Source organism: Nocardioides sp. Z24_21, assembly GCF_058134345.1.
Map to the genome: position 1 here is coordinate 225807 of NZ_JBYTTH010000003.1, position 57671 is coordinate 283477.

45 protein-coding genes (2 of these 45 cut by a window edge) are annotated in these 57671 nt (G+C 72.8%); 19 read left to right on the forward strand and 26 right to left on the reverse strand.

Annotated elements, in window-relative coordinates:
- Together AC3X7Z_RS12675 and AC3X7Z_RS12680 are read left to right on the forward strand one after the other, a co-directional pair.
- Window positions 1-1064: the 3' portion of an ATP-dependent helicase gene (locus AC3X7Z_RS12675; RefSeq protein WP_489976138.1), read on the forward strand. Its footprint begins 3481 nt before the window's first position; 1064 of the gene's 4545 nt are visible here — the last part of the coding sequence; its start codon lies beyond the left edge, outside the window; it ends in the stop codon at window positions 1062-1064.
- Window positions 1057-1848, forward strand: a complete 792-nt coding sequence (locus AC3X7Z_RS12680) for a DNA-formamidopyrimidine glycosylase family protein (RefSeq protein WP_489976139.1) — start codon at window positions 1057-1059, stop codon at window positions 1846-1848. Before AC3X7Z_RS12675 ends, AC3X7Z_RS12680 begins: the two co-directional genes overlap by 8 nt.
- Window positions 1849-1854: 6 nt before the next feature.
- Here the strand turns inward: AC3X7Z_RS12680 and AC3X7Z_RS12685 are convergent, their stop codons facing one another.
- Entirely contained in the window at window positions 1855-2151 is a 297-nt protein-coding gene (locus AC3X7Z_RS12685) for a helix-turn-helix domain-containing protein (protein ID WP_186341943.1), read from the reverse strand.
- A gap of 103 nt (window positions 2152-2254) precedes the next feature.
- A complete protein-coding gene (locus AC3X7Z_RS12690) occupies window positions 2255-2743 on the reverse strand; it encodes a CinA family protein (RefSeq protein WP_186341942.1) in 489 nt (162 codons plus the stop codon).
- A gap of 18 nt (window positions 2744-2761) precedes the next feature.
- Between AC3X7Z_RS12690 and AC3X7Z_RS12695 the strand changes: the two genes are divergently transcribed.
- Complete coding sequence (locus AC3X7Z_RS12695; protein WP_489976140.1) at window positions 2762-4528, forward strand: glycoside hydrolase family 15 protein; 1767 nt, start codon at window positions 2762-2764, stop codon at window positions 4526-4528.
- Window positions 4529-4564: 36 nt separating this feature from the next.
- Here AC3X7Z_RS12695 and AC3X7Z_RS12700 read toward each other — a convergent pair whose 3' ends face one another.
- From AC3X7Z_RS12700 to rimO, 4 genes are all read right to left on the reverse strand, one after another.
- Complete coding sequence (locus AC3X7Z_RS12700; protein ID WP_489976141.1) at window positions 4565-6895, reverse strand: bifunctional metallophosphatase/5'-nucleotidase; 2331 nt, start codon at window positions 6893-6895, stop codon at window positions 4565-4567.
- A gap of 137 nt (window positions 6896-7032) precedes the next feature.
- Window positions 7033-10500 (reverse strand): ExeM/NucH family extracellular endonuclease, encoded by a 3468-nt coding sequence (locus AC3X7Z_RS12705; RefSeq protein WP_489976142.1) that lies wholly within the window; start codon window positions 10498-10500, stop codon window positions 7033-7035.
- Between the two features lie 141 nt (window positions 10501-10641).
- Complete coding sequence (gene pgsA, locus AC3X7Z_RS12710) at window positions 10642-11265, reverse strand: CDP-diacylglycerol--glycerol-3-phosphate 3-phosphatidyltransferase (protein WP_186341938.1); 624 nt, start codon at window positions 11263-11265, stop codon at window positions 10642-10644.
- Entirely contained in the window at window positions 11262-12713 is a 1452-nt protein-coding gene (gene rimO, locus AC3X7Z_RS12715; RefSeq protein ID WP_489976246.1) for a 30S ribosomal protein S12 methylthiotransferase RimO, read from the reverse strand. Before rimO ends, pgsA begins: the two co-directional genes overlap by 4 nt.
- Window positions 12714-12918: 205 nt before the next feature.
- Between rimO and AC3X7Z_RS12720 the strand changes: the two genes are divergently transcribed.
- Window positions 12919-13170: a hypothetical protein gene (locus AC3X7Z_RS12720; RefSeq protein WP_186341936.1), complete on the forward strand. Its 252-nt coding sequence runs from the start codon at window positions 12919-12921 to the stop codon at window positions 13168-13170.
- A 5-nt stretch (window positions 13171-13175) separates the two neighbouring features.
- On the opposite strand, the gene AC3X7Z_RS12725 is transcribed toward AC3X7Z_RS12720, so the two are convergent.
- Both AC3X7Z_RS12725 and AC3X7Z_RS12730 read right to left on the reverse strand, forming a co-directional pair.
- Window positions 13176-14894: a helix-turn-helix domain-containing protein gene (locus AC3X7Z_RS12725; RefSeq protein ID WP_489976143.1), complete on the reverse strand. Its 1719-nt coding sequence runs from the start codon at window positions 14892-14894 to the stop codon at window positions 13176-13178.
- The gene (locus AC3X7Z_RS12730) at window positions 14894-17533 is read right to left on the reverse strand and encodes an FtsK/SpoIIIE family DNA translocase (RefSeq protein WP_186341935.1); all 2640 of its coding nucleotides are present in this window, start codon (window positions 17531-17533) and stop codon (window positions 14894-14896) included. Before AC3X7Z_RS12730 ends, AC3X7Z_RS12725 begins: the two co-directional genes overlap by 1 nt.
- 220 nt (window positions 17534-17753) lie before the next feature.
- Between AC3X7Z_RS12730 and AC3X7Z_RS12735 the strand changes: the two genes are divergently transcribed.
- Window positions 17754-21176 (forward strand): M4 family metallopeptidase, encoded by a 3423-nt coding sequence (locus AC3X7Z_RS12735; protein ID WP_489976144.1) that lies wholly within the window; start codon window positions 17754-17756, stop codon window positions 21174-21176.
- An 83-nt stretch (window positions 21177-21259) separates the two neighbouring features.
- On the opposite strand, the gene AC3X7Z_RS12740 is transcribed toward AC3X7Z_RS12735, so the two are convergent.
- Entirely contained in the window at window positions 21260-22129 is an 870-nt protein-coding gene (locus AC3X7Z_RS12740) for a M56 family metallopeptidase (protein ID WP_186341933.1), read from the reverse strand.
- Between the two features lie 12 nt (window positions 22130-22141).
- On the reverse strand, window positions 22142-22537 hold the full coding sequence (locus AC3X7Z_RS12745; RefSeq protein WP_186341932.1) for a BlaI/MecI/CopY family transcriptional regulator: 396 nt from the start codon (window positions 22535-22537) through the stop codon (window positions 22142-22144).
- A 90-nt stretch (window positions 22538-22627) separates the two neighbouring features.
- On the opposite strand from AC3X7Z_RS12745, the gene AC3X7Z_RS12750 reads away from it, so the two are divergent.
- From AC3X7Z_RS12750 to cydD, 3 genes are read left to right on the forward strand one after another with little or no spacing between them, the layout of a single operon-like run.
- Window positions 22628-24076, forward strand: a complete 1449-nt coding sequence (locus AC3X7Z_RS12750) for a cytochrome ubiquinol oxidase subunit I (protein ID WP_186341931.1) — start codon at window positions 22628-22630, stop codon at window positions 24074-24076.
- Between the two features lie 33 nt (window positions 24077-24109).
- Complete coding sequence (gene cydB, locus AC3X7Z_RS12755) at window positions 24110-25129, forward strand: cytochrome d ubiquinol oxidase subunit II (protein ID WP_186341930.1); 1020 nt, start codon at window positions 24110-24112, stop codon at window positions 25127-25129.
- A complete protein-coding gene (gene cydD / locus AC3X7Z_RS12760; RefSeq protein WP_489976145.1) occupies window positions 25126-28509 on the forward strand; it encodes a thiol reductant ABC exporter subunit CydD in 3384 nt (1127 codons plus the stop codon). Before cydB ends, cydD begins: the two co-directional genes overlap by 4 nt.
- Here the strand turns inward: cydD and AC3X7Z_RS12765 are convergent.
- The 3 genes from AC3X7Z_RS12765 to dapA all read right to left on the reverse strand — a co-directional run bounded on the left by AC3X7Z_RS12765 (window position 28469) and on the right by dapA (window position 32937).
- Window positions 28469-30250 (reverse strand): ATP-binding protein, encoded by a 1782-nt coding sequence (locus AC3X7Z_RS12765; RefSeq protein WP_186341928.1) that lies wholly within the window; start codon window positions 30248-30250, stop codon window positions 28469-28471. The genes cydD and AC3X7Z_RS12765 overlap by 41 nt on opposite strands.
- Before the next feature lie 84 nt (window positions 30251-30334).
- Window positions 30335-32020, reverse strand: a complete 1686-nt coding sequence (locus tag AC3X7Z_RS12770; RefSeq protein WP_186341927.1) for a ribonuclease J — start codon at window positions 32018-32020, stop codon at window positions 30335-30337.
- 26 nt (window positions 32021-32046) lie between these two features.
- Complete coding sequence (gene dapA / locus AC3X7Z_RS12775; protein ID WP_186341926.1) at window positions 32047-32937, reverse strand: 4-hydroxy-tetrahydrodipicolinate synthase; 891 nt, start codon at window positions 32935-32937, stop codon at window positions 32047-32049.
- Between the two features lie 84 nt (window positions 32938-33021).
- On the opposite strand from dapA, the gene AC3X7Z_RS12780 reads away from it, so the two are divergent.
- Window positions 33022-33354, forward strand: a complete 333-nt coding sequence (locus AC3X7Z_RS12780; RefSeq protein WP_186341925.1) for a TfoX/Sxy family protein — start codon at window positions 33022-33024, stop codon at window positions 33352-33354.
- A 13-nt stretch (window positions 33355-33367) separates the two neighbouring features.
- Here AC3X7Z_RS12780 and AC3X7Z_RS12785 read toward each other — a convergent pair whose 3' ends face one another.
- From AC3X7Z_RS12785 to gcvT, 9 genes are all read right to left on the reverse strand, one after another.
- Window positions 33368-33778, reverse strand: a complete 411-nt coding sequence (locus tag AC3X7Z_RS12785) for an NUDIX hydrolase (protein WP_186341924.1) — start codon at window positions 33776-33778, stop codon at window positions 33368-33370.
- Window positions 33779-34038: 260 nt separating this feature from the next.
- Window positions 34039-34401, reverse strand: coding sequence for a GntR family transcriptional regulator (locus AC3X7Z_RS12790; RefSeq protein ID WP_241005386.1), 363 nt, complete (start codon window positions 34399-34401; stop codon window positions 34039-34041).
- Window positions 34398-34913: a dihydrofolate reductase gene (locus AC3X7Z_RS12795; protein ID WP_489976146.1), complete on the reverse strand. Its 516-nt coding sequence runs from the start codon at window positions 34911-34913 to the stop codon at window positions 34398-34400. The genes AC3X7Z_RS12790 and AC3X7Z_RS12795 overlap by 4 nt, the downstream gene beginning before the upstream one ends.
- Complete coding sequence (locus tag AC3X7Z_RS12800; RefSeq protein ID WP_489976147.1) at window positions 34910-35719, reverse strand: thymidylate synthase; 810 nt, start codon at window positions 35717-35719, stop codon at window positions 34910-34912. The genes AC3X7Z_RS12795 and AC3X7Z_RS12800 overlap by 4 nt, the downstream gene beginning before the upstream one ends.
- A gap of 22 nt (window positions 35720-35741) precedes the next feature.
- On the reverse strand, window positions 35742-36719 hold the full coding sequence (locus AC3X7Z_RS12805; RefSeq protein ID WP_489976148.1) for a zinc-binding dehydrogenase: 978 nt from the start codon (window positions 36717-36719) through the stop codon (window positions 35742-35744).
- Window positions 36720-36835: 116 nt separating this feature from the next.
- Entirely contained in the window at window positions 36836-37600 is a 765-nt protein-coding gene (locus tag AC3X7Z_RS12810; protein WP_489976149.1) for a class I SAM-dependent methyltransferase, read from the reverse strand.
- A 24-nt stretch (window positions 37601-37624) separates the two neighbouring features.
- A complete protein-coding gene (locus AC3X7Z_RS12815) occupies window positions 37625-38488 on the reverse strand; it encodes a hypothetical protein (protein ID WP_489976150.1) in 864 nt (287 codons plus the stop codon).
- A 91-nt stretch (window positions 38489-38579) separates the two neighbouring features.
- Complete coding sequence (locus AC3X7Z_RS12820) at window positions 38580-38831, reverse strand: hypothetical protein (protein WP_186341918.1); 252 nt, start codon at window positions 38829-38831, stop codon at window positions 38580-38582.
- A gap of 1 nt (window position 38832) precedes the next feature.
- On the reverse strand, window positions 38833-39942 hold the full coding sequence (gene gcvT / locus AC3X7Z_RS12825) for a glycine cleavage system aminomethyltransferase GcvT (RefSeq protein ID WP_489976151.1): 1110 nt from the start codon (window positions 39940-39942) through the stop codon (window positions 38833-38835).
- A gap of 54 nt (window positions 39943-39996) precedes the next feature.
- Here gcvT and AC3X7Z_RS12830 point away from each other — a divergent pair, with 54 nt between their 5' ends.
- Window positions 39997-41514, forward strand: coding sequence for a leucyl aminopeptidase (locus AC3X7Z_RS12830; RefSeq protein WP_186341916.1), 1518 nt, complete (start codon window positions 39997-39999; stop codon window positions 41512-41514).
- Here the strand turns inward: AC3X7Z_RS12830 and AC3X7Z_RS12835 are convergent.
- Window positions 41511-41870: a hypothetical protein gene (locus AC3X7Z_RS12835; RefSeq protein WP_241005385.1), complete on the reverse strand. Its 360-nt coding sequence runs from the start codon at window positions 41868-41870 to the stop codon at window positions 41511-41513. The genes AC3X7Z_RS12830 and AC3X7Z_RS12835 overlap by 4 nt on opposite strands.
- Before the next feature lie 148 nt (window positions 41871-42018).
- Here AC3X7Z_RS12835 and lpdA point away from each other — a divergent pair, with 148 nt between their 5' ends.
- The 4 genes from lpdA to AC3X7Z_RS12855 all read left to right on the forward strand — a co-directional run bounded on the left by lpdA (window position 42019) and on the right by AC3X7Z_RS12855 (window position 50113).
- On the forward strand, window positions 42019-43407 hold the full coding sequence (gene lpdA, locus AC3X7Z_RS12840) for a dihydrolipoyl dehydrogenase (protein WP_489976152.1): 1389 nt from the start codon (window positions 42019-42021) through the stop codon (window positions 43405-43407).
- Window positions 43408-43454: 47 nt separating this feature from the next.
- Window positions 43455-45419: a 2-oxoglutarate dehydrogenase, E2 component, dihydrolipoamide succinyltransferase gene (gene sucB / locus AC3X7Z_RS12845; protein WP_489976153.1), complete on the forward strand. Its 1965-nt coding sequence runs from the start codon at window positions 43455-43457 to the stop codon at window positions 45417-45419.
- Between the two features lie 156 nt (window positions 45420-45575).
- Window positions 45576-49085, forward strand: a complete 3510-nt coding sequence (locus AC3X7Z_RS12850; protein WP_489976154.1) for an ATP-binding cassette domain-containing protein — start codon at window positions 45576-45578, stop codon at window positions 49083-49085.
- Window positions 49086-49222: 137 nt separating this feature from the next.
- Window positions 49223-50113, forward strand: a complete 891-nt coding sequence (locus tag AC3X7Z_RS12855) for a TIGR01777 family oxidoreductase (RefSeq protein WP_489976155.1) — start codon at window positions 49223-49225, stop codon at window positions 50111-50113.
- Here the strand turns inward: AC3X7Z_RS12855 and AC3X7Z_RS12860 are convergent.
- Complete coding sequence (locus tag AC3X7Z_RS12860; protein ID WP_489976156.1) at window positions 50059-50658, reverse strand: hypothetical protein; 600 nt, start codon at window positions 50656-50658, stop codon at window positions 50059-50061. The two genes, AC3X7Z_RS12855 and AC3X7Z_RS12860, sit on opposite strands and share 55 nt — an antisense overlap.
- A 94-nt stretch (window positions 50659-50752) precedes the next feature.
- Here AC3X7Z_RS12860 and lipB point away from each other — a divergent pair, with 94 nt between their 5' ends.
- The 4 genes from lipB (at window position 50753) to AC3X7Z_RS12880 (ending at window position 54145) form a co-directional block, all read left to right on the forward strand.
- Window positions 50753-51502: a lipoyl(octanoyl) transferase LipB gene (gene lipB, locus AC3X7Z_RS12865; RefSeq protein WP_186341911.1), complete on the forward strand. Its 750-nt coding sequence runs from the start codon at window positions 50753-50755 to the stop codon at window positions 51500-51502.
- A gap of 90 nt (window positions 51503-51592) precedes the next feature.
- Complete coding sequence (gene lipA / locus AC3X7Z_RS12870; RefSeq protein WP_186341910.1) at window positions 51593-52534, forward strand: lipoyl synthase; 942 nt, start codon at window positions 51593-51595, stop codon at window positions 52532-52534.
- 73 nt (window positions 52535-52607) lie between these two features.
- A complete protein-coding gene (locus AC3X7Z_RS12875) occupies window positions 52608-53315 on the forward strand; it encodes a DUF4191 domain-containing protein (RefSeq protein WP_489976157.1) in 708 nt (235 codons plus the stop codon).
- A gap of 11 nt (window positions 53316-53326) precedes the next feature.
- Complete coding sequence (locus AC3X7Z_RS12880; RefSeq protein ID WP_489976158.1) at window positions 53327-54145, forward strand: inositol monophosphatase family protein; 819 nt, start codon at window positions 53327-53329, stop codon at window positions 54143-54145.
- A gap of 31 nt (window positions 54146-54176) precedes the next feature.
- Here AC3X7Z_RS12880 and AC3X7Z_RS12885 read toward each other — a convergent pair whose 3' ends face one another.
- Entirely contained in the window at window positions 54177-54560 is a 384-nt protein-coding gene (locus AC3X7Z_RS12885; RefSeq protein ID WP_186341907.1) for an RDD family protein, read from the reverse strand.
- 177 nt (window positions 54561-54737) lie between these two features.
- On the opposite strand from AC3X7Z_RS12885, the gene glnA reads away from it, so the two are divergent.
- Complete coding sequence (gene glnA, locus AC3X7Z_RS12890; RefSeq protein WP_186341906.1) at window positions 54738-56168, forward strand: type I glutamate--ammonia ligase; 1431 nt, start codon at window positions 54738-54740, stop codon at window positions 56166-56168.
- A 241-nt stretch (window positions 56169-56409) separates the two neighbouring features.
- Here glnA and AC3X7Z_RS12895 read toward each other — a convergent pair whose 3' ends face one another.
- A protein-coding gene (locus tag AC3X7Z_RS12895; protein ID WP_489976159.1) for an RNA-directed DNA polymerase crosses the window boundary here: on the reverse strand, window positions 56410-57671 show its 3' portion. It continues 391 nt past the right edge of the window; the window shows 1262 of its 1653 coding nt (coding positions 392-1653); its start codon lies off the right edge, out of view; it ends in the stop codon at window positions 56410-56412.

Below are 57671 nucleotides of genomic sequence, written 5' to 3' on the forward strand. Positions count from 1 at the left end.
TCTGGACCGGCCACGCGCCACTGCCGGGCAGCGACGGCTGGGTCAGCCTCCACCTCGCCGACCAGGCGCACCTGACCCTGCCCGAGGTCGAGGGCGACGAGCCCGACGGCCTCCAGCGGGCCGTCCTCGACGCGCTCGACCCGGGAGGGGCCTGGTTCTTCCGCCAGCTCGCCGACCGGGTCGGCTCCACCACCGACGCCGAGCTCAGCACCGCCCTGTGGGAGCTGGTGTGGAAGGGCCTGGTCACCAACGACACGCTCGCCCCGCTGCGTGCGCTCGTCCGCAGCGGCACGCCCTCCCACCGCACCCGGCGTACGCCACCGCGGATGGGGCGCACGACCCGGGGCCGGATGCCGGTGCGCACCGGCCCGCCCGAGACCGCCGGCCGCTGGGCGCTGCTTCCCGAGCGCGACGGCGACCCGACCCGACGCGCGCACGCCCGCGCCGAGCACCTCCTCGAGCGGCACGGCGTCGTCACCCGCGGCGCCGTCGTCAGCGAGCGCGTGGCGGGCGGCTTCGCGGGTGTCTACAAGGTGCTCAGCGCCTTCGAGGACACCGGCCGCTGCCGCCGCGGCTACTTCGTCGAGGGCCTGGGGGCCGCGCAGTTCGGCACCGCCGGCGCGATCGACCGGCTGCGCACCTTCGCCGAGCCCGACAGCGCCAGGGCCGGCACCAAGCCGACCGTCGTCGCCCTCGCGGCCACCGATCCGGCCAACGTCTACGGCGCCGCCCTGCCGTGGCCCGACGCCGGCGACCCCCAGCGCGCCGGGCACCGGCCCGGCCGCAAGGCCGGCGCCCTGGTCGTGCTCGTCGACGGCGCGCTGACCGTCTACGTGGAGCGTGGCGGCCGCACGTTGCTCACCTGGAGCGACGACCTCGACGTGCTCGGTCCCGCGATGGCCGCTCTGGCCGAGGCCGCCCGCCGTGGCGCGCTCGGCCGGCTCACCGTGGAGAAGGCCGACGGGCAGGCGCTCATCGGCAGCGGCGGAGAGACCCCGATCCGGCTGGCGCTGACGGCGGCGGGGTTCGTGGCGACGCCGAAGGGGTTGAGGCTGCGTGCCTGAGGGCGACACCGTCTACCGGGCCGCGGCCAGGCTCGACCGCGCGCTCACGGGCCACCGGCTCACGCTCACCGACTTCCGCGTGCCGGCCTTCGCCACCGTCGACCTCCGCGAGGGCACCGTCATCCGCACCCTGTCGCGCGGCAAGCACCTGCTCACCCGCGTCGACCACGAGCGCGCCTGGACGATCCACACGCACCTCAAGATGGAGGGCTCGTGGCACGTCTACCCCACCGGTGAGCGGTGGCGACGTCCCGACGCCCAGGTCCGCCTGGTGCTGGGCATCGCGGGCCGCACGGCCGTCGGCTTCCAGCTCGGCGTCGTCGAGCTGGTGCCGCGCGAGCAGGAGGCCGGGCTCGTGGCGCACCTCGGCCCCGACCTGCTCGGGCCCGACTGGGACGTCGACCGTGCCCTGGCCAACCTGCGCTCCCAGCCGGCTCGCGCGATCGGCGAGGCGCTGCTCGACCAGCGCAACCTGGCGGGCATCGGCAACATGTACATGGCCGAGCTGTGCTTCACGATGGGTGTCAACCCCGCCGACGCCGTGGCGACGGTCGACCAGCTCCCCCGGCTCGTGCGCCGCGGCCAGCAGATGCTCCAGGCCAACAAGGAGCGGGCGATCCAGACCACGACCGGCGACCTCCGTCCCCGGGAGCGGATGTGGGTCTACCGGCGCGACCGCTCGCCGTGTCGGCGCTGCGGCGCGCCGATCGCGGTCGCGATGCTCGGCGACCCGGGGCGTGAGCGGGCCGCCTACTGGTGCCCGAGCTGCCAGCCCGCGCGATGAGCCGGGTCAGGCGGCGGAGGCCACCACGTCGCGGGCCGGGCGGGCGCTGACGACCATGCCGAGGGCCGCCTCCTCGATCGAGACCGCGTCGGCGACCTCGCGCAGCACGTCCGACAGCGGCAGGTCCATCGCCTGGCACAGCGACGCCAGGAGCTCGGACGACGCCTCCTTCTGGCCCCGCTCGATCTCGGAGATGTAGCCCAGGCTGACGCGAGCCTCGGCCGACAGCTCCCGCAGGGTCATCCCGCGCTGCATCCGCGCACGCCGGAGCACGTCGCCGAGCAGTCGTCGGAAGAGCACCATGCGTGAGTCCTTGCTCTCGGAGTTGCGTGGGTGAGGAAGTCTCTGCCCCAACGCTACCCGAGGGCCCCTTCTTCCCGACCGGTTACCCGCACTTCGACGCCGATCAGGACCTCAGCTGGTCCGCCAGGAGCGCCAGGACCGCGTCGCACGTGGCCTCGCGGATCGCCGCCCGGTCGCCGTCGAGGCCCAGCAGGCGCGCCGTCGACCCGTCCGGACCGGCCACCGCCACCCAGACCGTCCCGACCGGCCGGCCCTCCTGCTCGTCGGGCCCGGCGACCCCGGTGGTGGCCAGGCCCCACGTGGTCGCGAGGCGGTCGCGCACGCCGCTCGCCATCGCGAGCGCGCACTCCTGGGACACCACGCCGTGCTCCTCGACCACCGCGGCGGGGATGCCGAGCGTCGCGACCTTGACCCTCGTGGCGTATGACACCACTCCCCCGACGAAGCCGCGTGACGCGCCCGGCACGTCCGTCAGCCGCGCCGCCAGCAGCCCGCCGGTCAGCGACTCGGCCGTCGCGAGGGTCTCGTCGCGCCGCGCCAGGGACGCCAGGACGCGCGCGGCGGTGTCGCCTGCCCGATCCCCTGACCACATGTCGGCGAGACTAGCCGCATGGCACTTCCCATCGAGGACTACGCACTCATCGGCGACCGCGGCACGGCCGCTCTGGTGGGCAAGGACGGCTCGATCGACTGGCTCTGCCTGCCGCGCTTCGACTCCCCCGCGTGCTTCGCGGCGCTGCTGGGCACCGAGGACAACGGCCGGTGGCTGCTGGCTCCGGCCGACGAGGTCGTCGCCACCAGCAGGCGCTACGTCGACGGCACCGCGGTGCTCGAGACGACGTTCACCACCGCGGACGGCGAGGTGGTGCTGCTCGACGCGATGCCGGCCCGCGACGGCCGCGCGGACGTCGTACGCCGCCTGACGTGCACCCGCGGCACGGTGCGGATCCGCCACGACTGGGTGGTGCGCACCGACTACGGCCAGGTGCGGCCGTGGGTGAGCCGCGAGAGCGCGCACGGCAGTGAGCTGGTGGTGGCGGTCGCGGGTCCCGACAAGCTCGTCCTCCGGGGGCCCCACCTGCCCCGGGGCCACGACGGCCGCCACAGCGACGAGTTCGACCTCTCGGCCGGCGACGAGGTGACGTTCTCCACCACCTGGGTGCACTCGTGGAACGACGTGCCCGAGCCCCTGGACTTCGATCGGCGCATCGCCGCCACGATCGCCGACCAGCGTGCCTGGTCCGACCACGCGCCCGGCGACGTCGCGCACGCCGACCTGGTGCAGCGCAGCCTGCTCACGCTGCTGCTCATGACGCACGACGAGACGGGCGGGATCGTCGCCGCCCCGACCACCTCGCTCCCCGAGCACTTCGGCGGCGAGCGCAACTGGGACTACCGCTTCTGCTGGTTGCGCGACGCGGCCCTCACCCTGGAGTCGCTGCTCGGGGCCGGATACCCCGACGAGGCGCTCCAGTGGCGTGACTGGCTGCTGCGGGCAGTGGCCGGCGACCCGGCCGACCTGCAGATCATGTATGCCGTCGACGGCGGCCGCCAGCTGCCCGAGCGCGAGGTGCCGCACCTGCCGGGGTATGCCGACAGCAGGCCCGTGCGCATCGGCAACGGCGCCGTGTCGCAGCGCCAGAACGACGTGCTGGGCGAGGTGATGATCGCGCTCGAGCTGGCCCGCGAGGCGGGCCTGCCCGAGACGCCCAACTCGTGGGCGCTCCAGCGCGCCCTCGTCGACGAGCTCGCCGAGCACTGGGACGAGCCCGACAACGGCCTGTGGGAGATCCGCGGTCCCCAGCGGCACTTCACGCACTCGCGCGTCATGGTGTGGGTCGCCTTCGACCGCGGCGTGCGGGCGATCGAGCGGCACGGCCTCGACGGCCCGCTGGAGCGGTGGCGCGAGCTGCGCGACCGGGTGCGCGAGGAGGTGCTCGACAAGGGCTTCGACCACCAGCGCGGCACCTTCACCCAGCACTACGACACCACCGAGGTGGACGCGTCGCTGCTCACGATCCCGCTGGTCGGCTTCCTGCCCGGTGACGACCCCCGCGTACTGGGCACGATCGGCGCGGTGCGCGCCGACCTGTCGGTCGACGGCCTCCTCCTGCGCTACCGCACCGAGACGGGGGTCGACGGGATCCCCGGCGACGAGAACCCGTTCCTGGCCTGCTCGTTCTGGCTGGTCTCCGCGCTTGCGGCCGCCGGGCGCCGCGACGAGGCGCACGCGCTGATGGATCGCCTCTGCGCACTGGCCAACGACGTGGGCCTGCTCTCGGAGGAGTACGACGTCGGTCACCGCCGGATGGCGGGCAACTTCCCGCAGGCCTTCAGCCACCTGACCCTCGTGCAAGCGGCCCTCGCCCTGCGCTGAGCAGGACGAGGGCCGCGAGCCGGGACAGGTGGACCGTCAGCTGCGACGGACCTTGACCGTGATGACCTCGCGGGCGCCGCGGACCTTGCGGCTCCCGGCGTACGACACGACGATCTTCTTCTTGCCGGCCTTGGCGAACCGGTCGAGGCGGACGAACGCCTTGCCCTTCTTGAGCTTGACCGTGTACTTCTTGCCACCGACCTTGACCACGACCTTGCCGGTGACGCCGGCGATGCCGAGCGCGGAGGTCTTGATCTTGAGCCGGGTGCGGGTCTCGCCGCGCACGATGCGTCCGGGCTTGGTGCGGACCTTGAGCGCGGCCTTGGCCTTGCGGACGTCGATCGGCAGCGAGAACGTCGTGCCGGTGGTCGGGCCGGTGAAGGTGATCAGCTGCTTGCCGGTCCTGACCTTGCCCTTGAGCTTCACCGACACCGCGGCGGTGCCGTAGTCGTCGTAGACGGCGGTGCCGAGGGTGTTGTTGACGGCCTGCGCGTCGAGCCCCTTGTCGCCGACCTTGACGTCGAGCTTGGCGTCCTTGGGGTCGGTGGGACCGGTCATCGCGAGCGACGACAGCGCGAGCTCCACCTTCTGGCCGAGCCGGTAGAAGCGCGGGGCGCCTGCCGGCCAGGTGACGTTGACGTGCTGCTGGTTGGTGTTCACGGCCAGCGGAGCCTTCGCGGCGAACTGGGCCATGTAGTCGACCATGGCCTGCAGGTCGACCTTGCCGGTGTCGCGCTTGGCCGTGGCCTGGTTGAAGGCGCGGAAGTTGTCGCCACCGCCCGCGAGGAACGAGTTGGCCGTCACCGAGTACTGCGTGGCGGGCTCGATCAGCTTGCCGTCGAGCCACATGCCGGTGACGCGGTCACCCTCGGCACGGGTGGGGTCGTAGGTGGCGAAGAAGCCCTTCGACACGCCCAGGCGCAGGAACGGCCGGGTCGGGACCGGGCCACCCGGGTTGGTCTGCCACTGCTGCTCGAGCAGCGTCTTGATCTGCGCGCCCGTCATCTTCATGTTGACCAGCGTGTTGGCGAACGACTGGACGTTGGCCGCCTGCTTGTAGGTCAGCTTGGCGGGGAAGCCGCCGGCCACGCCGCGCATGTCGTCGCGCAGGCCGCCGGGGTTCATGAACGCGATCTGCGCCGCTCCCGCCTCGGGCGTGGACGTGGCCCAGCGCTGGACCTCGGCGACCAGGTTGCTGAGGGTGGACTCGCCGCCCCGGTTCTCGGTGCCGCTCGCCAGGCGTGCCCGGTCGAACGCCCCCGCGACGGAGCCGAGCTCGGCGGCGCCGAGCACGTTGCCACGGGCGACGGCGGCGTCGACGGTCTGCTTGACCTCGGCCTTCAGGTCGATCGCGGCCTGCGCGGTGAGCGCGAGCGTGCCGGCAGCGACGACCTCCTGGCTCACGACGCTGACCGCGTCGGTGTCGGGGTCGACGCTGAAGACCAGCTTGTTGAGGTTGGTGCCGTACTGACCGGCCGAGACGACCGGGCGACCGTTGATCGTGTGGTTGTAGGCCAGGTGCGTGTGACCGGAGATGATCGCGCTGACGTCGTTGTCGACCCCGTTGACGATCCGGCCGAACGCGTTGTCGTTGCTCTGGGCGTCGGCCAGCTTGGTCGTCGGAGCGCCCTCGTGGACGAGCAGGATGACGAGGTCGGCGCCGTCCGCCTTGAGGGCGTCGGCCGCGGCGTTGGTCTCGGCGATGATGCTGCTCACCTTGACGTCGGCGATGCCGGTGGGGCTCACGAGCGAGGAGAGCTCCTCGGTGACGCCGCCGATGAAGCCGACCTTCACGCCGCCGACGGTCGTGGTCCAGGTGCCGCCGTCGGAGGCGTCGGCCGGGTCGGGCGTACGCGCGGTGATGTCGGGCAGCGCGTAGGAGCTGTCGGACCTCTTGCGGACGTTGGCGGCGATGTACTGCCACGTCGCCCCGCCGTAGGGGTTGCCGGTGGCGTCGAAGGGCGCCATCACGCGGTTGACGAGGTCGGCGTAGCCGCCGTCGAACTCGTGGTTGCCCGCCGCGGACACGTCGAGGCCGGCCGCGTTGAGGGCGTCGAGGGTGGGCTTGTCCTTCTGGATGAAGGAGTCGAAGGTCGAGGCGCCGATGAGGTCTCCGCCGGCGGCGAAGACGGTCGGGCCCGAGTGGTCGGCCTCGAGCTGGGCGACGGCGCCGGCGAACTGGGCGGCACCCGCCTCGGCGCCGTTGGCGAGCAGTCGACCGTGGAAGTCGTTGGTGGCGAGGATCTGGACGTCCGTCGGCACGGCGTTGGCCGGGGCGGCGGTGGCGACGACCGCGAGCGGTGCTGCGAGCAGCGCCGTCAGGGATGTCGCGAGGGCGAGTCTGCGACCGGTTCGTGATGCTGGCACGAGGGTGTGGCCTTTCGTTCGGTGGGTTGTGAGTCGGGTCACCCTAGCCCTGACGAGTCGATCAGCGCGCGGGAGTCGGTGCGGGTGCGGGGTGTCCCGGCCGCCTCGGGGGAGGCCGGGACACCCGGTGGGGTCGGTCAGCGTCGCTTGACCGTGAGCTTCACCGTGGTCGAGTCGGCGCGGGTGCTGTCGTCCCCGCGGTATCGCACGGTGGCCCGGTGGACCTTGGGCCTGGCGAACGCCTTGAGCCGGATCACGGCGCGACCATCGTCCAGGCGCGCCCGATAGGTCTTCCCTGCGACCCGCACCCGCACCTGACCCGTGGGCGCGTAGCCGTCACCCCGGACCTTCACGACGATGCGCGCACGGGTCTTCCCCGCCACGATCCTCGCGGGCTTGACCGTCGACCGGAGACGGGCCCTGGCCTTGGTGACGCGGACAGCCACTGTCGCCGTCGACGCCTTGTGGCCGGCGTCGCCGGCGTAGCTGAGCGTCAGCTGGTGCGTGCCGACCGGAAGGGATCGAGCGGGCAGCGACAGCGAGCCCGTCCCTGTCGTCAGCGTGGTCGCCCCCAGCACGGAGCCGTCCTTGGAGACGGTGACCTTGCCGGTCGCCGTGGTCGGGGAGACCGCGACGCTCAGCGTGCCGACGCTGCCGTAGGTGATGCGGGCCGCCGTGCCCTTGACGGAGGTGTCGGCAACGACGGGCGCGGGCGCGGCGGGAGCCTGCTTGCGGAGCCCCAGGAGCACCGGATCGTGGTCGGAGGAACGGTAGGGACCGGCGGCGTGGAAGTCCGTCGCGTGGTAGTTCCACCGGCTGTACTCCAGCGCCAGCGACTCACCGGCGTTGATGTTCCAGATGTCGGTGCCGGTCGAGCGGGCCAGCGCGGCGTCGTTCACCAGGATGTGGTCGAGCGATCCCGACAGCCCGGAGAACGAGTAGGAGTACTCGCCGTTGGCGAAGTGCTGCTCCACGTTGGTGTACCCGGCGTCGTAGAGGACCCGCAGCGGGTCCTCCATGGCGTAGGAGTTGAAGTCACCGCCGAGGACGACGGAGTCGACGCCCGTCTCGGTCTGCAGCCCGGCGACCCAGTCGCGGAGCGCGGTCGCCTGGAGCACGCGGGAGCCGTTGGACGCGCCCTGCCCGTCGCCGCTGTCGACATCGCCCGGATTGGGGCCGGCGGATCCCTTGGACTTGAAGTGGTTGATGACGAACAGGAACGGGTCACCGCCCGCGTCCGCCCTGAAGACCTGACCCAACGGCTCGCGCGCGTTGTCGAACGCCTGGCCGGCGTCGCTCAGGGTGCCGAGTGCACGGGACTCGCCCACGCGGTCGACGCTCGCGGGCTTGTAGATGATCGCGTTGGTGATCACGTCCATGCCGTCGGCCGGGAGCGCGGCCGAGGAGGGGTTGGCCGCCCAGGTGCCGGCGCCCGCGTCGTCGTTGAGCGCCGTCACCAGGCTGTTGGTCGCCTCGTCGGGCGTCTCCCCCAGCGTCGCGGAGTTCTCGATCTCGAGGAGGCCGACCACGTCCGCGTCGAGCGCGTTGATCGCGGCGACGATCTTGGACTGCTGCCGCTCGAAGTCCTGGGGGTCCCAGGCACCTCGCTGGTCGCAGCCGCCGTTGACGGTGTTGCCGTCGCTGGCGCGGTCACGGAAGGGCGAGCATCCACCGTCGCCGGTGTTGTCGTCGTCGGCGTCACCGAGGGTGGTGAAGTAGTTGAGCACGTTGAACGAGGCGACCTTGATGTCCGCCTGACCGACCTCGTTGATGAGACTCTCGTCCGGAGCGACCGTCCGGGTGTCCTCGAACGTCGCCGGGGACCCAGCGTTGCCTGGGCCGACGACCGTCGTCAACGGCTGGAACCGGTAGGTCGGCGCGCTCGGCGAACCGCCCTCGGTGAAGATCACGTCGGCGGTGAACGTCGCCTTCGCGCCCACCCGAACGGGGTCGGTCGTGGAGATGTAGGGCGGGGTGAGGTCGCCGTTGACCAGGCAGCCGGTCGGTCGCGGGCTGCACTCCGCGGCGTTGCCGGTCAGCAGGAAGTTGGTCGACGCACCGTCGTCCAGGATGACCGCTCGGGCCAGGTTGTCCGCCTCGGTGGCACTGGAGCCGGCGGGTCCGGGCAGCTCCACCTCGGTGCGCTGGATCAGCGGCTTCGTGCCCTGGGCGAGGCCCACCTCGCCGAAGTTGTTGGTCGAGAAGGTGTTGCTGACGGTGAAGTCACCGGTCGGGCGGTAGCGCATGCCCTCCAGGGACTCCTTCTGGGCCGCGGTGCGCGGCCAGGTCGCCGTGGTCGTGGTGACGATGTCGGCCGGCGTCTCGGAGAGCACCGTGATGCCGGACGGCACGACCTCGACCTGGGTGGCGCCGGCGTACTCGGTGACCTTGCCGGTGACCTCGACGTAGCTGCCGGGCGTCGTCGTGACGGTCCCGCTGGTCTGGCGCACGAACACGGCGTCAGACGCGGTGTGGGTCGCGAGGTCGATGTCGGCGGCGCCGGTGCCGGGGGTCTGGAGGTAGAACCCGAAGAAGCCGCCGCTGGGGTAGGTCGCGGTGACGATGCCGCGCGTCTTGACCTGCTGGCCCACCAGCGGTGAGACCGCGCCGGTGCCCTGCACGTCGGAGATCGAGATGAGCGACGGCGCCGGAGCGACGGTGAAGGTGAAGGTCACGTCGTCGGCCGCAGCGGTCGGCGTGGCCGAGTCCGTGGCCGTCGCGGTGACGATGAAGATGCCCGGGCTGGTGGGCGTGCCCGACACGGCCCCGTTGCTGGCAACGGTGACGCCGGCAGGGAGGCCGGTCGCGGTCCAGGTGTACGGCGCCGTGCCGCCGGTCGCGGCCAGGGTGAAGGGGGTGATCGGCACGGTGACCTGACCCGACTTGTCGCCGGGCGAGGTGGCCTCGAGCGCGGCGGGCTCGCCGTCGGTCGCGGCCGTCGGGCTGGGCGTCGCCGGAGCGGCGAAGTCTGTCCTGTTGTTGTCGCCGTCGGTCGCCGTCACGCGCGAGGCCGACGTCGTGTTCGTCAGCGCTGTGCCGGTGTTGTCGGTCTCCGACGACGTCGCCGTCCCGTATCCGACGAAGTCGACGACGCCGGGGACCGTGTGCATGGTCGTGCCGGTCGCCGTGATGGCGGTCGCAGCCTCGGCGAGGATGACCTGGCCGCTGCCGGCAGCCATGCTCAGGTAGTTCGACGTCGCCTCGAAGTCAGGCTCGGTCAGCTCGGCGCCGCCACACACGACACCACCTGTGCAGCCGGTTCGTGAGGAGGTCTGGACGAGGTAGGTGCTGTTCGGGGGAACGGTCTCGTCGGGGAGCGCGAGCACGCTCGGTGCACCGGTCGCGAAGGTGCCGCTGCGGTACTGCAGGCTCATCCCGCTCAGGGACTTCGCCGAAGCCGTCGGGTTGTAGAGCTCGACGAAGTCGACCTTGAAGGCCGCCGACGCGGAGGTCGAGCCTCCGCCGCCGTAGACCTCGTTGATGATCAGGCCGGTGCTCGCGGCGTGGGCCGGGGCCGCTGCAAGGGGGGTGAGGCTCGCCGCCAGGATGGCGAGACCGGCTCCTGCCGCGATACGACGCGGCGAGGGGAGCGCGGGTGTGCGCATAGGTGCTCCGAATGTTCGGCTGGATGTGTCCGACGCATCTTCGCCTACGGCGGCCCGGAATCCGTTCCGCCCCTCGGGGCAATTCGTGCGAGTGTTGCCAAAACTTCACCGGCGGGTTGGTGATCGCGCGCAACCGCCGTCTCAGGCGCCTCGCGAGCCCCTCTGGCGCCTCACGTCACGGAAGAACTCGTACCCCGACCACATCGTCATGACGACCGCGGCGGCCAGCGTCGCCTGGGCGAGGTAGAAGACCACCTCGCCGAGCGGGCCGGGCCAGAAGTCGAAGGCCCCGCCGTGCGCGTCACCGTGCGGCAGCGGCATGATCAGGCCGGACAGGGCGACGGCCTGCAGCACCGTCTTGATCTTGCCGCTCTGCGCGGCGGGGATGACGACGTCCTTGAGGACCGACAGGCGCAGCAGTGTCACGCTCCACTCGCGCAGGAGCACCAGGATCGTCACCCACCACCAGACGTCGCCCACGACCGACAGCCCGATGAGGGCCATGCCGGTGATCGCCTTGTCGGCGATGGGGTCGGCGATCTTGCCGAAGTCGGTGATGAGGTTGTGCTTGCGCGCGAGGTCGCCGTCGATCTTGTCGGTGATCATGGCGACGGCGAACAGGCCGAACGCGACCCAGCGCCAGAGCGGGTCGTTGCCGCCGTCGTGCAGCAGGGCCCACCCGAAGAAGGGCACCATCACGATGCGCAGCGTCGTGAGCACGTTGGCGATGTTGAAGTTGGACGCCTGCTGGTGCTGGGTCGTCATGCGGCTGCCCCGTCCACCCGTGCGACGAGGTCGACGCCGTCGGTGTCGGTGACGGTGGCGCTCACCAGGTCGCCGACCCGGGCGTTGCCGGCGCCGGTCAGCAGGGTCGTGCCGTCCACCTCGGGGCCCTGGTGCGCGGCGCGTCCCTCGATCACGCCGTCCTCGACGGACTCGACGAGGACCACGACCCGCTCGCCGACGCGCTCCTCGGCCCGCTGGGAGTTGAGCTCCTCCACGAGCGCGGTGACGTGCTCGGAGCGGGCCCGGATCTCGTCCTCGTCGAGCTTGAGGTCGTCGGCGAACCCGGCCGCCTCGGTGCCGTCCTCGTCGGAGTAGCCGAAGACGCCGGTGACGTCCATGCGCGCGGCCTCGAGGAAGTCGCACAGGACCTGCAGGTCGTCCTCGGTCTCCCCCGGGAAGCCCACGATGACGTTGGACCGAACGCCCGCCTCCGGGGCCAGCGAGCGGATCCGCTCGAGCAGGCCGAGGAAGCTCTCGGGGTCGCCGAAGCGGCGCATCCGTCGCAGCACCGCGGCGCTGGCGTGCTGGAACGACAGGTCGAAGTAGGGCACCACTCCGGGGGTGGAGGCGATCGCCTCGATGAGGCCCGGCCGGGTCTCCGCGGGCTGCAGGTAGGACACCCGGACGCGCTCGATGCCGTCGATGGCGCTCAGCTCGGGCAGCAGGGTCTCCAGCAGCCGGAGGTCACCGAGGTCCTTGCCGTAGGACGTGGAGTTCTCGCTGACGAGGAACAGCTCCTTGACGCCCTGGGTGGCCAGCCACTGGCCCTCCTGCAGGACGTCGCTGGGACGACGGCTCAGGAAGGACCCGCGGAAGCTGGGGATCGCGCAGAACGAGCAGCGCCGGTCGCAGCCGCTGGCCAGCTTGAGCGGCGCCATCGGGCCGGCGTCGAGGCGACGGCGTACGGCGCGCGGGCCGGTGGCGGGCGCACCGGCACCGATCTCACCCACCTCCGCGACCACGTCGTGGCCGGGCACCGACACCGCTGCGGCGTCGCGCTCGACCGGCGAGATGGGCAGGAGCCGGCGCCGGTCGGAGGGGGTGTGCGGGTGGTGGGTCTCCCCCGCCACGATCGCGCGCAGCCGCGCGGCGATGTCGGGGTAGTCGTCGAAGCCGAGCACCGCGTCGGCCTCGGGCAGCGACTCGGCGAGGTCCTTGCCGTACCTCTCGGCCAGGCAGCCGACGGCCACCACGGCCTGCGCCCGGCCGCCGTGCCCGGCCGACGCCTTGAGGTCAGCGGCCTCGAGCAGCGTGTCGACCGAGTCCTTCTTGGCCGCCTCGACGAAGCCGCACGTGTTGACCACGACGGTGTCGGCCTCCTCGGCGTCGTCGACGAGCACGAAGCCGCCCGCCTCGAGCCGTCCGGCGAGCTCCTCGGAGTCGACCTCGTTGCGGGCGCAGCCCAGCGTGACGACGGCGACCTGCAGCGGGGCCGGCAGGGCGTCGGTCAGGATCTCGGATTCAGTGGTGGTCATCGCACCCGTGAGTATGACGGGTGCGAGCCCGCGACCCCGCACCGCCGAGGCGTGAGGGCCGCCACGCGCGCCCTGAGACGCACCCCTCACCGCTCATCCGTTGGGGCGTCACGCACCCCCCGGGATCAACCGTCGTCACCGGGGGTACTGCACCGGCATGGAGTTCACCACCATCAGAGGAGACCTCGGGGCGCCCCTCGAGGACGTCGCGCAGGAGGCCGTGGACGCCACGGCCGCGACGTACGCCCGCACGCCGGGAGTCGACGTGGCGGCGACGCTGCGCGAGCACCTGCGCGGGCGAGGCATCGACACCACCGACGCGACCGTCGAGCAGCTCGCCGAGGCGATCCGCGCCGGCCGCGAGGTGCGGCTCGGCCGGCACGACGGCTCGGTGGACCCGCACCCCTGACCGGGTCAGTCGGCGACGAACGTCCCCTGGCCGGCGACACCCGGCTCGCCCACCGGGCGGGGGTCGCCGCCGGCGAGCGACACGGTCACGGCGCCGTCGGTCGAGTCGACCCGCACCGGCGGGGAGGCCTTGAGCTCGCGGCTCCCGCCGACGGCGAGGTTGCCCTTGAAGACCTGCTCCCCCGCGCCGTCGCGCACCACGACGCGCGCACCACCCGACGCGGCGGTGATGACGACAGCGACCGGCTCGGCCACGGGCGCGTTGCCCGCGCCCTGCGGGCCGCCCGAGCCGTTGAGCACCGGTGTCGTGCTGCGCAGCTCCGGCGGGGTGTCCATGACCAGACGCGCGATCGACCAGGCCAGCACGAGGGCCATCACCACGGCGACGAGCACCGACCAGTTGGGTCCGCCGCGGGTGCCGCGGATCGAGCCGTGCGCGCCCGTGGCCAGCTCGGCCTCGAACACCCGGCGCGGGTTGATGGGCGCGTGGGCATAGCGCTCGTCGTAGGACGCCAGCAGGGGCGCGACGTCGATGCCCAGCACGCGGGCGAGGGTGCGCAGGTGGCCGCGGGCGTAGAAGTCGCCGCCGCACGGCTCGAAGTCGTCGACCTCGACCGCCTCGATGACGTGGGGGCGGATCCGGGTGCGCTCGGCCAGCTGGTCGACCGTGAGCCCCAGCCGGGTGCGCGCCGCCGCCAGCTCCGGGCCGATGACCGGGTCCTCGGCGGGCTCCACCTCGAAGTCGTCGAGCACCAACGGCTCGACCGGCTCACCGGGCCGCGCGATGGCCCGGACGCGGTCGCCCCACGACTGGGTCTCCTCCACCAGGCTCACCCGTCCCGGCCGGCGCAGCTCGCGTCCCTCGAGCTCGTCGTCCTCGGCCGTGACGATGTCGCGCCGCACCTCCGAGCGCCGGGCGGCACCGGTCTCGCGCAACGCCACCGGGGTGGGGCTCGCCACGACCGGCGACGCGACGTGCTCGGCAGGCTCGACCGGCTGGACGACCTCGGCGGGCTCGACGGCCTCGGCGGGCACGACCACCTCGCCCTCCACGACCTCGTGCTCGGCGTGCTCGGCGGCGTCCGCCGACCCGGGGAGCTCCGCGTGCTCGGGCGCCTCGGGCTCGAGGACGACGATCTGGCTGCTGTCGCGGGCGACCCGGCCGAGCGCCTCGGCGAGGTCACCCGCGGTGCCCGTGACGTGGGTGGAGAGCCCGAGCGGCACGGCGAACGGCGCCCCGTGGAGCAGCCGCGACAGGCTGGTGTGGCGCCGGCCGGCGCGGGTCAGCTCGGCCTCGACCAGCTCGGGGTTGTGGGGCACGACGACGAGCCGGCCGTCGCGGAGCAGGCCGCGGCGCGGCGCGTGCTCGACGTGGTGCACCGCCGACCAGGGCAGGCCCCGCCAGGTGCGGCCCAGGCGGATCCGGATGCCCTGGGTGTCGGCGACGAGCAGCGGCGTGCGGGCGTCGACGAGGCCGGCGAGCCAGTAGGCGCCCAGCAGGCCCATCGCGACCACGAACGCCCAGTCGAGCGCCGAGCCGCTCTGCGTGGCGCGCGCCAGGTAGGCGATGGCGACCGCGGACGCGGTCAGTCCGACGCCCGCGGCGACGGCCGCGCTGCGGCGTACCTCCACCGCGTCCGGTGCGACCGCGAGCCCTCCGGGCTCACCGGTCGCGGCATGGTTGTCGTCCTCGTGCACTGCTGCCTGCATCGACGTGGCGCCCATCAGGCTCCCCCCTCCAACGTGGCGATCACGGAATCGATCTCGTCCGGCTTGACCAGGACGTCACGCGCCTTCGAGCCCTCGCTCGGCCCGACGACCCCGCGGCTCTCCAGGATGTCCATCAGCCGGCCGGCCTTGGCGAACCCGACGCGCAGCTTGCGCTGGAGCATCGAGGTGGAGCCGAACTGCGTGGAGACGACCAGCTCGATGGCCTGCACCACGAGCTCCATGTCGTCGCCGATGTCGTCGTCGAGCTCGCGCTTGGACTCCTTCGGCGCCGTCACGTCCTCGACGTAGGTCGGCTCGAGCTGGTCCTTGCAGTGCTTGACGACCTGGTGGATCTCGGCCTCGGTGACCCACGAGCCCTGGACGCGCACCGGCTTGGACGCTCCCATCGGCAGGAAGAGGCCGTCACCCTGACCGACGAGCTTCTCCGCACCCGGCTGGTCGAGGATGACCCGGCTGTCGCCGAGCGAGCTCGTCGCGAACGCGAGTCGCGAGGGGACGTTGGCCTTGATCAGGCCGGTCACCACGTCGACCGACGGGCGCTGCGTCGCGAGCACCAGGTGGATGCCGGCGGCGCGGGCGAGCTGGGTGATGCGCACGACCGAGTCCTCGACGTCGCGTGGCGAGACCATCATCAGGTCGGCGAGCTCGTCGACGATCACGAGCAGGTAGGGGTAGGGGGTGAGCGTGCGCTCGCTGCCCGCCGGCACCTCGACCTTGCCGGCGCGCACCGCCTTGTTGAAGTCGTCGATGTGGCGGAACCCGAAGTTGGCCAGGTCGTCGTAGCGCATGTCCATCTCGCGCACGACCCACGCCAGCGCCTCGGCGGCCTTCTTGGGGTTGGTGATGATCGGCGTGATCAGGTGCGGCACGCCCTCGTAGGCGTTGAGCTCCACCCGCTTGGGGTCGACCATGATCATCCGCACCTCGTCGGGCGTGGCCCGCATCAGGATCGAGGTGATCAGCGAGTTGATGAACGACGACTTTCCCGAGCCGGTCGCGCCGGCGACCAGCAGGTGCGGCATCTTCGCCATGTTGGCCACGACGAAGCCGCCCTCGACGTCCTTGCCGAGCCCGGCCACCATCGGGTGGTGGTCGGCCCGGGCCGTGCCGGAGCGCAGCACGTCGCCCAGGGACACGATCTCCTTGTCGACGTTGGGGATCTCGATGCCGATGGCCGACTTGCCGGGGATCGGGCTGAGGATGCGGACATCGGCCGAGGCGACGGCGTAGGCGATGTTCTTCGACAGCGCGGTGACCTTCTCCACCTTCACCGCCGGGCCGAGCTCGACCTCGTAGCGGGTGACCGTCGGGCCACGGGTGTAGCCGGTGACGGTGGCGTCGATGCCGAACTCGTCCATCACCTGCATCAGCCGCTCGACGACCGCGTCGCTGGCCTTGGAGCGCGCCTTGTGCGGCGAGCCCGGCTTGAGCGCCGAGTTGTCGGGCAGCGAGTAGGTGATGTCGCCCGAGAGCGCGAGCTGCTCCACGCGGGCCGGGAGGGGCGTGTGGGGTGGCGGCTCGAGGGTGCCGGTGTCGTCCCTGCCGGCCCCCGCGACGGCCGGGGTGACCTCGGTGGGCGCGTCGCCCGAGAGGTCGGGGTCGGCGAACAGGTCGATGCCGTAGTCCTCCATCGGCTCGGCGTCCTTCTTGCGCCGACGCTTGGAGAGCTCGCGGTCGGCGAGCACCGGGCTGTCGTACGCGGGATCACCCATGTCGGGGTCGACCCCGTCGTCGAGCGCGGAGCGCCGGCGCGCGCGCACCGGCTTGGTCGGCTCCTCCGACCCCGGCTCGGGGGCCGGGGTGCGGCCCAGGGCCCGGTCGCGCAGCGCGGCGAGCCTCGCCGGCACCTGGTAGACGGGGGTCGCGGTGATGATGAGGACCCCGAAGACGGCGAGCAGCGTCAGCAGCGGCACCACGACGTACGTCGTCTGCATGAGGTCGAGCAGCAGGCTCGAGGTGACGTAGCCGATCGCGCCCCCGGCCTCCTGGAGGTTGGTCGCGTCGCCGAGGACGGGCTGCGGGTTGCCGTTGGCGATGTGGACGATGCCGAGCAGGCCGAGCCCGAACGCGGTCCAGCCGATCACCTGGCGGCCCGCGGGGCCGTTGCGCTCGGGGTCGCGCAGGGTGCGCCAGCCGGCGTAGACCAGGAACAGCGGCACCAGCCAGCCGACCTTGCCGACCGCGCCGGCGGTCATCGAGCGGGCGACGTCCATGACGCCGCCGGGCAGCTGCCACCACACGGCGGCGGCCGCGACCATCGCGAGGCCGAAGAGGAAGAGCCCGACCCCGTCACGGCGGTGCTCGGGGTCGAGGTCGCGGGCCGACTGCCCGATCGAGCGCGCGACCGCACCGACGGCGTGGGCGGCGCCGAGCCACACGGCGGCGACCACGCGGCCGAGGGCGCCGAACGCCCTCGCCACCGGTCCCGACCCGTTGCGCACCGCGCGGGGCGCGGGCCGCGAGCCGGAGCCTCGTGCGGACGCGCTCGAGCGGCTCCGACCCTTCGCCGAGGAGCGAGGGGCGGGAGGCTTGCTGGTACTCCGTGATCGGGTGCTCGAACCCTTGGTGGTGCGCTTGGATCCAGACGTGCTCGAGCTCCGCGACCCCGGCGGGGAAGACGTACGGGTCGCCATGGTCCGACCCTACGGCCACGTCACACCAGTCACAGGGACCACAGAGGTGCGTGTCGTCCGCCCGGGCCGGGCGGAGCGGAGGACGGGCGGACCCGGCGCAGGGGGGCGGGAATTGGTCACCAAGGGGTCTTCCTGACCGACCGGACGGGCGCTTATGGTGACCCCGATCACCCGGCCGACCGGTGCCGGGGGACGTCTCGTCTCAGGGAAGAAGAACTACGTGAAGCTCCTCAACAGGGGGCTTGCACTCGCCGTCGTGGGCGCCGGCCTGGCCGCCGTCCCCACGCTCGGAGTGCAGGCAACAGCGGCACCGAGTGCCGAACCTTCGCTGCTCTCGCAGCTGCGCGACCAGGCCGAGGGCTCGGTCGCCATCAGCAAGGAAGCCGCCACCGGCAAGGCCGGTTTCGTCCGCACCAACGGTGACCTGCTTCCCGGCAGGGCCGCCCGCGATGCGGCCGGTGCCAGCGCCAAGGCCGACGCCTACCTCGACGAGTTCGCCGGTGTGCTCGGCGCGCGCAGCAGCGAGCTCGAGCAGGTGCGGGTGGACGCCGGCCCGCTCGGCTGGACCGTCACCTACACCCAGGCCTACCAAGGCGTCCCGGTCTTCGGATCGACCCTCAAGGCCAACGTGGACAAGCAGGGCGACCTCACCTCGGTCACCGGCTATGCCGCGCCCGACCTGTCGCTGAGCACCACGCCGGCGACCACCGCCGGCGAGGCCGGCGAGGCCGCGGTCGCGATCGTCAAGGAGTTCCCGCCCACCTCCGCCGACTCCTCTGCCGCCGACACCACCGGCCTGCGCGCGGGCGACGCCGAGCTCGTCGTCTACCGCAAGGGCTCGGTCAAGGGCGAGGACGGCGACGCCGTGCTCGCCTGGCAGGTGGACGTGTCCAACGTGACCGCGAAGGGCGGGAGCGTCCACGACGTCCTGTTCCTCGACGCCACCAGCCTCAAGCCGGTCAACCGCTACTCGCGCATCCACGAGGCGCTCGACCGCGAGCTGCTGACCGTCACCGACGACGGCGGCACCCCTGACGAGGTCAGCGACGACGTGCGCGAGCGGGTGTGGCAGGAGGGCGACCCGTTCCCGGGCGCCCTCGACCAGGACCAGCAGAACCTGCTGATCTCGAGCGAGGAGACCTACAACCTCTACGCGAACATGTTCGGCCGCGACTCCTGGGACGGCGCCGGTGCTCGGATGATCACCGTGCACAACCGCTCGGACCGCTGCCCCAACGCCTCGTGGAACGGCACCTTCGCCAGCTACTGCCCCGGTGTCTACGACGACGACACCGTGGCGCACGAGTGGAGCCACGCCTACACCCAGGAGACCTCCGGGCTGATCTACCAGTGGCAGGCCGGTGCGCTCAACGAGTCGATGTCGGACGTGTTCGGCGAGGTCGTGGACCTGGTCAACAACCGTGAGGACGAGGGTGAGGGAGACCTCTCCGCCAAGCGTCCCGACGGACTGTGCTCCACGCACTCCCCCGCGCTCCCGCAGCTCACGATCAACTCGCCCTCGTCGATCGCGAAGGACTGCCTCACCGGCGGTGCGTCGTTCGGCAGGCCGCTGACGGGCGCGGGCATCAGCGGCGACGTCGCGGCCCCCACCGACGCGGTCGAGGCCGGCGGCGGCACCAACCTCGACGGCTGCTCGCCCTACGACCAGGACGTGACCGGCAAGGTCGTCCTCGTCAACCGCGGCCTGTGCTCCTTCGAGGAGAAGGCCGCGGTCGCCACCGCCGAGGGCGCAGCCGCGCTCATCATCGGCAACCGCGAGGAGGCGCCGCTGGGCATGTCGGGTGCCGACCAGACCCTCGTCAGCACCGTCTCGATCGGTCTCTCCGACCGCGAGTCCATCCGCACCGCCATCGCCTCCGGCTCCACGGTCAACGTCACCATGCGCGACGTGGGCGGCGACCGCTTCGACTCCTACCGCTGGCTGCTGAGCGAGAAGTCGTCGGCGTTCGGCGGTGCGATCCGCGACATGTGGAACCCGACCTGCCACGGCGACCCGGGCAAGGTGTCGGACGCCGAGTACAAGTGCGGCACCGACGACGCCGGCGGCGTGCACAGCAACTCCGGCGTCCCCAACCACGCGTTCGCCCTCGCGGTGGACGGTGGCGCCTACAACGGCCAGACCTCGACCGGTCTCGGTCTCGACAAGGCCGTCAACCTCTGGTGGCGTGCGCAGTCGGCCTACCTGACGCCGACGTCGGACTTCACCGACCTGGCCGACGGCCTCGAGGCGTCCTGCGCCGACCTGACCGGCAAGCCGATCAACAAGATCACCCTGGGTGCCGGCGACGTCCAGCCGGCGGCGCCGATCACGGCCGCCGACTGCGGCGAGCTCGCCAAGGTCATCTCGGCCACGGAGCTCCGCAAGGAGCCGGTGCAGTGCGACTTCCAGCCGCTGCTCGACCCGAGCGCGCCGTCGCTGTGCGGTGACGGCTTCGTCACCGACGTCGCTTGGAGCGAGGACTTCGAGGACGGCCTGGCCGGCTGGACCGCCGGCAAGGAGGTCGTCTACCCGGGCGGCCTCAACGAGCCGTGGGTCTCCACGTCGGTCGAGGGACACCCGGGCAAGGTCGCCTTCGGCCCCGCCCCGGACAAGGGCGAGTGCTCCGGCACGGCCGGCGACTTCTCCAGCCGCGACTCGATCTCCAGCCCGGTGGTCGAGGTCGGTGAGATGCTCCACCCCAAGCTGACCTTCGACCACTCGGTCTCGACCGAGCTCGGCTACGACGGCGGCAACCTCAAGGTGAGCATCAACGGCGGCGCGTTCGAGACGGTCCCGGCGGACGCGTACCTCTACAACGCACCGATCGAGCTCGCCGAGGCGGGCAACACCAACCCGCTGGCCGGGGAGCCGGGCTTCACCGGCACCGACGGTGGCACCCTCAAGTCGGGCTGGGGCACGTCCGTGGTCGACATGGACGCGCTCGGCCTGGTCTCCGGCGACACGATGCAGCTGCGCTTCGACATCGGTCGCGACGGCTGCGGCGGCGTCATCGGCTGGTCGGTCGACAACGTCAAGCTGGTCGACTGCAAGCTGCCGACCAAGGTCGCCGTGGTGCGCAAGCCCGAGCCGAGCACGTTCGGCGAGGCCTCCACGGTGGACGTGACCGTGTCCCGCGACGGCAGCGTCGGCTCGGCCCCCACCGGCACCGTCAAGGTGACCGACGCCGCGGGCAAGGAGCTCGGCACCGCCGAGCTCGGCGCCAACGGCAAGGCCACCGTGGCCCTGCCGGCCGACCTCCCGATCGGCGCCAACGCGCTGACCGCGAGCTACCTCGGCAACCGTACGCAGGCGCCGTCGAAGGCGGCGTTCACCGCGACGGTCGTCGGCGCCTCCTCCACCAAGGCCCGGTCGAAGACCAAGGTCACGGTCAAGCCGAGCAGGCCGAAGGCCGGCACGAAGGTGACCTTCGTCGTCAAGGTCAAGGCCGACGTCAAGGTCACCGGCAAGGTCACGGTCAAGATCGGCGGCAAGAAGTACAAGGCCACGGTCAAGAAGGGCAAGGCCACGGTGTCGATCGCCAAGGGCCTGAAGGCCGGAAAGTACAAGGCGAAGGCGACCTACCTCGGGTCCGACACCGTCAAGCGCAGCACCGACACGGTGAAGTTCACCGTCAGGCGCTGACCGGCACCCAGCAGCACCCAGCAGCACCCAGCACCATCACCGGAGGCCCCGGCGGAGCAGTCCGCCGGGGCCTTCGGCCTGCCTCAGGTCGCGTCGAGGCCGCTCAGCCAGGGCAGGACCACCTGCAGCGTGGGCGCGGCCAGGATCAGCACGGCGAGCAGCGAGACGGCTGCGGCCTGCACCCGGCGCGGACGCGGGTCGCGCAGCACCTCGACCCGGGCCGCGATCGAGCCGCCCGACCCGAGGGCGCCGGCAGGGGCGGGCGTGCCGGCCAGCGTCAGCAGGGCCGAGAGCAGGGCCCGGCGGTGGCCGTCCTGGCACGCTGCCCGGTCGGCGAGCACCTCGACCAGCACCTCCACCTCGTCCCGGGCGGCCGCACTGGCGACCCAGCGCGGGAACGCGCGGTGCAGCACCGTGAACGCCTCGAGCGCCAGGTCGTGGCGTGAGCGCAGGTGGGAGCGCTCGTGCTCGAGGACGGCGGCGAGCTCGGCGGGGGCGAGCCGGGTCAGGGTGGAGTGCGACACCACGATGCGCGAGCCACTCATGCCGGGCACGCAGTAGGCCACCGGCAGGGGGTGCTCGAGCACCGACAGCTCACCGTCACGACGGGCGACCAGGTCGACCCGGTCGCGGTGCTCGCGCCGGATCCGCCGCAAGGAGGTGCCGGTGCGGTGGCCGCTCAGCAGCAGCCTCGCCAGCACCACGAGGGTCATGCCGAGCGCGAGCGCCGCCACGGCGACGTCGCTCCTCGAGGCTCCGGGCCCCCACAGGCAGGCGGTCACCAGGGACAACCCGACACCGAGGGCAGCCAGGACGGCGGCCAGCGCCGTGCTCTGCCACAGCAGCATCGCCGCGGCCGGCGTCCGCCGCAGACGGGTCCAGCGCGACAGGGCCCACGGCAGCGGCCCGGCCAGCAGCACGGCGAGCACGCCGAGGACGAGGGGGGTCGGCATCGACAGGCCCGGTCAGCCGATCTCGTGGAGGGCGCGACGCAGCGCGGCGAGGTCCTCGGGGCTGGCCTCGCCGACGAACGAGACGAGGGCCTGCTCGCGGTCGCGGCCGGTCTCGGGGAGCGCCTCGTGCATCAGCTCGGCCGTCATCGCGGCGCGGGTGAGCCGCGGGGAGTAGCGGAACGCACGACCGTCGCGACGGCGTACGACGACGTCCTTGCGCGCGAGCCGGTCGAGGACGGTCATCACGGTCGTGTAGGCGAGCTCGCGGTCGCGGTGGCTGGTGAGGCGCTCGTGCACCTCGCGCCCGCTCGCGCCCGGAGCGTCCCGGCCGGAGGTGGCGTCGAGGTCCCAGAGCACCTCGAGGACGGCCTGCTCGAGCTCTCCCATCCGGGGGGACCTTGGACTCATGGACAGGAGTCTAGGGGCCCTGTCGGCCCACCTACGACTGACCGTAGTATCTACTACGCTCTGTAGTAATCTTGCGCCGAAAGGGTGCCCATGGACGTCCTCGACATCGCCCGGTGGCAGTTCGGGATCATCACCGTCTACCACTTCCTCTTCGTCCCGTTGACGATCGGGCTCACCGCCGTCATCGCCGGCCTGGAGACCGCCTGGGTGCGCACCGGCAAGGAGGAGTACCTCCGCCTGACCAAGTTCTTCGGCAAGCTCTTCCTGATCAACTTCGCGATCGGCGTCGTCACCGGCATCGTGCAGGAGTTCCAGTTCGGGATGAACTGGTCGGACTACTCACGCTTCGTCGGAGACATCTTCGGCGCCCCGCTGGCCGTGGAGGGCCTGCTGGCCTTCTTCCTCGAGTCGACGTTCCTGGGCCTGTGGATCTTCGGGTGGGACAAGCTCCCCCGCGGCCTGCACGCCGCGTGCATGTGGCTGGTGCACCTCGGCACGCTCGCGTCGGCGTGGTTCATCCTCGCCGCCAACTCGTGGATGCAGCACCCGGTCGGCTACCGGTTCAACCCCGACTCCGGGCGGGCCGAGCTCATCGACTTCTGGGCCGTGATGTTCAACAAGGTCCAGGTCATCACGTTCCCGCACGTGATCCTCGCGGCCTACATGACCGCCGGCACCTTCGTGCTCGGCGTGGCGGCCTACCTCTACATGAAGAAGCGCCACGAGGCCGACCGGCCGATGTACTACGGGGCGATCCGGCTCGGTGCGGCCATCACCCTGCTCGCCGGGCTCGGCGTCGCGATCACCGGCGACGTGCAGGGCAAGGTGATGACCGAGGTCCAGCCGATGAAGATGGCGGCGGCCGAGGGCCTCTACGAGACGAGCGACCGCTGCGCGCCGTTCTCCATCTTCACCGTCGGCACCCCCGACGGGAAGGAGGAGAAGTTCGCCATCACGGTCCCGTGCGTGCTCTCCTTCCTCGCCACCGGCTCCATCGACGGCAAGGTCCAGGGCATCGACCCGCTGAGCGAGGAGTACGTCGAGAAGTACGGCTCCGACCCGACGTCCAAGGCCTACACCGACGGCGACTACACCCCGGTCATCCCGGTGACCTACTGGTCGTTCCGGTTCATGATGGGCCTCGGCGTCTTCGCGGCGGCCGGTGCCGCGCTGATCCTGTGGATGACCCGCAAGGGCCGCCAGCCCCAGGTCCGATGGCTCGGCGCGCTCGGCATCAGCCTGCCCATCGCGACGACGCTGGCCTCGTCCTGGGGGTGGATCTTCACCGAGATGGGTCGCCAGCCCTGGGTCGTGTTCGGGCTGATGACCACCGAGTCCGGGGTGTCGCCGGGAGTCTCGGTCTTCGAGGCGGCGACGTCGCTCATCGTGCTGACGGCGATCTACGCCGTGCTCGCGGTGATCGAGGTCAAGCTGCTCATCACCTACGTGAACAAGGGCGCCGACCCCTACGAGGAGCCGCCCCGCGTCCCGGTCGGCGGCGGCTCCGACGAGGACGCCCCGCTCACCTTCGCCTACTGACCTGCCGACCCTGTTGCCCCGGAGAGAGACACCATGGAACTGACCACCGTCTGGTTCGCCCTGATCGCCGTGTTGTGGGTCGGCTACTTCTGCCTGGAGGGCTTCGACTTCGGCGTCGGCATGCTCCTGCCGGTGCTGGCCCGCGACGAGACCGAGCGCCGCGTCATGATCAACACCATCGGCCCGGTGTGGGACGGCAACGAGGTGTGGGTGCTGGTCGCAGGCGGCGCCACCTTCGCGGCCTTCCCCGAGTGGTACGCGACGCTGTTCAGCGGGTTCTACCTCCCGCTGCTGCTGATCCTCGTCGCGCTGATCGTGCGCGGCGTCTCCTTCGAGTACCGCCACAAGCGGGAGGAGATCGCGTGGAAGGGGCGCTGGGACCAGGCGATCATCTGGGGGTCGTTCGTGCCCGCCGTGCTCTGGGGCGTCGCGTTCGCCAACATCGTCGCGGGCGTGCCGATCGACGCCGACAAGGAGTTCACCGGCAGCATGCTCACGCTGCTCAACCCCTACGGGCTGCTCGGCGGCCTGGTCACGCTGACGCTCTTCGCCACGCACGGCGCCCTGTTCGTCGCCCTCAAGACCGACGGCGACATCCGCCACCGCGCCCGCGACCTCGCCCTGCGGATCGGCGTGCTCGCCGCTGTGCTCGCCGTGGTGTTCCTGGTCTGGACCCAGCTCAAGACCGGCGACACCCTGAGCGCGATCGCCTTCGCGGGCGCCGCCCTCGCCCTCATCGGCGGGCTCGTCTCGGCCGCCGCGGGCCGGGAGGGCTGGGCCTTCACCGGCACCTTCGTCACCATCGCGCTGGCGGTCGGCGGGCTGTTCCTGGCGCTGTTCCCCGACGTGATGCCCTCGACGACCGACCCCGCCTTCTCGCTCACCACCACCAACGCGGCCGCGACGGCCTACACGCTGAAGGTGATGACGTGGGTCGCGGTGATCTTCACCCCGATCGTCCTGGGCTACCAGGCCTGGACCTACTGGGTGTTCCGCCGGCGGATCTCCACGCACCACATCCCCACCGCGGTCCTCGCGGAATCCCCCCAGTGAAGCCGCTCGACCCGGCCGTCCTCACCCACCTCCGACCCGCTCGCGGCGCGCTGGCCGTCGTCGTCGCCGGCGGGATCGTGGGCGGCGTCGCCACGGTGGCGCAGGCGTTCGCCCTCGGGGCGCTCGTCGTCGCGGCCGTCTCGCCGCCCGACGGTGGGTGGCAGACCGCCGCCTGGGCGTTCGGTGCGGCCGTGCTGGTGCGCACGCTCGCGGCCTACGCCGGCCAGCGGGCGGCGGCGCGCGCCGGCGGCGAGGTGTCGGGCGCGCTGCGCCAGCGGCTGCTGGACGCCGCCCGCCGCACCGACGGCGTCGCCCCGGCCCGGCTCGTCGTCCTCGCCACGCGCGGGGTGGCGGGCGTCGAGCCCTACGTGACCCGCTACCTGCCGTCCCTGGTGCCGGCCGCCGTGCTGCCGGTCCTCACCCTCGCGGCGATCACCTGGCTCGACCCGCTGTCGGGCCTCGTCGTCGCCCTCACCCTCCCCCTCATCCCGGTCTTCGCGGTCCTCGTCGGGCTCACCACCCGCGACCGCGCCCGGACGCAGTGGCGCGCCCTCGAGGCGCTCTCGGGCCACTTCCTCGACGTGGTGCGCGGCCTGCCGACGCTCGTCGCGCACAACCGCGCGGAGGCGCAGGTCGCGACGATCCGCTCGGTCACCCACCGCTACCGCCGCGCCACGGTCGACACCCTCCGCCTCGCGTTCGCCTCCTCGTCGGTGCTCGAGCTCGTCGCGACGCTGTCCGTGGCGCTGGTGGCCGTGACCGTGGGCCTGCGGCTCGCCTCCGGGTCCGTCGGCTTCGAGGTCGCCCTCACCGTCCTGCTCCTCGCCCCCGAGGCCTACTGGCCGCTGCGCCGGGTCGGTGCCGAGTTCCACGCCGCCGCCGAGGGCACCGCCGCCCTGGCCGACGCCGACGCGCTCCTCGCCGAGGCCGCGGGCGACTCCCCCGCCGCCGCCGCGCGGCCCGACTCCCCGGCGCTGGCGACGAGGGGCCTCGAGATCGGCTACGCCGGCCCCCTCGCGGCACCCCTCACCGCGCCGCTCGACCTCGACCTCCCCCTCCGCGGGCTGGTCGCCGTCGCCGGTCCGTCCGGGTGCGGCAAGTCCACCCTCCTGGCCACCCTCCGCGGCGAGCTCGCCCCGCTCGCGGGCGACGTGCTCGTGGGCGGCACCGCGCTCGACCAGGTCGACCCGGCGTGGTGGCACGCGCAGGTCGCCTGGGCGCCGCAGCGGCCGTTCCTGCTCGCCGACACGATCACCGCCAACGTCCGGCTCGGCCGTCCCGGGGCGAGCGACGCGGAGGTCCGCGAGGCGCTGCGCAGCGTCGGGATGGACGACGCCGTGCGCGCCCTGCCCGACGGGCCGGCCACCGTGCTCGGCGAGGACGGAGCCGGGCTGTCCGCGGGCCAGCGGGCCCGCATCGGGCTCGCCCGCGTCGTGCTCGCCGATCGCCCGGTCGTGCTCCTCGACGAGCCCAGCGCCCACCTGGACGAGGAGACCGAGCAGGTGCTGCTCGACACCCTGGCCGTCCTCGCCCGCCGCAGCCTGGTCGTCGTGGTCGCCCACCGCCCGGCCGTGCTCGCCGCCGCCGACCGCGTCGTACGCCTGACCCCCTCCCCCGCCGCCGGGAGCGCCGAGCCCACCGGGGCCGTCGGGCCCCCCGAGGCTGCCGAGGCCGCCGCAGGCGCGCCCGCCGATCGCCCCGCGACCGCGCCCGTCGTGGTGGCCGCCGAGGACGACGACGCCCGACCCCGCTGGGGACTCCGGACCGCCACGGTGCTCGGCGCGCTGTCCACCGCCTCCGGCGTCGCGCTCACCGCCACCGCCGGCTGGCTGATCACCCGCGCCAGCGAGCAGCCGCCCGTGCTCTACCTCATGGTCGCGATCGTCGGCGTGCGCCTCTTCGGCCTCACCCGGCCCGTGCTGCGGCACGCCGAGCGCGTGTTGAGCCACGACGTGGTGCTGCGCGAGCTGGCCGAGCGGCGGGCCGCCGTCTTCGCCGACCTGGTGCCCCTCGTTCCCGGTCGCCTCGGGCCACGCCGTGGCGACCTGCTCACCCAGGTCGTCGACGACGTCGACGCCCTGCTCGACGACCGCCTGCGGGTCCGCCAGCCGGTCGTGACCGCCGTGCTGGTCGGCGTGGCGGCGGCCTGCCTCGCGGCACTCGTGTCCCCCGTCGCCGGCGCCGTCGTGCTGGCGGTCGCGGCCACGGGCGGCCTCGCCTTCGTGCTCGCGCGGCGCGGCACCGCGGCGGCCGAGCCGCAGGTGGTGGCCCACCGGGCGCTGCTGGGCACCCGGGTCGAGGAGCTCGTCCACGGCGTGCGCGAGCTCGAGCAGTGGGGCGCGACCCAGCGTGCGCTGGACTCCGTGCGGGCGGAGTCGGACGCGCTCTCGCGCGCCCTGCGACGCTCGGCGCGCGCCGTCGCGGCCGGCACCGCCCTGACCACCGTGGCGGCGGGTGCCGGCGTCGTGGCGGTCGCGGCGCTCGTCGACCCGTCGAGCACCACCCCGGCCCGCCTGGCCCTGCTGCTCCTGGTGCCGCTGGCCCTGGCCGACGCCACCGCGACCCTCGCCGACGCCGGCGCGCTGGCGGTCCGCGCCCGCGCCGCGCGCGAGCGCCTCGACCGGCTCGCCCAGACTCCCCCCGCGGTCACCGACCCCGACGTGCCCGCCGCGATGCCCGAGGCGTACGACGTCGCGATGCACCACGCCGAGCTCGGCTGGACCGAGCGGCCGGCGCTGGCGCTGGAGCACCTCGCGCTGCGTCCCGGTGAGCACCTCGGCGTCACGGGGCCGTCCGGCTCGGGCAAGTCGACGCTCGCCGCCACGCTGGTCCGCTTCATCGACCCCCTCGCGGGAGAGGTCATGCTCGGCGGCACCGACCTGCGGCGGCTCGCGCTCCACGACGTACGCCGGCGCGTGGGGCTCGTCGACGACGACCCGCACGTCTTCGCCTCCACCGTCGCCGAGAACGTCCGGCTCGCGCGCCCCGGGGCCGACGACGACGCGGTCCGCGCGGCGCTCGACCGCGCGTCGCTCGGCCCCTGGGTCGACGCGCTCCCGGCCGGCATCCACACCCACGTCGGCGACGGCCGGCGCGAGGTGTCCGGCGGCGAGAGGGCGCGACTGGCGCTGGCCCGCTCCCTGCTGGCGGACCCGCCCGTCCTGGTCCTCGACGAGCCGACCGCCCACCTCGACGGCCCGACCGCTCGCGCCGTCGCCGACGAGATGCTCGGCTCCGCCGCGCGCGCGGGCCGCTCGATCGTGTGGATCACCCACGGCACCGTGGGCCTCGACGCGATGGACCGGGTGGTCCACCTGGAGCCGGGGGCGGCGCCCTCGGTCAGTGGGCGTGCTCTCGCGAGGAGCGCAACGGCAGGGTGAAGCGGAAGGTGCTCCCCCGGTCGAGCTCGGAGGACACCGACAGCGTGCCGCCGTGCGACTCCGCGATGCGCTGCGCGATCGGCAGCCCCAGCCCGGTGCCCGGCACCGACAGCGCGTTGGGGTTGGTGGAGCGGTGGAACGCTGAGAACACGCTCTGCTGATCGGCCGGGGAGATGCCGATGCCGGTGTCGGTGACCTCGACGCTCACCTCGTCGTCGCCCACCGACATGGCCACGGTCACCGCGCCGTCCTCGGGGGTGTACTTCACGGCGTTGTCGACCATGTTGTCGATGACCCGGGCGAGCTCCTCGGGATCGCCGAACACCACCACGGACCCCAGGGCGGGGCGGTCGAAGCGCAGCCTCACCCCGGCCTGGTTGGCCCGGATGCTCAGCAGGTCGACGCTGGCCTCGCACAGCTCGGCGAGGTCGACCGCACGCCGCACGGTCTCGCGCCGGCCCTGGATGCGGGAGTAGTGGAGCAGGTTGGCGACGAGGTTGTTGAGCCGGCCGGCGTTGCGGATGATCGCGTCGATCGACGCCAGCTCGGGATGCCGGTCGGCGATCAGCTCGGCGTGGCCGAGGATCGCGGTCAGCGGCGTCTTGAGCTCGTGGGAGATGGTCGCGATCAGCTCGCTGCGGTAGCGGGCCAGCTCGCGGAGCTCCTGCACGAGGCGCTGCTCGGTCTCCAGGACGCGGGACGCGCGCACGGTCTGCGCGACGAGCCTCCCCACCTCGAGCACCGCGTCGGCCTCGGCCGGGGTGACCGGGCGCGCCCGTCCACCGAAGCCGAGCACGAGGTAGCCGACGAGGTCGTCCTGGGAGACCAGCGGGCACACCAGCACCCGGTCGACCCGCAGGCCTCGCATCAGTCGTTGCAGGCCGGCCGCGCTCCGCGGCAGCTCCTCCGGCGTCTCGTCGTCGACCCCGAGCTCGAGGAGCACGAGCCGGTCCGCGAGGCGGGTGAGGTCCTCGCGGAGCCCGGGCACGTCCTGCTCGGGGGTGAAGGCGTGCGGGGCGCCGACGCCGAGCTCGCTGCCCTGGGCATCGCTGGGGAAGGTGCGCACCACCGTCTGCACGGTGCCGAGCGACTCGGCGACGGCCACCACGGCCGCCCCGAGCGCCTGGGCGAGGTGCTGCGCGGTGGCGGCGCCCGCGACCGTGGTGAGCATGCGGTCGAGGCGTACGCGGTCGGTGAGCCGCTCCCGCTCCCGGGCGTTGGAGAGCGCCACGCCGGCCTGCACCGCGAACATCTCCAGCAGCTCGCGGTCGGCCTCGTCGGGCACCCGTTCGTCGGCCGGCAGGTCGACGGCCATGTTGCCCAGCAGCTCCCCGCCCGCCGAGTAGAGCGGGGCGTAGAGCGCGTGCTCGGGGTGCCACGCCTGCGGGTCGGGGACGGGGTCGAGCTCGGGGATCCACGCCGCCTGCAGGCGCTCGGGCGACATCCGTCCGGCCGGGACGAAGCGGAGGATGCCCCACTTGTCGGCCTCGCGGAACTCGTCGAGGATCTGCTCGGCCGGGGTGCGGCGGTGCAGGATCTGCGCGACCACCTCGGGCGGTCCGGCGACGTGGGTCATCACGAGCGCGTCTCCCTCGAGCCGGGCGATCGCCGCGACGCCGTAGCCCAGCACGTCGACGACGCCGTGCGCGATCTCTTCGAGGATCACCTCGGTGTCGGTGGAGGAGTTGACCCGCCGCATCAGCTCGGCCAGCCGGCTGAGCGCGCCCTGGTTGCGCGGCATCCCCACCTCCCCTCGACGCCGACCGGCGCCCTGGTCCCTGTGCTGCCGGTCCCGCCCGGGGTCCTGCGTCGATGCTAGGGCCCGTCAGGCCTCGATCACCACAGGGATGATCATCGGGCGACGCCGATGCGCGCGGTTGACCCACCGGCCGACCACGCGGCGCACGGTCTGCTGCAGCTGGTAGCTGTCGTTGGTCCCCTCGGCGACGGCGGCGTCGATGGCGTCGATGATCGGCTGGCGGATGTCCTGGAGCGTCGCCTCGTCCTCGGCGAAGCCGCGGGCGTGGATCTCGGGCCCGGAGACGACCTTGCCCGTCACCGAGTCGACGACGACGATGACCGACAGGAAGCCCTCCTCGCCGAGGATCCGGCGGTCCTTCATCGAGGCCTCGGACACGTCGCCGATCGTGGTGCCGTCGACGAACACGTAGCCGACGTCGACCTTGCCGACGATCCGTGCCACCCCGTCGATGAGGTCGACGACGACCCCGTCCTCGGCCAGCACGACGTTCTCGACGCCCGTGGCGCGCGCGAGGTCGGCGTTGGCCCGCATGTGGCGGAACTCGCCGTGCACCGGCAGCACGTTGCGCGGCTTGACGATGTTGTAGCAGTAGAGGAGCTCGCCGGCGCTCGCGTGACCCGACACGTGCACCAGCGCGTTGCCCTTGTGCACGACGTTGGCGCCCAGGCGCGAGAGCCCGTTGATCACCCGGTAGACGGCGTTCTCGTTGCCGGGGATCAGGGAGCTGGCCAGGATGACGGTGTCGCCCTCCTCGAGGTGGACGAAGCTGTGGCTGCGCTGGGCGATCCGGCTCAGGGCCGACAGCGGCTCGCCCTGCGAGCCGGTGGAGACCAGCACCTGCTTCTCCGGCGGCAGGTCGGCGAGCTCCTTGGCGTCGACCATCACGCCGGGCGGGACGTTGAGGTAGCCGAGCTCCTGGGCGATGGCCATGTTGCGCACCATCGAGCGGCCGACGTAGCCGACCTTGCGACCGTGCGCCACGGCGGCGTCCAGCACCTGCTGGACGCGGTGCACGTGGGAGGCGAAGCAGGCGACGATGATCCGCTGGTCGCTCTTGGCGAAGACCCGCTCCAGGACCGGCGAGATGTCCTTCTCCGAGGTGGTGAAGCCCGGCACCTCGGCGTTGGTGGAGTCGGTGAGGAAGAGGTCGACGCCCTCGTCGCCGAGGCGGGCGAACTCGTTGAGGTCGGTGATCCGGCCGTCGAGCGGGAGCTGGTCCATCTTGAAGTCGCCGGTGTGCAGCACGACGCCGGCACCGGTGCGGATGACGACCGCGAGCGCGTCGGGGATCGAGTGGTTGACCGCGACGAACTCGAGCACGAACGGGCCGAACGTGATCGTCTGGCCCTCGGCCACCTCGTAGTGCACCGTCTCCTTGAGCCGGTGCTCGCGCAGCTTGGAGCCGAGCAGCGCCAGGGTCAGCTTGGAGCCGACGAGCGGGATGTCGCCCCGCTCGCGCAGCAGGTAGGGCGTCGCGCCGATGTGGTCCTCGTGACCGTGGGTGAGCACCAGCGCCTCGACGGCGTCGAGGCGGTCGCGGATGGGCGCGAAGTCGGGGAGGATCAGGTCGACGCCGGGGTGGTGGTCCTCGGGGAACAGCACGCCGCAGTCGACCAGCAGCAGCCGGCCGTCGTACTCGAACGCGGTCATGTTGCGGCCCACCTCGCCCAGTCCGCCGAGAGGGATGACCCGGAGGCCTCCTGCCGGCAGTGGGGCGGGCGCGCTCAGGTCGGGGTGGGGATGGCTCAAGGGATTCCTCGTGTTGGTGTGGTCGATCAGATCAGGCCGGCGGCTGCCAGGCCGGTGCGCAGCGCAGCGACCTCGTCCTCGTCGAGTGCGACGAGCGGGCCGCGGACGCGGCGGTTGTCCAGCACCCCGAGCAGCTCGAGGGCTGCCTTCGCGGTGGTGGCTCCGTAGTTGGGGACGCCCATGACGGCCGCGAAGGCCGGCACGAGCGCCGTGTGGATGCGCAGGGCCTCGGCGTGGTCGCCGCGGACCCAGGCGTCGATCATCGACGCCAGCTGGTCGCCCGCCGCGTGGCCGACGACCGAGACCAGGCCGACGCCGCCGTAGGCGAGGTAGCCCAGCGTGGCGACGTCGTCGCCGGAGTAGACGGAGTAGCCCATCTCGGTCAGCTGCGCGGCGCGGGGCAGCAGGCCGGAGGCGTCCTTGACCGAGGCGACGTGGTCGTAGCGCCGCATCGCCTCGTAGGTGTCGAGCTCGATGAGGCTCGCGGTGCGACCGGGCACGTCGTAGAGCATGACGGGCAGGTCGGTCGCCTCGGCCACGGCGGAGAAGTGGTGGCGCAGGCCGACCTGGCCGGGCTTGTTGTAGTAGGGGCTGACCAGCAGCACCCCGTCGACGCCGATCTTCTCGGCCTGGCGCGCCAGCTCGACCGAGTGGGCGGTGGAGTTGGTGCCCACGCCGGCCACCACCGTCGCGCGGTCGCCGACCGCGTCCTGGACGGCTCGCAGGATCTCGCCGTCCTCGGCCACCGACGTCGTCGGGCTCTCGCCCGTCGTGCCACTGACGACCACGCCGTCGTTGCCGTGGGCGACGAGGTGGGCGGCGATGCGCCCGGTGCCCTCGAGATCGACGCTGCCGTCCTCGTGGAACGCGGTGGCCATCGCGGTGAGGAGGCGACCGAACGGGGCGTTGGAGCTCATGGTCGAAGGTTATCGCCCCACCTCCGCGCGAGTCGCGGCGCCGAGCCGCACACGGGTGTCGGCGGGTCGCCCCATACTGGGCCGATGGCGTACGACGAGGTGCTGGCGCAGCGGATCGACGAGCTCCTGACGGGCGAGCAGGGCCTGACGTCGAGGAGGATGTTCGGCGGCCTGGGCTACCTGGTCGACGGCCACATGGCGGTGGCCGCCGGCAGCCAGGGCTCCCTCATGGTGCGAGCCGACCCCGCCGACGCCGAGGCGTGGGTCGACGGCGCCGCGGTGAGCCCGATGGTGATGCGCGGGCGACCGATGGCCGGCTGGCTCCTGGTGGCCGCCGAGGCGCTCGCCACCGACGACCAGCTGCAGCTCTGGCTCGACCGCGGCGTGGGCTACGTCCGCACCCTCCCGCCCACGTAGGGGCCGGCCTCCGTCAGCGCGCGGCGACCCGGGCCCGGAGCACCGGCAGCACGTGGTGCTCGAGCATCGGGGCCAGGTCGTCGGGGTGGTCGTCGAGCGGGGTCCAGCGCACCTCCGCGATCTCGCCCGCCGCGACCGGGTCGGCGTCCGACTCCACCCAGAAGACCGTGGAGTGCAGCGAGTGGCCGGGCTCGTTGGCCGCCTCGGAGAGGAACTCGCCCAGGAGGGTCGCCGACCCGATCTCGAGGCCGACCTCCTCGCGGGTCTCGCGCAGCGCGGCGTCGCGGGCCGACTCCCCCGGCTCGAGCTTGCCACCGACCAGCATGAAGCGTGCCGTCCCGCGCTTGCGGACCGTCAGCACGCAGCCGTCGCGCACCAGCGCGACCGCGGCGACGACGATGTGCCTGTCGTCCGTCTCGTCCATGGCTCGAGGATCCCATCCCACCGCAGCCCATCCCACCGCAGCCCATCCCGCCCGGACGGCACGCAGCCACCCTGACGGGGCTTACCCGCGGGTGGCTGCGTGGTGCTGCTCGCTGGTCCGTCAGCCGCCTCTCGGCGAAGGGCCGCTCGCAGCGGCGAAGGGTGAGGCCCGGGGGCATGATGCGGAGCCAGCTGTCCATACCAACGACCACCCGAGCACGGTCATTCCCGCGCATCGGCGCGCATCCACGGGGACGCCCCCTACGACCCCAGCGCGCGGCGCACCGCCGCGAGTGCGTCGGCCTCGGACGCGCCGAGCGAGCGGACCGTGTCGGCGTACGACGCCGCGGCCTCGCGCAGCGTCCGCTCCACGCCCGCGCCGCTCACGTACGTCCCGGCGCGCCCGCGGGTCTCGACGACCCCGAGGGCCTCGAGCTCCTTGTAGGCCCGCGCGACGGTGTTGGGGGCGAGGTCGAGGGAGGTGGCCAGGCTGCGGACCGGCGGGAGCCGGACGCCGGGAGCGAGCGCGCCGGAGTCGACCTGCGCCCGGATGGCCTCGCGCACCTGCTCGAAGGGCGGCACGCCCGACGCGGGGTCGACGGCGATCCGCACGGCGGGGCTCACGCCGCGGGCTCCATGCGCTCGAGCCACACGCGGTCGTAGCCGTCGAAGCGCTCGCGCCGCGTCTCGACCCACTCGTCGGCCGGGAACTGCGGGTAGTGCACGTCGCCCTCCGGCTCGAGGTCGACCTCGGTCAGCACCTGGTGCGTCGCCCAGGGCAGCAGCGCGGCGTAGACCTCACCGCCACCCGCGACCATCAGGTCGCCGGGCTGGGCGCCGGCGAGTGCGAGCGCCTCCTCGACCGTGTGGGCGACGAGCACGCCCCCGTGCGACCACCCGAGGTGCCGGGTCAGGACGATCGTCGTGCGCCCGGGCAGGGGGCGGCCGATCGACTCGAAGGTCGTGCGACCCATCAGCAACGTGTGGCCCCAGGTGAGCTCCTTGAACTGCGCCTGCTCGCCGGGCAGCCGCCACGGGATGTCGGGACCGTTGCCGATCACCCGGTTGCGGGCGTGGGCCGCCACCAGCACCACGCGCTGCTCGGGCCGGAGCGATCCGGTCGCACCGCCGGTCATACGGCGATGGGGGCCTTGATGCCCGGGTGGGGGTCGTAGCCCTCGACGGCGATGTGCTCGAGGTCGAAGCCGTCGATCTCCGTCACGGACGGGTCGAGCACCAGGCGCGGCAGCGCGCGTGGCTCGCGGTTGAGCTGGAGGCGGGCCTGGTCGACGTGGTTGAGGTAGAGGTGGGCGTCGCCCATGGTGTGCACGAAGTCGCCGACCTCGAGCCCGGTCACCTGCGCGACCATGTGGGTCAGCAGGGCGTAGGACGCGATGTTGAACGGCACGCCGAGGAACGTGTCGGCCGAGCGCTGGTAGAGCTGGCACGACAGCCTGCCGGGGCCGGCCGGGGTGGGCTCGACGTAGAACTGGAACAGCGTGTGGCACGGCGGCAGCGCCATGTCGTCGACGTCGGCGACGTTCCACGCCGAGACGATGTGGCGGCGCGAGTCGGGGTTGGTGCGGATGCCGTCGACGAGCCGGGCGATCTGGTCGACGTGCCGCCCGTCGGGCGTGGGCCAGGAGCGCCACTGGTAGCCGTAGACCGGGCCGAGGTCGCCCTGCTCGTCGGCCCACTCGTCCCAGATCGTGATGCCGCGGTCCTGCAGCCACTTGACGTTGGTGTCACCGCGCAGGAACCACAGCAGCTCGCCGAAGACCGAGCGCGTGTGCACCTTCTTGGTGGTCACCAGCGGGAAGCCCTCCGCCAGGTCGAAGCGCATCTGGTGGCCGAAGACGCTGAGCGTGCCGGTGCCGGTGCGGTCGGTCTTCTCCACGCCCTCGTCGAGGATCCGCTGGAGCAGGTCGAGGTAGGCGCGCACGGGGCGACTCTACGACGCAGGCTCAGGTCAGCAGCACAACCTTGCCGGTGGTTCGTCGCTCGGACAGCGCCCGGTGCGCCTCGGCTGCCTCGGCGAGGGGGAACCGGGTGGTCGCGGGCCGCCACTCGTCGGCGGCGAGTCGATCCACCGCCTCGCGTGCCAGCCCCTGGATCCCGTCCGGCCGGGCGAACATGCGGGCTCCGATGGCGGCGGTCACCGCGACACCGCGCTCGAACACGTCCTGCGCCGACAGGGCGATCGCCTCGCCGGCCGTCCAGCCGAACATGACCAGCCGGCCGCCCGGAGCGACCCGGTCGAACGCGGCCCGGCCCACCGTGCCGCCCACCCCGTCGAGGACGACGGTCACCGGGCGCTCGGCGCCGAGGAGGGCAGCCACCTCGGCGGGCCACCCGGGCTCGAGGTAGTCGACCGGGTGCGCGCCGTACGACGCCACGAGCGCCGACTTGGCCGCACCGCCGGCCACCCCGACGACGCGGGCGCCGGCCTGCACGCCGGCCTGGACCAGCAGCGTCCCCAGCCCACCGGCCGCGCTGGTGACCAGCACCGTGTCGTCCGGCCCGATCGCCGCCTCCTCGAGGATGCCCAGCGCGGTGCGGCCGGTCCCGACCATCGCGACCGCCTCTGCCTCGTCCACGTGCTCGGCCAGGGGGATCAGCGCCGCGGCAGGCGCCAGAGCGCGCGCGGCGTAGCCGCCACTGAGCACACCGAGGTGGGCGACCACCCGTCGACCGAGCCAGGACCCCTCGACGTCCGGCCCGACCGCGTCCACCACCCCGGCGACCTCGCGGCCGGGCGTCATGGGCAGCGCCGCTCGTCCGAAGGGACCGGCGACGCCCTCACGCAGGGTGGCGTCCAACAGGTGAACGCCGGCTGCGGACACGGCGATCCGCACCTGTCCCGCCGCCGGGTCCGGCTCGAGGACGTCCTCGAGCACGAGCACCTCCGGACCGCCGTAGTCCCTCTGCACGATCGCCTGCATCACGTCGGTCCTCGCTCGGTCGTCCTCGGCTCCTCCATGCCCAGGACGCTAGGAGCTCACGTGGACGTGAGGTCAAGCAGTCGCCGCACGAGGCGTGCCACCGGGGCACACCCCGTTCAGGACCGCGGCACCCGAGCCTCCACCAGCACGCACTCGACGTCGAAGGCGTGGTGCGGGCCGAGGGCGTCGTACGCCGACCGCAGGCGGGCCCGCACGGCCTCGGGCTGGGCGCGCCACGCAACGCCGAAGTTGCCCACCGTGGTCAGACCGCACCAGAGGTCGTCGGCAGCGACGCGCCACGTCCACGAGCGGGCGCCGGCAGCGGTGACCGTGAGCCCGGCTTCGGCGAGGATGCCGGCGAGGCCGTCGGCGGAGCGCTCGAAGTCGCGCTCCGGCGCGAGCCGCGGTGACGCCACCCGCCGGGCGCCGGCGGCGTCGAGGAGCCCGCCCCACATCACCGCCTGCGGCGGCGGGGTCGCTCCCCAGATCGTCGCGCGCACCACCGCCCCGGGCGCCGCCACGCGCGCCAGCTCCCGCGCACCCGCGCGGGGGTCCTCGACGTGGTTGAGCACGAAGGCGGCCGTCACCACCTCGTAGCCGTCGTCGGCCATCGGCAGCTCGGGCAGGCCACCCACGAGGACGTGCTCCCGGCCGAGGGCGGCAGCGGCCAGCCCGGCCATCTCGGGGTCGGGCTCGACCCCGACGGCGTCGTGCCCGGCCTGTCGTGCGGCTCCGACCAGCGCGCCGGTGCCGCAGCCCACGTCGAGCAGTCGCGCGCCGCGCGGCAGCCCGTCGAGGAGAGCCGGGATCGTGCCGGCACAGAGGCCGGCGAAGCTGCGCGCGTACGCCTGCGCCACGCCCGTCCAGAGTGCCTCCGCCACGAGGCGTGACCCTAGCGGTGGGGCTCAGCGCAGCAGGATGGTGCCGCCGGCGACGACGGTCACCGGCTCCCCGCACGCCGTCGGCGTACGGCACACGACGAGCGCCCGCCGGCCGGACTCCGACTGCCGGACGGCGTCCTGCGCGCCGTCGCGGCGGGAGGAGTCGATGAGGTGTGCCCAGCCCCCGTCGGCCATCGGCACGCTCTGCACCAGCACGTCGTAGGGGCCGAGCGCGACGACGGGTGGCGGCACCGGCACGTCGTCGAGCGCCGCGGGAGCCTCCTCCACCGGCTCGACGCCGCCCTCGGCGTCCACGCGGAGCACCTCACCGGACCGGAGCCGGGCGACCACGGCGGAGCCGTCGGCGACGAACGCCTCCACCCCGCGCAGCCCGACGACCACGTCCGCCAGGTGCAGCTCGCCCTCGGCGTACCACGCGACGGGCAGCGGGTTGGCCTCCTCGCGCACCGGGGGCGGCGCCGGCCGGGCGGCCCACCACGCCCACCCGGCGGCGAGCACCGCCGCGACCGCGACGCCCGCGAGCGCGCGGCGCGCCGCCAGCCGGCGACGTGCGGCCCGCACCCGCTCGGCCCGCTCGAGCCACCGTTCGGGACCGTCGCCGGGGTCGCGCGGGCCGAGTCCGTGGGGCGCCGGCTCCCCGGGCCGGGGCGCCAGCGCGGCCCGCTCGCGGGCCTCGGCCCACAGGGTGACGTCGACCTGCTCCTCGCGCACGCGGCGCCGCCACGAGCGCCGCGCGGCCACCAGGGTCTGGGCGACCGCGAGCCGCGCGTCGTCGGGCGCGACGCCGTCCTCCTCCAGGCCGGCGACGAGGTCGGGCCAGCGCGCGTCGACGTAGGTCTCGAAGTCCGACCCGTCCGCCGTGCCCACCTCGGTCCCCTCCCGTGCGTTCCTCGACCTCGCGTGCGGTCTCCCGGCTCGGCCTCGGGAGGCGTTCGGGGCCGGGGCCGGGGCGGATGGGTCAGGCGCTCAGCGACATCGGCCCGTAGACCTGGCGGTCGTGCTCGAACAACGTCACCGCGGCGACGCCGTGGTCGGCGAGGTCGGCCCAGATCTCGCCCACCCACGACTCAGCGTCGCCCTGCGTGGCGAACCGCTGGTCGGAGTGGCCGGCGACCTCGACCTCGGCGCCGGCCGCGTCCTCGAGGCGCCACCACCAGGGCCGGTCGGCGGCCGAGGGCTGGCGGAAGGTCGGGGGCTGTCCGGGGAGCACGTCAGGACTCCTTCACGGACGGGTCGACGAAGGGCGGCTTGACCAGCTGGAAGACCTCGCGCCGCCCACGGATGTCGACGCCCACCTCGGCGTCCTCGGCGACCATGGTCGGGATCAGCGCCAGGCCGATGCCCTTCCTCAGCGTCGGGGAGAACGTGCCGGACGTGATCTCGGCCAGTGGCACGTCGGGGGTCAGCGAGACGCTCATCCCGGGTCGGGGGATGCCTCGGCCGACGGCGAGCAGCCCGCGCAGCCGGCGCATCGGGCCCTCCTCCTTCACCTTCCGCACCGCGTCGCGGCCCCAGAAGGCGTCCTTCCTCCACCCGACCGCCCACGAGAGGCCGGCCTCGAGGGGGTTGGTGTCGAGACCGATGTCCTGGCCGTGGAGGGGGTAGCCCATCTCGGTGCGCAGCGTGTCGCGCGCACCGAGCCCGCACGCGACGATGCCCCACTCCTCGCCGGCGGCCATCAGGTCGTCCCACAGCCGTCCGGCGACGGAGTTGTCGACGACCAGCTCGTAGCCGCGCTCGCCGGTGTAGCCCGTGCGGCACACCACGACACCGACGCCGGTGTCGTGCAGCTCGGCCTCGACGAAGGACATGTACTCGTGCCCGACCGGCAGCCCGACCTTCTCGAGCACCTCGTCGGACCGGGCGCCCTGCACCGCCAGCACCGCGTAGTCGTCGTGGTGGCTGACGACCTTCACGCCCTCCGGGGCCGCGGCCTGCAGCCGCGCCACGACCTCGGCCGTGTTGGCCGCGTTGGGGACGAGCAGGACGTGCTCGTCGTCGTGCCAGTAGGCGATGAGGTCGTCGACGATGCCGCCGGACTCGTCGAGGCACAGCGTGTACTGGGCCTTGCCCGGCCGGATCTTGGCCAGGTCGTTGGACAGGGTGGCGTTGACGAAGTCGGCCGCACCCGGGCCCGACACCATCGCCTTGCCGAGGTGGCTCACGTCGAACACGCCCACCGACTCCCGCACCGCCGTGTGCTCCCTCACCACGCCCGTCCGGTACTCCAGGGGCATCGACCACCCGCCGAACTCGGCGAACTTCGCGCCGAGGGCCTCGTGACGGTCGTGGAGCGGCGACTGCTTGAGCGATGCGGCCATGGCGCCGAACCTACCGCAGCGTGCTGCCCGTCCCCCCTCGCCTAACATGCCCGGGTGACCACCTACTCGTTGCGCAGCGCCAGCCCCGCCAAGACCCGAGCCGACGCCGTCGTGGTGGGAGTGGTCACCGGCGCCAAGGGTCCACGGCTGTGCGACGCCGCCGCCGACATCAGCGAGGCCTACGGTCGCCGGCTGCGCCCCTTCCTCAGCACGATGGGCGTCACCGGCAAGGCCGGCGAGTCGGTCAAGGCCCCGACCCGCGACGGCGTCAACGCACCCCTGCTGGTGTTCGTCGGGCTCGGTGCCGACCAGGCCGACCCCGTCGCCGTACGCCGGGCCGCGGGCGTCGCCGCCCGCAGCGTGCCCAACGCCGCCTCGGTCGCCCTCGCCCTGCCGAGCGACACGCCCGAGCTGGTCGAGGCCGTGGTCGAGGGACACCGCCTCGGCGGCTACACCTTCACCGGCTACAAGTCCCGCCAGCCCGACACGTCCGCGCCCAACGACGTCGTGGTGCTCACCGGGATCGCCCGCCGCGCCGAGGCCGTCGCCGCCCTGGAGCGCGCCGAGGTGCTCGCCGACGCGGTCGCGCTGACCCGCGACTGGGTCAACACCCCGCCCCGCGACTGCACTCCCCCGCTCCTCGCCGAGCTCGTGCGCGCCGCGCACAAGGACGTCACCTCCGGCCGCGGCGCCCCCAAGGTCACGCTCGAGGTCTTCGACCACGAGCAGCTCGCGGAGATGGGCTGCGGCGGCATCCTCAGCGTCGGCGACTCCTCCGCCGCGCCCTCCCGCCTGGTCAAGCTCACCTGGGCACCGCGGGGCGCGACCGTGCACCTCGCGCTGGTCGGCAAGGGTGTCACCTTCGACTCCGGCGGCCTGACGATCAAGCCGTCGTCGAGCATGGTCAACATGAAGGGCGACATGGCCGGCGCGGCCAGCGTCGTGGCCGCCACCCTCGCGATCGCGCGGCTGGGCCTGCCGGTCAAGGTCACGGCGTTCGCCCCGATGGCCGAGAACATGGTCTCCGGCACCGCGACCCGCCCCGGCGACGTGATCACCATGCACAACGGCTCGACGGTCGAGATCGCCAACACCGACGCCGAGGGCCGCATGCTGCTCGGCGACGCGCTGTCGATGGCGGTGCAGGACGAGCCCGACGTCGTGGTCGACATCGCCACCCTCACCGGGCACATGCAGCTCGCCCTCGGCGACAAGGTCGGCGCCGTCATGGGCACCGACCCGGAGGTGCAGTCGGTCCTGGCGGCGGGCGCGGCGGCGGGCGAGCAGCACTGGCCGATGCCGATCCCCGAGGAGATGCACGAGCGCGTCACCAGCTCCAAGGTCGCCGACCTGCTCCAGCACGACTGGGTGCGCTGGGGCGGCGGGCTCTACGCCTCGGCGTTCCTGCGCGAGTTCACCGGCGGCCTGCCGTGGGCCCACCTCGACATCGCCGGCAAGGAGATGAACACCGGCGGCCCCTACGGCCACGTCCCGTCCGGCGCGACCGGCTTCGGCGTCACCACGCTCGTCGAGCTCGCCCGGTCGCTGGCCGAGGCCCGGTCGAAGGGCTAGATCCCCTCGGCCTTCTTGCGCCGGTTGTAGTCGCGCATCCGCTGCGGCACGCCGACCACCGCGGCGTCGTACGACGGCACGCGGTGGCGGTTGGCGAAGTCGTGGGCCCACCGGACGCTCGGCACCCGGCGCCGGGTCCACTCCCCGTCGTGGGCGACCAGCAGCAGCGTCACGTCGCTGACCGCCGTGCGCGGCTCGACGAACCCCTCGACCCCCTGACGGGTGGTGACGAACCGCTCGAGGTGTCGCACGTCCTCCCCGTCGGAGGCCCGCACCCGGGTGGACCCGGTGCGGGTGGCGTCCTGCGCGGGGGCGCTGGTGCGGCCCTTGCGGCGGAGTCGGTCGAACAGGCCCATGGCGCACATTGTGCAGGGAGGGGCCGCATCGCGCTCGCGATCGCCGCTTCGACCCACCCGACCCGGTGTGGACAGCGTCACGAAGAGTGCAAAGATGGACGCGCCCCGAGATGGTCGGTGCGAGTCGAGCACGTGTGGAGGGAATGCAGTGGCGGACGCTGAGTTCGACGTACTCGTGCTCGGGGCCGGATCAGGCGGCTACGCCTGCGCCCTGCGAGCGGCCCAGCTGGGCCTGAGCGTCGGACTCGTCGAGAAGGGCAACCTCGGCGGCACCTGCCTCCACGTGGGCTGCATCCCGACCAAGGCCCTCCTCCACGCCGCGGAGGTCGCCGACTCCGCGCGCGACGCCGCCCGGTTCGGCGTGACCGCGTCGCTCGAGGGCATCGACATGGCCGGGGTCAACGCCTACAAGGACAAGGTCGTCGACCGGCTCTTCAAGGGCCTCACCGGCCTGATCGCGTCGCGCGGCATCACGGTCATCCAGGGCACCGGCACGCTGAGCGGCCCGCGCGAGGTCACCGTCGACGGCACCGCCTACACCGGCCGGTCGGTCGTGCTGGCGTCCGGCTCCTACAGCAGGTCGCTGCCGGGCCTCGAGGTCGACGGCGACAAGGTCATCACCTCCGAGCACGCGCTGCGCCTCGACCGCGTCCCCGCCTCGGTCATCGTGCTCGGCGGCGGCGTCATCGGCTGCGAGTTCGCAAGCGTGTGGAGGTCGTTCGGCTCCGAGGTCACCATCGTCGAGGCCCTGCCGCGGCTCGTGGCCGCCGAGGACGAGGCCTCCTCGAAGGCGCTCGAGCGCGCCTTCCGCAAGCGCAGGATCGACTTCCGCACGGCGACCTCCTACAAGAGCGTCAAGGTCACCGACACCGGCGTCGCCGTCACCGTCGAGGGCGCCACGGACGGGGAGAGCGTGATCGAGGCCGAGGTGCTGCTCGTCGCCGTCGGGCGCGGACCCGTCACCGACGGCCTCGGCTACGCCGAGCAGGGCATCGAGATGGACCGCGGGTTCGTGCTCACCGACGAGCGGTGCCGCACCAACGTCCAGGGCGTCTACGCCGTCGGCGACATCGTCCCCGGCCTCCAGCTCGCCCACCGCGGCTTCCAGCAGGGCATCTTCGTCGCCGAGGACATCGCCGGGCTCGACCCGCGCCCCATCGACGAGACCGGCATCCCGCGGGTCACCTACTCCCACCCCGAGATCGCGTCGGTCGGCCTCGACGAGGCGGCGGCACGCGAGCTCCACGGCGACGCCGTCACCACCCTGACCTACGACCTCGGCGGCAACGGCAAGAGCCAGATCCTGCAGACCCAGGGCTTCGTCAAGCTCGTCGGCCTCGTCGACGGGCCGGTGCTCGGCGTCCACATGGTGGGAGATCGCGTCGGTGAGCTCATCGGCGAGGCGCAGCTGATCTACAACTGGGAGGCGCACGCCGACGACGTCGCGCCCCTGGTGCACGCCCACCCCACGCAGAACGAGGCCCTCGGCGAGGCGCACCTCGCGCTCGTCGGCAAGCCGCTCCACGCCCACTCCTGATCCACCCGCGACATACCTCCCCAACCACACGCGAGCGAAGGAACCACATGGCCTCCGAAGTCACCCTCCCCGCACTCGGCGAGTCCGTCACCGAGGGCACCGTCACCCGCTGGCTGAAGCAGGTCGGTGACACGGTCGCCGTCGACGAGCCGCTGCTCGAGGTCTCCACCGACAAGGTCGACACCGAGATCCCCTCACCGGTCGCCGGCACGCTGCTGGAGATCAAGGCCAACGAGGACGACACCGTCGAGGTCGGCACGGTCCTGGCCGTGGTCGGCGAGGAGGGCGAGTCGGCCGGTGACGCCTCCGGGACGGCCCAGCCCGAGGCGCAGCCCCAGGACGACGCCGAGTCGGAGAAGAAGGCCGAGCAGGAGGAGCAGGTCGCCGAGGAGACCGGCGAGCTCCCCGACGGCGACCAGACCCCCGAGTCGGAGAAGGACGACGCGCCCGCCCAGGAGGAGCCCGCAGCCGAGCAGGCCGCGTCCGGCGACTCCGGCTCCGGCGACTCGCCCGGCGGTGGTGGCGGCGGCGGTACGCCCGTGACGCTGCCCGCGCTCGGCGAGTCGGTCACCGAGGGCACGGTCACCCGCTGGCTCAAGCAGGTCGGCGACGAGGTCGCCGTGGACGAGCCGCTGCTCGAGGTCTCCACCGACAAGGTCGACACCGAGATCCCCTCCCCGATCGCCGGCACGCTGCTGGAGATCAAGGCCGCCGAGGACGAGACCGTCGAGGTCGGCGCCGAGCTCGCGATCATCGGCTCCGGCGACGCCGGGTCGGGCGCGACGTCGCAGCCGCAGTCGGACCAGGCGCAGTCGGACCAGCCGCAGTCGGACCAGGCGCAGTCGGACCCGGCGCAGGCCGAGGACGACGCCCCGACGGAGGCCGAGCAGGAGCGGTGGACCGCCGAGGAGCAGGGCGAGCGGCCCCAGCAGGTCGAGCCCGAGGCCAAGGGCGAGGCGCCCTACGCGCCGGCCCCGCAGGGCGAGCCCGAGCCGCAACGCACCGACGCGGCGCAGGCCCCGTCGGGTGGATCCTCCTCGTCGGCGTCCTCCTCCGACGGCGGCCGCGACCAGTCCGCGTACGTGACCCCGCTGGTCCGCAAGATGGCCGAGCAGCACGGTGTCGACCTCGCCTCGGTGCAGGGCACCGGCGTCGGCGGCCGCATCCGCAAGCAGGACGTCCTCGACGCTGCCGCCGCCGCCCAGCAGGCCAAGGCCCCGGCCGAGGCACCCGCCGCCGCGCCTGCTGCCGCCAGCGCTCCCCCGGCCGCCGCGGCTCCGTCGTCGACGTCGCCGTCGCCGCTGCGCGGCACCACCGAGCCGCTGTCGCGGCTGCGCAAGGTGATCGCCTCGCGCATGGTCGAGTCGCTGCACGAGGCCGCCCAGCTCACGCAGGTGATGGAGGTCGACGTCACCGTGATCGCCCGCCTGCGGGAGTCGGTGAAGGCCGACTTCCTGGCGCGCGAGGGCGTGAAGCTGACCTACCTGCCCTTCTTCGCCAAGGCCGCGATCGACGCGCTCAAGCTGCACCCCAAGCTCAACGCGGCGATCGACGCCGAGAAGGGCGAGGTGACCTACTACGACCGCGAGAACATCGCGTTCGCCGTGGACACCGAGAAGGGCCTGCTGACGCCGGTCGTCAAGGAGGCGGGCGACCTGTCGATCGCCGGGCTGGCGAAGAAGATCGCCGACGTCGCCGAGCGCACGCGCACCAACAAGATCACCCCCGACGAGCTGTCGGGCGGCACGTTCACCATCACCAACCTCGGCAGCTTCGGGGCGCTCTTCGACACCCCGATCATCAACAAGCCGCAGGTCGCCATCCTCGGCCCCGGTGCCGTGGTGAAGCGGCCCGTCGTGATCGACGACCCCAACCTGGGCGAGACGATCGCGGTGCGGCACATGGTCCACCTCTCGCTGACCTACGACCACCGCCTGGTCGACGGAGCCGACGCCGGCCGGTTCCTCCAGGAGGTCAAGAAGCGCCTCGAGGCAGGACAGTTCGAGGTCTGATCCGGCTCGCACGACGCCCCGCCCACGCCACGTGGGCGGGGCGTCGTCGTCCCGGGCCCGCCGGTGGCCGTGTCGACATCGTCACAGCGGCGTGAGTCACACGAAAACGAGGCGCGCGATGTCGGTGCGGCCACGTAGCGTCTGGTGCTTGTGACGGTGACCGAGATCCAGACCCACGCGGCACCGGCGGCGACGTCCGCGACCGATGGGCTGCCGCCGGGCCGGGTGCCCGTCGACTGGCGCCGCGTGCGGCGTCCGCTGACCTATCTCTGCTTCTCGATGTCCCTGCTGGGCGCGGTCGCCGCGTCCCTCGGCTCCATGGTCGCGGGCCGGCTCGCCGACAGCCCCACCGAGCGCCTCCTGGTGCTCCTGGCGCTGTGCGTGGTGGGCGGCGCGGTCATCGACACCGTCGCCAAGACCGTCTGGGCCACGATCTGCGACCGCGCCGAGGGCCAGCTGCGCGCCGACCTGCTCGACGCGGCGATGGCGCAGCCGCTGTCCGAGCTGTCCGAGCAGGCCGTGGGCGAGGTGCTCGACCGCATCGACGACGACACCTGGGAGGTCGGCCAGCTGATGCGCTGGGGCGTGTGGCAGGCCGCGCGCACCCTCCTCGCGTCCGGCCCGCTGTGGGTGGTCGCCTCGCTCACCTGGTGGCCGGCCGTCTTCCTCTTCCCGCTGACCGCCGTCGTCACGTTCACGGTGATCCGCCGGCTGCTGCCGCTCGTCGCGCAGCGCAAGGTCATCGAGGAGGCCGCCTGGACCGACCACGCGGCGTCCACCGAGGAGGGCGTCGCCGCCCGCGACGACCTGCGCACCTCGCTCGGCCAGGCCCACGTCCTGCGCCGCAACGCCCACCTGGCGTCGGTCGTCCACCGCACCCTCGACGCCGTCCTGGCCGTCGAGGTGCGCATCACCCGCCGCAGCGGCGGCATGCTCCACGGCGCCCTGGCCGCGGTCGGAGTGGTCGGGGTGGCGCTGGTGCTCTCCGGCGACCTGAGCACGGCCCGCCTGGTCACCCTCTTCCTCGTCACCACGATGTTCGTCGGCGGCGTCGACATGCTCGCGCGCCACCTGCCCGACCTCCAGGAGGGGTTCGGCGCGGTGCTGCGGCTGCGCGGGATGCTCGCCTCGCCGGCCGAGCCCACGGGCGGCCTGCCCGTGCCCGACGGGCCCCTCGACGTCGAGTTCCGCCACCTCGAGTTCAGCTACGGCACCGGCACGTTCGCCCTTCGCGACGTCGACCTGCGGCTCAGCGCCGGCCACACCTGCGCGCTCGTCGGTCGCACCGGCTCGGGCAAGTCGACGCTGGCCTCCCTGCTCTCCCGCGCGGTCGAGCCCCCGCGCGGCACGATCTTCCTCGGCGGGGTCGACGTCCTCGACCTCGACCTCCAGCAGCTGCGCTCCGCCGTCGGCGTGGTCACCCAGCGCACCGAGGTGCTCGCCGGCACGCTCGCCGACAACATCACCCTCTTCACCGACGTCCCGCCCGCCGTGGTGGAGGCGGCCGTGGCCGAGCTCGGCCTGACCGACTGGGTGGCCGGCCTGCCCGAGGGCCTCGACACCGTCCTCGGCCCCGGCGGCACCAGCCTGTCGGCCGGCGAGGAGCAGCTCGTCGCGTTCGCGCGGCTGCTCGTGCGCGACGTCAGCGTCGTGGTCCTCGACGAGGCCACCGCCCGCATGGACCCCGTCACCGAGGCCCGCGTGGTCCGCGCCGCCGACCGGCTGATCTCCGGGCGCACCGGCATCCTGGTCGCGCACCGGCTCTCCACCACCGAGCGGGCCGAGCAGGTGGCTGTGCTCGAGTCCGGGCGCGTCGTCCAGCAGGGCCCCCGCGGCCGCCTGGCCGCCGAGGACGGGCCCTTCCGCGACCTCCTCGAGGCAGCGGCCCACGAGCCCGTCGTCGAGGAGCACCACCACGACGAGTCGACGATCGGGTCCGTGCGCCGCAGCACCACTCCCCCGGCACCGCCCCGGCTCGCCCCGACGCCGAGCCTGGCCCGCCAGGTGGTCCACACGATCAGCATCCAGCCGCAGTGGGGCATGCTCGGCGCGTTCCTCTTCCTCGCCTCGTCGCTGACCGGCGCGTTCGGCGCGGTCACGGGGTGGGTGTGGGGTCACATCGTCACCGACCTGCAGGCGGGCGAGCGGCCCACCCTGCTGGTGGTGGCCCTGGTCGCCTCGCTCCTCATCGGCCCGCTCCTGCTCGCCCAGGCCTTCCGCTCCTACCCCCACTGGTGGGTGGAGGTACGGCTGCGGGTGCGCGCCGCGGTGCTGCACGGGCAGACCGCGCAGCGCCGGCTGCTCCGCACGCCGCCCGGCGAGGTCGTCGCTCGCACCATGGACGCCGACCGGCTGGCCCGCTACACCGACCGCTGGGTCGACTTCGTCAACGGTCTCGTCGTTGCGCTGGTGACCGCGCTCATCGCCCAGACCTGGCTCGCCGGCGCGGTCCTGCTGACGGTCATGGTCGCCTCGGCGCTGGCCTCCACCCTCGGGCGCCGGGTCGCCGGCCGCTCGGCCGCGGCCGCGTCGACGGCCCGCGCGCGGTTCGGCCAGTCGCTCGTCTCCGCGCTCGAGTCTGCCCGCACGGTCAAGCTGGCCGCCGCCACGCCGCAGGTCCACCAGCACCTGCGCGCCGTCGACGGCGGGCGCGTCGACGCCGCCGTGCGCGAGCACCGCGTCCAGGCCCTCCTCGACGGCGTTCCCGTCGTGATGGTGCAGTGTGGCGTCGTGGCCGCCTGGGCAGGTCTGCTCACCGGCCGCTGGGAGCTCGCGACCGCACTCCTCGTGGCCAACGCCGTCAGCGGCTTCGACTGGTTCGGCCGCGTGGCCGGGTCCGTCGTCACCGAGGCCCCCGGCACCCGCGCGTGGATGAACGCCACCAGCGAGCTCGCCGGCGGCGGCGACCTGATGGACCTCCCGCCGGGCGTCGACCTGGTCAGCGGCACCGGCCCGGTGCCCGCGACGGCGCACCGCGAGCCGCTGCGCACGCTGACGCTCCGCGACGTCTCCGCGGTGCACGACGACGGCACGCTGGGCGTCGAGGGCGTCGATCTCGACGTGCAGGCCGGCGAGCTCGTGCTCCTGCTCGGCCAGGTCGGCTCCGGCAAGTCGAGCCTGCTCGGCGCGCTCGCCGGGCTCGTCGGCAGCACGGGCGAGATCCGCTGGAACGACCGGCTCGTCGACGACCCCCAGATCGCGCTGCGCCCCGGCCGCGTGGCCCACGTCGCGCAGGTGCCGCGGGTGCTGTCCGGCACGTTCACCGACAACGTCGCCCTCGACCACCCCGACCGGGCGGTGATGCCGGCGCTCGAGGCGGCCCGCATGGGTCGCGACGTCGCCGAGGCGGGCGGTCCCGACGCGCTCGTCGGCCACCGCGGCGTACGCCTCTCCGGCGGGCAGGTGCAGCGCCTCGCGCTGGCGCGGGCGCTGGCCACCGAGTCCGACGTGCTCCTCGCCGACGACGTGTCGTCCGCGCTCGACGCCGCCACCGAGATCGAGCTGTGGCAGGCGCTGCGCGCCCGGGGCACCGCCGTCGTGGGCGCGACCAGCAAGGCGGCCGCGCTCGCGCAGGCCGACCGGGTCGTGGTGCTCGACGCCGGCCGGGTGGTCGACCAGGGGCCCTGGCGCGAACTCGCCGCGCGGTGGGCGCACCTGGCCGGCTGAGCCGGGCGCACGTCCCGTCCGCCCCCACCCGTCACGCCTCCCCGTCCCACCGCCGTCCCACCCGCCGTCCCGCCTGCGTTCGTCGCGGCGCCCACGGGGCGTCCGGGCGGCTTGTGGCCCCATGGTTGGGTGGGGACATGCGCGTCGTCATCGCCGGTGCCTCGGGATTCCTCGGCACCCACCTGTCCGACCACCTCCGGGTGCACGGGCACGAGGTGACCGCCCTCGTCCGCAGCGAGCCGGCCTCCGCGCACGAGTCGCGCTGGGACCCGGCCGAGGGCGTGATCGACAAGGAGGTCGTCGGGCGCGCCCACGCCGTGGTCAACCTCGCCGGAGCCCCCATCGCCGGCAACCCGCACTCGAAGCGGTGGGCGCGCGAGGTGCTCGACTCGCGGGTCTCCACCACCCGGCTGCTGGCCGAGACCGTCGCGGCCGCCGACCGCCCGGCGGCGTTCATCGCCGGCAACGGCATCGCCTGGTACGGCGACCACGGCACGTCGGCCGTCACCGAGGACACCGCCAGCTCGGGCGACGCGTTCCTCACCCGGGTCTCGCACGCCTGGTCGTCCGCCGCCGACGCGGCCCGCGACGCCGGGGCGCGGGTGTGCGAGCTGCGCACGGCCCCCGTCATGGACCGCACCTCCCCGCCGTTGAAACAGCTGCGCCTGCTCTTCCAGGCCGGCGGCGGCGCCCGGCTCGGATCCGGCGAGCAGTTCATGCCGATGATCTCGCTGCGCGACTGGATCGGGGCGGTGAGCTACCTCATCGAGTCACGCGACGTGTCCGGGGCATTCAACCTCTGCTGCCCCCGCACGCCCACCAACGCCGAGTTCACCCGCGCGCTGGCCACGGCGCTGCACCGCAAGGCGTTCCTCGCCGTCCCCGCGCCGCTCATGCGCCGCGCCGCCGGCGACCTGGCCCCCGAGCTCCTCGGCTCCGTGAACGCCCGGCCCGCCGCGCTCGAGCGCGCGGGCTACGACTTCGAGGACGAGGACGTGCGCGAGGTGCTGGCGGCCGCGCTGTCCTGAGCGCGACCTCCCTCGCGCACCTGTGCCACCAGCCACCTCCCGTCCGCACGGACCAGCACCACTCGTCGCGTCGACGGACGGCCGGCGGGGAGCGCGACCGGCGTCCCGGCCCCCACGGCCGTGCCGCCGACCACGCGGTCGGTCACGACGAGCTCCCGTCGACCGGGCGCCCGGGCGACCACCCGCAGCGCCAGCACCTGGGTGGTCAGCCCCTCCACGCGCAGGCCACGGCGTCGGTAGTCGCGCAGCAGGCCCACGTCGGCCGCGCCGGCCGCGGAGCCGTCGGCGTAGAGCCGCGCCAGCGCCTCGGCGTCCCCCGCCGCCCACGCCGCCGCCCGTTCGGCGTCCCAGGCGGCCAGCACCGCCGCGGGGCCGGTGCGCCGGGTCGCACTGGCGGCGGCGTCGCGCGACCCGCGCTCCGAGCCGGACTCCGGACGGGCCGCGGGGCCGCCCCGGTCAGGACGCGCCAGGGCCACCACGAGGGTCGCGACGACCAGGGCGCAGGCGAGCGCGGTGAGCGCGGGCAGCAGGCGGCGCGGATCCATCCCGCCAGCGTGCCGGATCCCCCGCCCGCCCGCAGGCGTCATCCACAGCCTCCGCGGTGCATACGCCCTCCGGCAGCCGCGTAGGCTCGGGCACATGCCGCTCGAGCACGACGCCACCACCGCGCTGGACTTCGAGGTCGCCGGGCTGGGCGACGACGCCGTCGACTACCTGGCCGCGTGGGACCTCCAGCGCCGGGTGCACGAGGAGGTCGTCGCCGGCGAGCGGCCCGGCACCGTACTGCTGCTCGAGCACCCGCCGGTCTTCACCGCCGGCAAGCGCACCGACCCGCACGAGCGGCCGCTCGACCCCGGGGGCGCCGACGTCATCGACGTCGACCGCGGCGGCAAGATCACCTTCCACGGGCCCGGCCAGCTCGTCGGCTACCCGATCGTGGCCCTGCCCGACCACGTGAAGGTCGTCGACTACGTGCGCCGCGTCGAGGAGGCGCTCATCGCCGTGTGCACCGACCTCGGCGTCACCACGGCCCGCATCCCCGGCCGCAGCGGCGTGTGGCTGCGCGAGGACGAGCGCGGACCGGAGCGCAAGATCGCCGCCATCGGGATCCGCGTGAGCCGCGGGGTGACGATGCACGGCTTCGCGATCAACTGCGACGTCGACCTCGGCTGGTACGACCGGTTCGTCCCCTGCGGGATCGCCGACGCCGGCGTGACCTCGCTGTCGCACGAGCTCGGCCGTGACGTCACCGTCGCCGACGTGCTGCCCGCCGTGCGCCGCCACCTGGCGACGTACCTGGCGTGGCAGCCCTACGATGCCACCCCCGACTACGACCCGCGCCCCGAGCCGGGCCGCGCTCGCATCGAGCTGGTGCGCCCGGGCGGCTGAGCCCCGACCCGGCACGTCGCCTCGCAGCAGGCGAGCCCGCGTGCGGATGCTGGTTGGGGGCGCTCGGAGCCCCGTCGTAGAGTGGCAGGTGTGACGACTGCTCCCGCACCCGAAGGACGCAAGCTCCTCCGACTGGAGATCCGCAACGCGGAGACCCCGATCGAGCGCAAGCCGGAGTGGATCAAGACCCGCGCCAAGATGGGCCCGGAGTACACCTCCCTGCAGAACCTGGTGAAGTCCGAAGGGCTCCACACGGTGTGCCAGGAGGCCGGCTGCCCCAACATCTTCGAGTGCTGGGAGGACCGCGAGGCCACCTTCCTCATCGGCGGCGACCAGTGCACGCGTCGGTGCGACTTCTGCCAGATCGACACGGGCAAGCCGCAGCCGCTCGACCGCGACGAGCCGCGCCGGGTGGCGGAGTCGGTGCAGAAGATGCAGCTGCGCTACGCCACCATCACCGGCGTCGCGCGCGACGACCTGCCCGACGGCGGCGCCTGGCTCTACGCCGAGACCGTGCGCGCGATCCACGAGCTCAACCCCGACACGGGCGTGGAGAACCTGATCCCCGACTTCAACGGCAAGCCCGACCTGCTGCGGGAGGTCTTCGAGTCGCGGCCCGAGGTGCTCGCCCACAACGTCGAGACCGTGCCGCGGATCTTCAAGCGGATCCGCCCGGCGTTCCGCTACGACCGCTCCCTCGACGTCATCACCCAGGCCCGCGACTTCGGCCTGGTCACCAAGTCCAACCTGATCCTCGGCATGGGCGAGACCCGCGAGGAGGTCAGCCAGGCGCTGCGCGACCTCCACGAGGCGGGCTGCGAGCTGATCACCATCACGCAGTACCTCCGTCCCTCCCCCCGCCACCACCCCGTCGAGCGGTGGGTCAAGCCGGAGGAGTTCGTCGAGCTCAAGGCCGAGGCCGACGAGATCGGCTTCGCCGGCGCCCTCTCCGGCCCGCTGGTCCGCTCGTCCTACCGCGCCGGACGCCTGTACGGTCAGGCGATGGACGCGCGCGCCGCCGCCACCGCCTGACAGCACCACCGCTCCACCTCTCGAAGCACCTGTCGAAGCACCTGTTGAACACCTGACCGGACAAGGCCACCTCATGTCGACCCCCGCCACCACGCCCACCTCGCGCCGTGGGCAGATCCTGCAGACCTACCAGATGGCCAAGCGGAGCGACCCGCGCCTGGGCCTGATCGTGATGGGCGTGTTCGTGCTCGGCGCGGCCCTCGGCTTCGCCGTGATGTGGGTGCTGCCGGGCGAGGGCCTGATCGGCTGGATCATGTCCGTCGTCGGCGCGGTGCTCTTCGGCGCGCTCTTCGCGCTGCTCGTCTTCGGCCGCCGCGCCCAGAAGGCGGCGTACACGCAGATGGAGGGCCAGCCGGCCGCGGCCGCGGGCGCCCTGCAGATGCTGCGTCGCGGCTGGAAGGTCGACCCCGTCGTCGGGTTCACCAAGCAGCAGGACGTCGTGCACCGCGTCGTCGGTCCCCCCGGCATCGTCCTCGTCGGAGAGGGCTCCAGCCCCGCCCGCGTCCGCCAGCTGCTCACCACCGAGCACCGCAAGCACGAGCGCGTGGCCTACGGCGTGCCGATCCACGAGGTCGTGTGCGGTCGCGGCGAGGGCGAGGTGCCGCTGCCCAAGCTGGTGCGCCACGTCCAGAAGCTCGGCCGCAACGTCAAGCCGGCCGAGATGACCGACATCCTCCAGCGGCTCCGGGCCCTCGACGCCCAGCGCGGCAAGCTGCCGCTGCCCAAGGGGCCGATGCCGACCTCGATGAAGGGCATGCGCTCGCAGCAGCGCGGCCGCTGACCGCAGCCGGGATGCCTGCGCTCGACGGACTGACCGACGCCGAGGTGGCGATCGCGGCGGCTCGAGCAGGCGCCGCCGTGGTGGCCCGCGCCTACGGATCCGCGCACGTGCGCTTCGCGAAGACCCCCACCGACTTCGCCACCGAGACCGACCGCCGCGCCGAAGAGGCGATCGTCCGGGTCCTGCAGGAGCACCGCCCGGCCGACGCGCGCACGGGCGAGGAGTCGGGAGCCGGCGGCCCGGCCGCGGCGTCGCGGCGCTGGCTGATCGATCCGCTCTGCGGCACGCTCAACTTCGCGGCCACCACGCCTCTCATGGCGGTCAACGTCGCGCTCACCCACGACGGCGCCACCATCGCGGCCGCCGTCGTCGACCCGATCGCCGACGAGCTGTTCTGGACCGACGGGTCCCGCGCGCTCGTCCGCCCGGGTGGCGGCACGGATCGGGCGCTCGAGCCGACCCCGGCATCCGGCCTGCTCGAGGTCAACTGCGACGGGCCGCTGGACCGGCCGTTCGTCGGCGGGCAGCTCGTCCACGATCCCGGGGTCCGAGCCGCCTACGGTCCCCGGGTCATCTCCTCGACGCTGGGCGTCGTCTGGGTCGCCGTGGGTCGCCGTGGGTCCTACGTCTCCGACGGCTCGTTCCGGGGCAACCTCCACTTCGCCGCCGGGATCGCGGTGGCCGAGGCCGCCGGCTGCGTCGTCACGGACCTCGCGGGAGACCCGCTCCACACCGGCCGCGGCCTCGTCGTCTCGGCGGATCCCACGACGCACCAGGAGGTGCTCGCGCTGGTGCGGCCGCACCTGTCGGCCGTCGCCACCGTCGGCTGACGGGCGTACGCACCCTGGGTGCGGGCGCGGGTCAGATCCGGACGGTGCGCGTGCCGGCGGCGACGTCGTGCAGCCCGCGTCCGTCGTACGTCAGCAGCGGCGGCACGAGCAGCGCGACGAGCACCGAGCGGACGAGCGCCCGCAGCAGCGACACCGGTCGGCCGGAGCCGTCCGACCTGACCACCCGGAGCCGGGTCGCGAGCTTGCCGAACGACCCGCCGGCCAGGGCGGTGAACACCGCCGACTCGAGGACGAAGAGCGCCAGCGTGCCGAGGCCGTTGGGGTTGCCACCGAGCACGCCGGCCGCCACGAGGCCCTCGACCACGGCGAGGCACGCGATCCAGTCGACGACGAGCGCGAGGACCCGCCTGCGGAAGCTGGCTGACTCGAGCTCCGGTGTTACAGCGCTGGTCACGTGACCAGCCTAGGAGGCGCGAGCAGCGGCCCATCGGCCGGTCACCTGTTACACGCGCGAAACAATCGGGATACGGTCAGGAAACTGCTCCCGCCTAGCGTGGCGGCACGGTGCAACGAGGCTCCGCTCCCGAACGCTGCAATCGACGTGCGCGCGCCGCCGTCAAGGAGGAACCGAATGTTCAACAACTCCGATGAGCTCCTGAAGTTCATCAAGGACGAGCGCGTCGAGATGGTCGACGTGCGCTTCTGCGACCTTCCCGGCGTGATGCAGCACTTCACGGTGCCCGCCGGCGCGTTCGGTCCGGAGGTGTTCGAGGACGGCCTCGCCTTCGACGGCTCGTCGATCCGTGGCTTCCAGGCGATCCACGAGTCGGACATGTCGCTGCTGCCCGACCCGACCACGGCCTACATCGACCCGTTCCGCACCGCGAAGACGCTGGTCATCAACTTCTTCATCCACGACCCGATCACCGGCGAGGCCTACAGCCGCGACCCGCGCAACATCGCCAAGAAGGCGATGGCCTACCTCGCCTCGACCGGCATCGGCGACACCGCCTACTTCGCCCCCGAGGCAGAGTTCTACGTCTTCGACGAGGTCCGCTTCGCCACCTCCGCCAACGAGGGCTTCTACCGCGTCGACTCCGAGGCGGGCGCGTGGAACTCCGGCGCCGCCGGCACCGCCGACCGCCCCAACCGCGGCTACAAGGTCAAGTACAAGGGCGGCTACTTCCCGGTCGCGCCCTACGACCACTTCGGCGAGCTGCGCGACGAGATGGTCAAGGAGCTCGAGGCCTCCGGCCTCTCCGTGGAGCGTGCCCACCACGAGGTCGGCACCGCCGGCCAGGCCGAGATCAACTACCGCTTCGACGAGCTGCTCAAGGCCGCCGACGACGTGATGAAGTTCAAGTACATCGTCAAGAACGTCGCCTGGCGCAACGGCAAGACGGCCACCTTCATGCCGAAGCCCATCTTCGGCGACAATGGCTCGGGCATGCACGCCCACCAGTCGATCTGGAAGGACGGCGAGCCGTTGTTCTACGACGAGACCGGCTACGCCGGCCTGTCGGACATGGCCCGCTACTACATCGGCGGCATCCTCAAGCACGCCCCGTCCCTGCTGGCGTTCACCAACCCCACGGTGAACTCCTACCACCGCCTGGTGCCGGGCTTCGAGGCCCCGGTCTCGCTGGTCTACTCCCAGCGCAACCGCTCGGCCTGCGTGCGCATCCCGATCACGGGCGCCAACCCCAAGGCCAAGCGCATCGAGTTCCGCTGCCCCGACCCGTCGGCCAACCCCTACCTCGCGTTCTCCGCGCTGCTACTCGCCGGCATCGACGGCATCCAGAACAAGATCGAGCCGCCGGCCCCGATCGACAAGGACATCTACGAGCTGCCGCCGGACGAGATGGCCGACATCGCCCAGGTCCCCACCTCGCTCGGCGCGGTGATGGAGAACCTCGAGCGGGACCACGAGTTCCTCACGGCGGGCAACGTCTTCACGCCCGACCTGATCGAGACCTGGATCGACTACAAGCGCACCAACGAGATCCTCCCGATCCAGCTGCGCCCCCACCCGCACGAGTTCGAGCTCTACTACGACATCTAGTCACGCTCAGCGCTGACCTGCGGAGTCACCCGCTGATCCGCGTCTGACCTGCGAGAACGTCCCTGGACAGCTTCGGTTGTCCAGGGACGTTTTCAGTTGGCTGATGGGATGGGTGTCGCACGGACGCGACGGCGTCCGTTGGTCGCGGTCCGTAGCCCAACCCGCCGCCTGTCGGGCCTGCGCCGGCTCAGCTATGACGTCCCGAAGGTGCCCAATAGGCCGGCCAGGACCCTGCAGAGTGTCACTTAGGCGGCTTGCTTCGATTGCGGTTGATCACCACCTGGAGCATGGCGTCGCCCCTAAGAGAATCCAGAAAGCGAGTCACCCAGTCCGCAGGTGTTGTCCGCTCTAGGTCGCAGAGTCCTGCAACAAGGTCTGCCTGCGCGGCCCGCGGACAAATGGGCCAAAGTCTGTTGACCTCCTGCTGCAAGAGCTCTCCAATCTGACAACGGAAACGGAATGCTGCGCTTCGTGCAAGCCAGACCACGACCTCGTCGTTCTGTACCTGGGTCGCAACCTCGCGCGTCCGGTCAAGGATCAGGTCGTCGTGCTCGGTAGCGAGAAGTCGTGCCGTGTCCAACAGCCAGACATGCTGCCACCCGAAGAGATTTGGCGCGCTGACCGCTAGCTCAATCTGTTCCGCGACCAACGCAGGGTCGACTGCGCGAACGCTGCGTAGGTAGGTTGCGAGCAACTCCGTCTTGTCTGGGAAACGTCCAATGAGACTCGCAACGTAGGGCAGCGCGTGGGTGTCTGGACCCGCCGCGAGGCGAGTGAGAGACGTCGACAGGTATACGTGAAACACGTCATCGCCAAGGGGAGTGTCCGCTTGGTCCGGTGCACGCCGATTGGCTTCGTCAAAGACCGCGCGGGCGACCTCGATGTCGCTCGGCTGGAGGACCTCGCGAAGCTGGTCAATGATGTCGTCGAGAGTAACGGAGCCGTGGTAGAAGAGGCCCCACTGGGTTTCTTCGTCGATGCCCGCCTCTACTACCAGCGCGGTCAATTCATCGTCCGTGGCCTGCTCGAGAGCAGCCTCCCTAGACGTTGCGATCTTGTCTCGAAGTGCGGCCCGTTCTTCGTCCACCGTCTCGAGGTGAGCCTCGTAAGTCTCGCGCATAAGGATGCGTGACTTTTGCCCGTTGAGCGTCAAGCCGACTTCGCGAAGTCCGGTCTCGAAAAGGTGCAATGCTTGCCTGCCGGCACCGTGGTCCGGGACCACCATGCGTACGTCGTCCCCGTGTCGCCAATATGGCCACACCGATCTCGACATCGTTCCGTCGACTCCGGAAAGGTATGCAGTTGCAAGGACGTCTGAGACGTCCAGTCCCTGCGGGATGCCTCGTCTAGTTCCCATGACCTCGCCGAGGAACTGCTGCAGGGCTTCGACGACTGGGCGGTTGCCTGTCAATTCAACCAACCGGCGTGCAAGCAGGTCGTGGTCGATAGATTCGTAGAACGAGGAGACGTCCGCTAAGGCGATGTATTCACCCTCTTTCGTCA

Excerpts from the sequence above, each read along its gene's own strand:
- AC3X7Z_RS12685 (WP_186341943.1), bottom strand. The coding sequence starts at position 2,151 with ATGGTGCTCTTCCGACGACTGCTCGGCGACGTGCTCCGGCGTGCGCGG.
- AC3X7Z_RS12690 (WP_186341942.1), bottom strand. The coding sequence starts at position 2,743 with ATGTGGTCAGGGGATCGGGCAGGCGACACCGCCGCGCGCGTCCTGGCG.
- AC3X7Z_RS12695 (WP_489976140.1), top strand. The coding sequence starts at position 2,762 with ATGGCACTTCCCATCGAGGACTACGCACTCATCGGCGACCGCGGCACG.
- AC3X7Z_RS12705 (WP_489976142.1), bottom strand. The coding sequence starts at position 10,500 with ATGCGCACACCCGCGCTCCCCTCGCCGCGTCGTATCGCGGCAGGAGCC.
- pgsA (WP_186341938.1), bottom strand. The coding sequence starts at position 11,265 with ATGACGACCCAGCACCAGCAGGCGTCCAACTTCAACATCGCCAACGTG.
- AC3X7Z_RS12720 (WP_186341936.1), top strand. The coding sequence starts at position 12,919 with ATGGAGTTCACCACCATCAGAGGAGACCTCGGGGCGCCCCTCGAGGAC.
- AC3X7Z_RS12725 (WP_489976143.1), bottom strand. The coding sequence starts at position 14,894 with ATGGGCGCCACGTCGATGCAGGCAGCAGTGCACGAGGACGACAACCAT.
- AC3X7Z_RS12730 (WP_186341935.1), bottom strand. The coding sequence starts at position 17,533 with ATGGCGACCCGTACGTCTTCCCCGCCGGGGTCGCGGAGCTCGAGCACG.
- AC3X7Z_RS12740 (WP_186341933.1), bottom strand. The coding sequence starts at position 22,129 with ATGCCGACCCCCCTCGTCCTCGGCGTGCTCGCCGTGCTGCTGGCCGGG.
- AC3X7Z_RS12745 (WP_186341932.1), bottom strand. The coding sequence starts at position 22,537 with ATGAGTCCAAGGTCCCCCCGGATGGGAGAGCTCGAGCAGGCCGTCCTC.
- AC3X7Z_RS12750 (WP_186341931.1), top strand. The coding sequence starts at position 22,628 with ATGGACGTCCTCGACATCGCCCGGTGGCAGTTCGGGATCATCACCGTC.
- cydB (WP_186341930.1), top strand. The coding sequence starts at position 24,110 with ATGGAACTGACCACCGTCTGGTTCGCCCTGATCGCCGTGTTGTGGGTC.
- AC3X7Z_RS12765 (WP_186341928.1), bottom strand. The coding sequence starts at position 30,250 with ATGCCGCGCAACCAGGGCGCGCTCAGCCGGCTGGCCGAGCTGATGCGG.
- dapA (WP_186341926.1), bottom strand. The coding sequence starts at position 32,937 with ATGAGCTCCAACGCCCCGTTCGGTCGCCTCCTCACCGCGATGGCCACC.
- AC3X7Z_RS12780 (WP_186341925.1), top strand. The coding sequence starts at position 33,022 with ATGGCGTACGACGAGGTGCTGGCGCAGCGGATCGACGAGCTCCTGACG.
- AC3X7Z_RS12785 (WP_186341924.1), bottom strand. The coding sequence starts at position 33,778 with ATGGACGAGACGGACGACAGGCACATCGTCGTCGCCGCGGTCGCGCTG.
- AC3X7Z_RS12795 (WP_489976146.1), bottom strand. The coding sequence starts at position 34,913 with ATGACCGGCGGTGCGACCGGATCGCTCCGGCCCGAGCAGCGCGTGGTG.
- AC3X7Z_RS12805 (WP_489976148.1), bottom strand. The coding sequence starts at position 36,719 with ATGCAGGCGATCGTGCAGAGGGACTACGGCGGTCCGGAGGTGCTCGTG.
- gcvT (WP_489976151.1), bottom strand. The coding sequence starts at position 39,942 with ATGGCCGCATCGCTCAAGCAGTCGCCGCTCCACGACCGTCACGAGGCC.
- AC3X7Z_RS12835 (WP_241005385.1), bottom strand. The coding sequence starts at position 41,870 with ATGGGCCTGTTCGACCGACTCCGCCGCAAGGGCCGCACCAGCGCCCCC.
- sucB (WP_489976153.1), top strand. The coding sequence starts at position 43,455 with ATGGCCTCCGAAGTCACCCTCCCCGCACTCGGCGAGTCCGTCACCGAG.
- AC3X7Z_RS12855 (WP_489976155.1), top strand. The coding sequence starts at position 49,223 with ATGCGCGTCGTCATCGCCGGTGCCTCGGGATTCCTCGGCACCCACCTG.
- AC3X7Z_RS12860 (WP_489976156.1), bottom strand. The coding sequence starts at position 50,658 with ATGGATCCGCGCCGCCTGCTGCCCGCGCTCACCGCGCTCGCCTGCGCC.
- lipB (WP_186341911.1), top strand. The coding sequence starts at position 50,753 with ATGCCGCTCGAGCACGACGCCACCACCGCGCTGGACTTCGAGGTCGCC.
- AC3X7Z_RS12875 (WP_489976157.1), top strand. The coding sequence starts at position 52,608 with ATGTCGACCCCCGCCACCACGCCCACCTCGCGCCGTGGGCAGATCCTG.
- AC3X7Z_RS12880 (WP_489976158.1), top strand. The coding sequence starts at position 53,327 with ATGCCTGCGCTCGACGGACTGACCGACGCCGAGGTGGCGATCGCGGCG.
- glnA (WP_186341906.1), top strand. The coding sequence starts at position 54,738 with ATGTTCAACAACTCCGATGAGCTCCTGAAGTTCATCAAGGACGAGCGC.